At 60.0% G+C, this 56309-nt stretch carries 57 protein-coding genes and 1 pseudogene (1 of these 58 running past the window's edge); 34 read left to right on the top strand and 24 right to left on the bottom strand.

What is annotated here, in order from left to right; translation table 11 throughout:
• The 6 genes from L2I46_RS17075 to L2I46_RS17050 all read right to left on the bottom strand — a co-directional run.
• Nucleotides 1-324: the 5' portion of a cyclase family protein gene (locus tag L2I46_RS17075; RefSeq protein WP_023290715.1), read on the bottom strand. Its footprint begins 468 nt before the window's first position; the window shows 324 of its 792 coding nt (coding positions 1-324); its start codon is at nucleotides 322-324; its stop codon lies off the left edge, out of view.
• A 3-nt stretch (nucleotides 325-327) separates the two neighbouring features.
• Nucleotides 328-1311, bottom strand: a complete 984-nt coding sequence (locus L2I46_RS17070; RefSeq protein ID WP_032454935.1) for a fumarylacetoacetate hydrolase family protein — start codon at nucleotides 1309-1311, stop codon at nucleotides 328-330.
• Nucleotides 1289-1648, bottom strand: a complete 360-nt coding sequence (locus L2I46_RS17065) for a Rieske (2Fe-2S) protein (RefSeq protein WP_110212172.1) — start codon at nucleotides 1646-1648, stop codon at nucleotides 1289-1291. Before L2I46_RS17065 ends, L2I46_RS17070 begins: the two co-directional genes overlap by 23 nt.
• Entirely contained in the window at nucleotides 1648-2568 is a 921-nt protein-coding gene (locus L2I46_RS17060) for a VOC family protein (RefSeq protein WP_236948056.1), read from the bottom strand. The genes L2I46_RS17065 and L2I46_RS17060 overlap by 1 nt, the downstream gene beginning before the upstream one ends.
• Before the next feature lie 22 nt (nucleotides 2569-2590).
• A complete protein-coding gene (locus L2I46_RS17055; protein WP_236948055.1) occupies nucleotides 2591-3748 on the bottom strand; it encodes an alpha/beta hydrolase family protein in 1158 nt (385 codons plus the stop codon).
• Nucleotides 3749-3868: 120 nt separating this feature from the next.
• Nucleotides 3869-4768 carry a LysR family transcriptional regulator gene (locus L2I46_RS17050; RefSeq protein ID WP_023290720.1) on the bottom strand — a complete coding sequence of 300 codons (900 nt, stop codon included), beginning with the start codon at nucleotides 4766-4768 and terminating at the stop codon, nucleotides 3869-3871.
• Nucleotides 4769-4953: 185 nt separating this feature from the next.
• On the opposite strand from L2I46_RS17050, the gene L2I46_RS17045 reads away from it, so the two are divergent.
• Both L2I46_RS17045 and L2I46_RS17040 read left to right on the top strand, forming a co-directional pair.
• Entirely contained in the window at nucleotides 4954-6075 is a 1122-nt protein-coding gene (locus L2I46_RS17045; RefSeq protein WP_236948054.1) for an FAD-dependent oxidoreductase, read from the top strand.
• Between the two features lie 204 nt (nucleotides 6076-6279).
• The gene (locus L2I46_RS17040) at nucleotides 6280-6903 is read left to right on the top strand and encodes a hypothetical protein (RefSeq protein WP_032453780.1); all 624 of its coding nucleotides are present in this window, start codon (nucleotides 6280-6282) and stop codon (nucleotides 6901-6903) included.
• A 194-nt stretch (nucleotides 6904-7097) separates the two neighbouring features.
• On the opposite strand, the gene L2I46_RS17035 is transcribed toward L2I46_RS17040, so the two are convergent.
• On the bottom strand, nucleotides 7098-8009 hold the full coding sequence (locus tag L2I46_RS17035) for a LysR family transcriptional regulator (RefSeq protein WP_002914199.1): 912 nt from the start codon (nucleotides 8007-8009) through the stop codon (nucleotides 7098-7100).
• Between the two features lie 115 nt (nucleotides 8010-8124).
• On the opposite strand from L2I46_RS17035, the gene speB reads away from it, so the two are divergent.
• From speB to L2I46_RS16990, 9 genes are all read left to right on the top strand, one after another.
• Nucleotides 8125-9075, top strand: coding sequence for an agmatinase (gene speB / locus L2I46_RS17030; RefSeq protein ID WP_004145693.1), 951 nt, complete (start codon nucleotides 8125-8127; stop codon nucleotides 9073-9075).
• 10 nt (nucleotides 9076-9085) lie between these two features.
• A complete protein-coding gene (locus L2I46_RS17025) occupies nucleotides 9086-9949 on the top strand; it encodes a sugar phosphate isomerase/epimerase family protein (RefSeq protein ID WP_049013838.1) in 864 nt (287 codons plus the stop codon).
• Entirely contained in the window at nucleotides 9946-11013 is a 1068-nt protein-coding gene (locus L2I46_RS17020; RefSeq protein WP_023290725.1) for an isopenicillin N synthase family dioxygenase, read from the top strand. The genes L2I46_RS17025 and L2I46_RS17020 overlap by 4 nt, the downstream gene beginning before the upstream one ends.
• Before the next feature lie 19 nt (nucleotides 11014-11032).
• Nucleotides 11033-11836 (top strand): ABC transporter substrate-binding protein, encoded by an 804-nt coding sequence (locus L2I46_RS17015; protein ID WP_032453782.1) that lies wholly within the window; start codon nucleotides 11033-11035, stop codon nucleotides 11834-11836.
• A gap of 30 nt (nucleotides 11837-11866) precedes the next feature.
• Nucleotides 11867-13387, top strand: coding sequence for an amino acid ABC transporter permease/ATP-binding protein (locus L2I46_RS17010; RefSeq protein ID WP_085551727.1), 1521 nt, complete (start codon nucleotides 11867-11869; stop codon nucleotides 13385-13387).
• A complete protein-coding gene (locus tag L2I46_RS17005; protein ID WP_101862102.1) occupies nucleotides 13388-14116 on the top strand; it encodes a class II aldolase/adducin family protein in 729 nt (242 codons plus the stop codon).
• Nucleotides 14117-14121: 5 nt separating this feature from the next.
• Entirely contained in the window at nucleotides 14122-15054 is a 933-nt protein-coding gene (locus L2I46_RS17000) for a 2-hydroxyacid dehydrogenase (RefSeq protein WP_032453784.1), read from the top strand.
• 60 nt (nucleotides 15055-15114) lie between these two features.
• Entirely contained in the window at nucleotides 15115-15909 is a 795-nt protein-coding gene (locus L2I46_RS16995) for an SDR family NAD(P)-dependent oxidoreductase (protein WP_065805840.1), read from the top strand.
• Between the two features lie 156 nt (nucleotides 15910-16065).
• A complete protein-coding gene (locus L2I46_RS16990; protein WP_023290731.1) occupies nucleotides 16066-16686 on the top strand; it encodes a hypothetical protein in 621 nt (206 codons plus the stop codon).
• 54 nt (nucleotides 16687-16740) lie between these two features.
• Here L2I46_RS16990 and L2I46_RS16985 read toward each other — a convergent pair whose 3' ends face one another.
• Nucleotides 16741-17565, bottom strand: coding sequence for a transporter substrate-binding domain-containing protein (locus L2I46_RS16985; protein ID WP_247275367.1), 825 nt, complete (start codon nucleotides 17563-17565; stop codon nucleotides 16741-16743).
• Between the two features lie 492 nt (nucleotides 17566-18057).
• On the opposite strand from L2I46_RS16985, the gene L2I46_RS16980 reads away from it, so the two are divergent.
• Complete coding sequence (locus L2I46_RS16980; RefSeq protein ID WP_236948053.1) at nucleotides 18058-18609, top strand: fimbrial protein; 552 nt, start codon at nucleotides 18058-18060, stop codon at nucleotides 18607-18609.
• A 36-nt stretch (nucleotides 18610-18645) separates the two neighbouring features.
• The gene (locus L2I46_RS16975; protein WP_236948052.1) at nucleotides 18646-19335 is read left to right on the top strand and encodes a fimbrial biogenesis chaperone; all 690 of its coding nucleotides are present in this window, start codon (nucleotides 18646-18648) and stop codon (nucleotides 19333-19335) included.
• Here the strand turns inward: L2I46_RS16975 and L2I46_RS16970 are convergent.
• The 5 genes from L2I46_RS16970 to exaC all read right to left on the bottom strand — a co-directional run bounded on the left by L2I46_RS16970 (nucleotide 19332) and on the right by exaC (nucleotide 26684).
• On the bottom strand, nucleotides 19332-20426 hold the full coding sequence (locus L2I46_RS16970; RefSeq protein ID WP_101862105.1) for a fimbrial protein: 1095 nt from the start codon (nucleotides 20424-20426) through the stop codon (nucleotides 19332-19334). The genes L2I46_RS16975 and L2I46_RS16970 overlap by 4 nt on opposite strands.
• 7 nt (nucleotides 20427-20433) lie before the next feature.
• Nucleotides 20434-22989, bottom strand: a complete 2556-nt coding sequence (locus L2I46_RS16965) for a fimbria/pilus outer membrane usher protein (RefSeq protein WP_101862222.1) — start codon at nucleotides 22987-22989, stop codon at nucleotides 20434-20436.
• Nucleotides 22990-23025: 36 nt separating this feature from the next.
• The gene (locus L2I46_RS16960; RefSeq protein WP_023290737.1) at nucleotides 23026-23688 is read right to left on the bottom strand and encodes a fimbrial biogenesis chaperone; all 663 of its coding nucleotides are present in this window, start codon (nucleotides 23686-23688) and stop codon (nucleotides 23026-23028) included.
• A 194-nt stretch (nucleotides 23689-23882) separates the two neighbouring features.
• Nucleotides 23883-24464, bottom strand: coding sequence for a fimbrial protein (locus L2I46_RS16955; protein ID WP_023290738.1), 582 nt, complete (start codon nucleotides 24462-24464; stop codon nucleotides 23883-23885).
• A 699-nt stretch (nucleotides 24465-25163) separates the two neighbouring features.
• A complete protein-coding gene (gene exaC / locus L2I46_RS16950) occupies nucleotides 25164-26684 on the bottom strand; it encodes an acetaldehyde dehydrogenase ExaC (protein ID WP_032453792.1) in 1521 nt (506 codons plus the stop codon).
• Between the two features lie 263 nt (nucleotides 26685-26947).
• Between exaC and L2I46_RS16945 the strand changes: the two genes are divergently transcribed.
• Nucleotides 26948-28735, top strand: a complete 1788-nt coding sequence (locus L2I46_RS16945; protein ID WP_023290740.1) for a sigma-54-dependent Fis family transcriptional regulator — start codon at nucleotides 26948-26950, stop codon at nucleotides 28733-28735.
• A 32-nt stretch (nucleotides 28736-28767) separates the two neighbouring features.
• Here L2I46_RS16945 and L2I46_RS16940 read toward each other — a convergent pair whose 3' ends face one another.
• Nucleotides 28768-29664, bottom strand: a complete 897-nt coding sequence (locus L2I46_RS16940) for a LysR family transcriptional regulator (RefSeq protein ID WP_048298081.1) — start codon at nucleotides 29662-29664, stop codon at nucleotides 28768-28770.
• A gap of 103 nt (nucleotides 29665-29767) precedes the next feature.
• Here L2I46_RS16940 and L2I46_RS16935 point away from each other — a divergent pair, with 103 nt between their 5' ends.
• The 3 genes and pseudogenes from L2I46_RS16935 (at nucleotide 29768) to L2I46_RS16925 (ending at nucleotide 31303) form a co-directional block, all read left to right on the top strand.
• Nucleotides 29768-30373, top strand: a complete 606-nt coding sequence (locus L2I46_RS16935) for an FMN-dependent NADH-azoreductase (RefSeq protein ID WP_044524457.1) — start codon at nucleotides 29768-29770, stop codon at nucleotides 30371-30373.
• Nucleotides 30374-30449: 76 nt separating this feature from the next.
• Nucleotides 30450-30749, top strand: a complete 300-nt coding sequence (locus L2I46_RS16930; protein ID WP_002914277.1) for an ArsR/SmtB family transcription factor — start codon at nucleotides 30450-30452, stop codon at nucleotides 30747-30749.
• Between the two features lie 7 nt (nucleotides 30750-30756).
• Nucleotides 30757-31303: pseudogene (locus L2I46_RS16925) on the top strand (rhodanese family protein).
• On the opposite strand, the gene lpxO reads toward L2I46_RS16925, so the two are convergent.
• Nucleotides 31284-32186, bottom strand: a complete 903-nt coding sequence (lpxO, locus tag L2I46_RS16920) for a lipid A hydroxylase LpxO (RefSeq protein WP_032453800.1) — start codon at nucleotides 32184-32186, stop codon at nucleotides 31284-31286. The pseudogene L2I46_RS16925 and the gene lpxO sit on opposite strands and share 20 nt — an antisense overlap.
• Nucleotides 32187-32390: 204 nt before the next feature.
• On the opposite strand from lpxO, the gene L2I46_RS16915 reads away from it, so the two are divergent.
• Nucleotides 32391-32570, top strand: coding sequence for a hypothetical protein (locus tag L2I46_RS16915; protein ID WP_023290745.1), 180 nt, complete (start codon nucleotides 32391-32393; stop codon nucleotides 32568-32570).
• A gap of 75 nt (nucleotides 32571-32645) precedes the next feature.
• On the opposite strand, the gene stpA is transcribed toward L2I46_RS16915, so the two are convergent.
• Nucleotides 32646-33047 (bottom strand): DNA-binding protein StpA, encoded by a 402-nt coding sequence (gene stpA / locus L2I46_RS16910; protein ID WP_023290746.1) that lies wholly within the window; start codon nucleotides 33045-33047, stop codon nucleotides 32646-32648.
• 729 nt (nucleotides 33048-33776) lie between these two features.
• Between stpA and alaE the strand changes: the two genes are divergently transcribed.
• Nucleotides 33777-34226: an L-alanine exporter AlaE gene (alaE, locus tag L2I46_RS16905; RefSeq protein WP_004205719.1), complete on the top strand. Its 450-nt coding sequence runs from the start codon at nucleotides 33777-33779 to the stop codon at nucleotides 34224-34226.
• Between the two features lie 78 nt (nucleotides 34227-34304).
• Here the strand turns inward: alaE and L2I46_RS16900 are convergent, their stop codons facing one another.
• Entirely contained in the window at nucleotides 34305-34667 is a 363-nt protein-coding gene (locus tag L2I46_RS16900) for a DUF2002 family protein (RefSeq protein WP_002914291.1), read from the bottom strand.
• Nucleotides 34668-34816: 149 nt separating this feature from the next.
• On the opposite strand from L2I46_RS16900, the gene L2I46_RS16895 reads away from it, so the two are divergent.
• Nucleotides 34817-35164 (top strand): DUF883 family protein, encoded by a 348-nt coding sequence (locus tag L2I46_RS16895; RefSeq protein WP_032432206.1) that lies wholly within the window; start codon nucleotides 34817-34819, stop codon nucleotides 35162-35164.
• Between the two features lie 119 nt (nucleotides 35165-35283).
• Here the strand turns inward: L2I46_RS16895 and pdxR are convergent, their stop codons facing one another.
• Nucleotides 35284-36660, bottom strand: a complete 1377-nt coding sequence (pdxR, locus tag L2I46_RS16890; RefSeq protein ID WP_101862108.1) for a MocR-like pyridoxine biosynthesis transcription factor PdxR — start codon at nucleotides 36658-36660, stop codon at nucleotides 35284-35286.
• A gap of 88 nt (nucleotides 36661-36748) precedes the next feature.
• Between pdxR and L2I46_RS16885 the strand changes: the two genes are divergently transcribed.
• The 14 genes from L2I46_RS16885 (at nucleotide 36749) to leuA (ending at nucleotide 51336) form a co-directional block, all read left to right on the top strand.
• Nucleotides 36749-37180: a carboxymuconolactone decarboxylase family protein gene (locus L2I46_RS16885; RefSeq protein WP_023290749.1), complete on the top strand. Its 432-nt coding sequence runs from the start codon at nucleotides 36749-36751 to the stop codon at nucleotides 37178-37180.
• 183 nt (nucleotides 37181-37363) lie between these two features.
• Nucleotides 37364-37609 carry a glutaredoxin-like protein NrdH gene (gene nrdH / locus L2I46_RS16880; RefSeq protein WP_048298086.1) on the top strand — a complete coding sequence of 82 codons (246 nt, stop codon included), beginning with the start codon at nucleotides 37364-37366 and terminating at the stop codon, nucleotides 37607-37609.
• A complete protein-coding gene (gene nrdI, locus L2I46_RS16875; protein ID WP_023290751.1) occupies nucleotides 37606-38016 on the top strand; it encodes a class Ib ribonucleoside-diphosphate reductase assembly flavoprotein NrdI in 411 nt (136 codons plus the stop codon). The genes nrdH and nrdI overlap by 4 nt, the downstream gene beginning before the upstream one ends.
• Entirely contained in the window at nucleotides 37989-40130 is a 2142-nt protein-coding gene (nrdE, locus tag L2I46_RS16870) for a class 1b ribonucleoside-diphosphate reductase subunit alpha (RefSeq protein ID WP_048298087.1), read from the top strand. The genes nrdI and nrdE overlap by 28 nt, the downstream gene beginning before the upstream one ends.
• Before the next feature lie 10 nt (nucleotides 40131-40140).
• Entirely contained in the window at nucleotides 40141-41103 is a 963-nt protein-coding gene (gene nrdF / locus L2I46_RS16865; RefSeq protein WP_032453806.1) for a class 1b ribonucleoside-diphosphate reductase subunit beta, read from the top strand.
• Nucleotides 41104-41459: 356 nt separating this feature from the next.
• Nucleotides 41460-42662: a glycine betaine/L-proline ABC transporter ATP-binding protein ProV gene (proV, locus tag L2I46_RS16860; RefSeq protein WP_002914328.1), complete on the top strand. Its 1203-nt coding sequence runs from the start codon at nucleotides 41460-41462 to the stop codon at nucleotides 42660-42662.
• Entirely contained in the window at nucleotides 42655-43722 is a 1068-nt protein-coding gene (gene proW, locus L2I46_RS16855) for a glycine betaine/L-proline ABC transporter permease ProW (RefSeq protein ID WP_023290754.1), read from the top strand. Before proV ends, proW begins: the two co-directional genes overlap by 8 nt.
• A gap of 77 nt (nucleotides 43723-43799) precedes the next feature.
• Nucleotides 43800-44798 carry a glycine betaine/L-proline ABC transporter substrate-binding protein ProX gene (gene proX / locus L2I46_RS16850; protein ID WP_023290755.1) on the top strand — a complete coding sequence of 333 codons (999 nt, stop codon included), beginning with the start codon at nucleotides 43800-43802 and terminating at the stop codon, nucleotides 44796-44798.
• A gap of 180 nt (nucleotides 44799-44978) precedes the next feature.
• Nucleotides 44979-45725, top strand: a complete 747-nt coding sequence (locus L2I46_RS16845) for an AzlC family ABC transporter permease (RefSeq protein ID WP_023290756.1) — start codon at nucleotides 44979-44981, stop codon at nucleotides 45723-45725.
• On the top strand, nucleotides 45715-46050 hold the full coding sequence (gene ygaH, locus L2I46_RS16840) for an L-valine transporter subunit YgaH (protein ID WP_004205699.1): 336 nt from the start codon (nucleotides 45715-45717) through the stop codon (nucleotides 46048-46050). The genes L2I46_RS16845 and ygaH overlap by 11 nt, the downstream gene beginning before the upstream one ends.
• Before the next feature lie 90 nt (nucleotides 46051-46140).
• On the top strand, nucleotides 46141-46671 hold the full coding sequence (mprA, locus tag L2I46_RS16835) for a transcriptional repressor MprA (protein WP_002914337.1): 531 nt from the start codon (nucleotides 46141-46143) through the stop codon (nucleotides 46669-46671).
• A gap of 125 nt (nucleotides 46672-46796) precedes the next feature.
• Nucleotides 46797-47969 (top strand): multidrug efflux MFS transporter periplasmic adaptor subunit EmrA, encoded by a 1173-nt coding sequence (gene emrA / locus L2I46_RS16830; protein ID WP_004205697.1) that lies wholly within the window; start codon nucleotides 46797-46799, stop codon nucleotides 47967-47969.
• Nucleotides 47970-47984: 15 nt separating this feature from the next.
• The gene (emrB, locus tag L2I46_RS16825; RefSeq protein ID WP_002914342.1) at nucleotides 47985-49523 is read left to right on the top strand and encodes a multidrug efflux MFS transporter permease subunit EmrB; all 1539 of its coding nucleotides are present in this window, start codon (nucleotides 47985-47987) and stop codon (nucleotides 49521-49523) included.
• 136 nt (nucleotides 49524-49659) lie between these two features.
• Nucleotides 49660-51336 (top strand): 2-isopropylmalate synthase, encoded by a 1677-nt coding sequence (leuA, locus tag L2I46_RS16820; RefSeq protein ID WP_236948051.1) that lies wholly within the window; start codon nucleotides 49660-49662, stop codon nucleotides 51334-51336.
• On the opposite strand, the gene L2I46_RS16815 is transcribed toward leuA, so the two are convergent.
• The 6 genes from L2I46_RS16815 to L2I46_RS16790 form a co-directional block, all read right to left on the bottom strand.
• Nucleotides 51315-52082 (bottom strand): AraC family transcriptional regulator, encoded by a 768-nt coding sequence (locus L2I46_RS16815; RefSeq protein WP_032456498.1) that lies wholly within the window; start codon nucleotides 52080-52082, stop codon nucleotides 51315-51317. The two genes, leuA and L2I46_RS16815, sit on opposite strands and share 22 nt — an antisense overlap.
• A gap of 52 nt (nucleotides 52083-52134) precedes the next feature.
• The gene (luxS, locus tag L2I46_RS16810; protein WP_023290759.1) at nucleotides 52135-52650 is read right to left on the bottom strand and encodes an S-ribosylhomocysteine lyase; all 516 of its coding nucleotides are present in this window, start codon (nucleotides 52648-52650) and stop codon (nucleotides 52135-52137) included.
• 156 nt (nucleotides 52651-52806) lie between these two features.
• Entirely contained in the window at nucleotides 52807-54363 is a 1557-nt protein-coding gene (gene gshA / locus L2I46_RS16805; RefSeq protein WP_023290760.1) for a glutamate--cysteine ligase, read from the bottom strand.
• 66 nt (nucleotides 54364-54429) lie between these two features.
• A complete protein-coding gene (locus L2I46_RS16800; protein WP_023290761.1) occupies nucleotides 54430-54858 on the bottom strand; it encodes a YqaA family protein in 429 nt (142 codons plus the stop codon).
• Nucleotides 54855-55421, bottom strand: coding sequence for a fructose-1-phosphate/6-phosphogluconate phosphatase (yqaB, locus tag L2I46_RS16795; protein ID WP_236948050.1), 567 nt, complete (start codon nucleotides 55419-55421; stop codon nucleotides 54855-54857). The genes L2I46_RS16800 and yqaB overlap by 4 nt, the downstream gene beginning before the upstream one ends.
• A 125-nt stretch (nucleotides 55422-55546) precedes the next feature.
• Nucleotides 55547-55861 carry a BON domain-containing protein gene (locus L2I46_RS16790; RefSeq protein ID WP_023290762.1) on the bottom strand — a complete coding sequence of 105 codons (315 nt, stop codon included), beginning with the start codon at nucleotides 55859-55861 and terminating at the stop codon, nucleotides 55547-55549.
• Nucleotides 55862-56309 lie beyond the last annotated feature (448 nt).

Below are 56309 nucleotides of genomic sequence, written 5' to 3'. Positions count from 1 at the left end.
GCCGGGGCGCAGGCACCACTCCAGCGGCAGCTCATCGATGCCAAACGCCGGTTCGCCGCCGTTGGTGGTTGAGCTGTAGTGCCAGGGAGCATCCATATGGGTGCCATTGTGCGGCGTCACGGTCAGACGCTCCGAGGCCCAGGCCTCCTCTCCCGGCATCTGCGTTTTTTCCAGTCCCGGAAACATCGCCGCCATTTCCGGCCATCCCTGCTGATGATCCTGATACTCAATGTTCGGCAGCAGCGGCGGCGGGTCGGTCCAGGGATTGTTATCCAGGGTGACGGAGAGGTCGATCAGCCGACGCCCCTGTAAAAGATTGATCATGGTTTACTCCGTTAACATCACAACATGTTGATCCAGCACGCCAAACAGCGGCCGGCCATCAGGGGCGTGGGCTTCCATCGTCACCCGCTCCCCCGGGGACAAAAACGGCGTGCGCGGCTCGCCGAAGGCCAGCATCTCTATGGCCCGCACCTCGGCGATACAGCTGGCGCCGCGGCTGGCGTCCGGCCCGGACACCGTGCCGGAACCCACCACCGTCCCGGCGCGCAGGCGGCGGGTCTGCGCCGCATGGGCAATCAGTTCGCCAAAATGGAAATGCATCTCGCTGCCCGACTGGCAGCCAAACGGCTCGCCATTGCGGGTCACCTGCAGCGTCAGCGCCGCCCGCCCGTGCTGCCAGGCCTCGCCCAGTTCATCCGGGGTAAGGGCCACCGGCGCAAAGGCCGAGGCGGGTTTGGCGTGAATAAAACCAAACCCGGTCTGCATCTCGCGCGGCGCCAGCGCCCGCAGACTGATATCGTTGAGCAAGACGATCAGGCGGATACAGCTCAGCGCCTGCTGCGGCGAGCACCCTTGGGGTACCTCGTCCACCACCACCGCGAACTCGCCCTCAAAGTCGAGACCGTCCTCGACCCGGCGGCAGACTATCCCGGCGTGGGGGGCAAGAAAGTCGTCCCCGCTGCCCTGATACATCAGCGGCGTCTGGTCGGCGCCGGCAATCGGCGGCAGATGAAAGGCCCGCTGCATGCGCTCGCCATGGCTGAGGAAGGCCGAACCGTCCAGCCACTGCCAGGCGCGGGGCAGCGGCGCCAGCAGGCGCCGGGGATCATAGGGCTGCGCCGCCGGGTAGCGGCGCGCATTGAGCGCCTGATAGCGCGCCTGCAGCGCAGGCCAGACCCGCGCGGCCTGCTCCAGCGCCTGCTGAAGCGTCGGGGCGATATCCGCCGCATCGGCCATCAGCGTCAAATCCCCCGAGACCACCACCAGGCAGCCGTCGCGTTCACCATTATCTCGTGTTGCCAGTTTCATGACCTGCCTCCTCCAGCAGACAGAGCCAGCCGTCGGCGTCCACATCGCCAGCCAGCGGACTCAGACGTTGGCCAGCGCAGGCGCCCTGCACGCAGAGGCCGCTGTCCGGCATAAAAATCGCCCCGTGGGCGAAGCAGACCAGCCGGTCGCCCCGGGCGTTGAAAAAAGCGTCCTGCCGCCAGTTCATCGGGGTATCCAGATGCGGACAGCGGTTACGCCACAGATAGAGCGTTCCCTGATAGCGGCAGGCAATCACCGTCGCCTGCCCGCTGCCCGTAGGGTCAAATCCCCGCGCCTGGCCCTCGGCCAGGCTGTCGGCACGGCACAGGCGAACCATCAGCGGGCGTTATCCGGACCGGGGGCCCACTTCTCGCGATACCCCAGCAGGAAATATTGCGAGTTATCGGCTCCCGGCAGCGCTTCGCGCGGCTGCCAGTGGTCATCGTGCTGATCCATATCGGCGTCGTATTCGATGTGACACCCGAGCGGGCTGTTGAAGTACCAGAACCAGTTCGATCCCAGCTGATGGCGCCCCGGCCCCCAGAAGGTCTGATACCCCTTCTGCTGAAAGCGGCTGCCGGCCATCATCAGCTCGGTGGGGCCGCCGAGATGAAAGGTAAAGTGTTCAATACCGGTCATAAACGGCGGGGCCTGGATCAGAAACAGGGTATGGTGATCCTGAGTGCCGGCGGGCCGCAGGAAGGGGCCAACGTGGGTGAAGCGATCGGTACAGACAAAGCCCAGCCGTTGATAGAAGGCTTCCGCGCGCGCGGCGTCCGGCACAAAATAGACCACATGGGAGAGCGAGCGCGGCTCTGCCGCCATGTCAGCGCTGGCCCCGGTCTGGTTGACCGGCCGCCCGGCGCGATCCCCCGGGGCGTTGATTTTCTCCCCTTCCCGCTGCAGCGGCTGGCGCTGGCTGACGCGAAACCCGAGGGCAAAGCCGGCATCATCGACGCAGCGCAGCACGCCGTCGGCGCCGAGCTTCACCTCGCGATCGCGGCGCAGCGTCTCGGCGATCGCCTCAAGGGTGGCGCTATCCGCCACGCCATAGACGGTTTCCCGCAGCTGGCTGCCGCTGGGCAGCGCCGCGGGCAGCGACGGATCGTCACGCTCCCGCAGCAGCACCCCGGTGCCATCCAGCGCGCTAAAGAAACCGTTCTCATGCTCGCGTAAACCGTAGTCGAGAAGAAACTGTCGGCAGCCCGTCAGGTCATCGACGCCAAATACCAGATAATCCGGACCAAGAATATTCATCGCGGTAGTTCCTTATGCGTGTTCAGGCCACCCGGCCGCCGAGGGCTTCCGCCACCCAGTCAGCGATGTAGTGCCCGGCGTTAATCGAGTTGTCGAAGCTGGAGTGCTGCACACCGCCCTCGCGGTCAGTAAAAATTTTCAGCTCGCGGCGCGGGCTGTTCACCAGCTGGTCGTAGGTGCGCTGCGCCCATTTCACCGGGATCTGCGAGTCCTTTTCACCATGGGTGACGAGGAAAGGCACCCGTATGCGGTCGAGAATGCCGTCGAGATGGACGTTCTCCGCGATGCGCATAAAAGCGTCGATATCCTCGCCCCCCCACACCCAGCGCACATGCTGCCAGTAGTGCGGTACCGGAAAATCGCCTTCGCGTTCGCGGCGGCGCTGCTGTACCTCCCGCCAGTCGTGATTGGCGCCCCACACCACACCGCAGGCGAAGCGCGGCTCAAACGCCACCGCCCGCGGGCAGTAATAGCCGCCCAGCGAGACCCCTTCCATGCCGATACGCCCGGTATCCACTTCCGGGTGCTGTTCCAGCCAGTCAACGATCCGGCTGGCCCAGTGCTCGCTGTCATAGCGGGCCTGCATGCCGTGAAGACGCAGCGCTTCGCCGGTTCCCGGCTGGTCGACCACCAGCGAGGAGACCCCGCGCCGCGCCAGCCACTGCGGCAGCCCCACCAGATATTTCATCTCTTTGGTGGAGTCGAGACCGTTGACCTGCACCAGCAGCGGCGCGCGGCCGGTCGCCCCTTCGGCGCGGACGTAAAGCGCCGACAGGGTTTTGCCCTCGTAGGGAATAGTCACCCGCTGACAGTTGGCATGGGTATGGTGCAGCCCGGCGGCAAAGACATCGAGAAAGCGGCGGTACAGCGCATCGCGGTCCGGCGCGCCATGCGCCTGCAGGCGCTCGCAGGTCAGGTAATAGTTGGCCGCCCGAAGATATTTCTCTCCTGCCGACAGCCGCCGTTCCCGCGCCTCATCTTCGCCGGCCAGCGCGCATAATTTATCGGCCATGCGGGACCAGGTTTCCCGGAACGCACGGGTGCCTTCGGCGTCGGGATGCTCGGACGCGGCCAATAGCGGCGCGCACATCTCTTCGATCTCACCGATGCGGGCGCCCATCTCGATGGAGAGATCCACCGACAGGTTCCAGACATAGTTTTTAGGGAAATAGCGAAACATAGGGTCATCCTTCAACATTCAGTCGCAATCGCTGTAGCGCAGGCACTGTCACATAAAGCACCTGCGGGCGACCAATCATGTCTCAGGATGTCAGGTATCGACGGGAGCAATACCAGTGGGTTAGCGTGCGCTGGCGACGATTTTCGCTTTCAGCCAGCCGAAGATAGGATCATTATCCAGCGAGCGGTGCCAGCCGATAAATTCGCGCATGACCGGCAGCGTCACCGGGACCGGGAAAAGACGCAGCGGCAGCATCGCCGCGTACTGCTCCGCCAGCCGCCGGTGCAGCGTGGCGATCCGCGAGGTGCCGATCAGCAGCTGCGGAACGCAGTGGTAGCTGTGGGTCACCACCTCGATACGGCGGCTCAGCCCCGACTCGGCAAACAGATTGCCCTCCAGCCCCGGCTGCCGCTCGCGGCCAAAGACCACCGACACGTGCCCCAGCTGTTGCCAGGCTTCAAGGGTCAGCGCCTCGCCGGTGTGGGGATTGTCCGCCCAGGCCAGGCAGACAAACTCTTCGTCAAACAGCGCTTCGGCGGGATGGTCGGCGGCCATAAAACGCTCCGGCGCCACGATGATATCCAGCTCGCCACGGTTGAGCATGCCGGTGGACTGGGCGTCCGGCGAGAAAAACTCAAAGGTCATATTCGGCGCCTGCAGGTGTACCGCCTGCAGCGCATCCTTCAGCATCACGTTGATAACGTAATCCGAGGCCATAATGCGGAAATGGCGCTTACTGGTTGCCGGCTCATCCACCGGCCGGCGGGCAATGGAGGTCTGAATTTTCATCAGCACGTCGCGGACCGGCTCCCGCAGCTCTTCCGCCAGCGGCGTGGGCCGCATCTTTCTGCCCACCTGGGTGAGCAGATCGTCCTCAAAGTAGGTGCGTAGCCGGTTGAGCACCCCGCTGGTGGCAGACTGGGTCATATGCAACCGGCCCGCGGCGCGGGTGATGTTCTGTTCATCGAGTAACACATCCAGTGCCACCAGTAAGTTCAGATCAAGATGTTGGTAACGCATGGGTCCCCCGGCGAGAAATGGCGTGCTTATCCTGTGGCTTAATTTAACTTTTCTGCAACTTTTTGTTTTCAATTTCCACGGCGATATCGTTTTTTGCGATAGCGATCATTCTTTATCGCGATTAGTCAGCGCGCCGCTGGCCTGGTTAACGTCCTCTACTCTGTACCCTGGAGAAAACAGCTACGATGAACATCAATAACGTATTAATCGTTGGCGGCGGCATCGGCGGTCTGCGCACCGCCATCGCCCTCCGCCAGGCCGGCGTCGCCGTCGACGTGGTGGAGATCCAGCCGCAGTGGCGGGTCTACGGCGTCGGTATCATTCAGCAGAACAATGTCGTGCGGGAAATGCAGCGGCTTGGGGTGCTGGAACGCTATCTGGACGCCGCCTGGCCGTTTGACAGCGTCTCAGTGCACACCCTGAGCGGCCACCAGCTGGCCAGCTTTCCCGGCCAGCGGCTGGCGGGTGAACAGTTCCCGGCCAACGTCGGCATCTCCCGCCTGGCTCTGCACAACGTCCTCTGTTCCACCGCCCGGGAGCTGGGGGTCCGAGTGACCACTGGCGAGAGCATTGACGCCTTTCGTCAGGTTGACGATGCCGTGGAGGTGAGCTTCAGCCGCGGCGGCCAGGGGCGCTACGATCTGCTGCTAGGCGCCGACGGGATCTACTCCCGGGTGCGCGGCATGCTGTATGGCGAGCGCTATCGTCCCCGCTTTACCGGTCAGGGCGTTTGGCGCTACAACTTTCCGCGTCCGCCGGAGGTGGACCATCTGATGTGCTTTATGGGGGAGAGCTGCAACTGCGGGCTGGTGCCGCTGGGGGAAGATCTGATGTATCTGTTTATCACCTCCCACGAAGCGGATAACCCCCGCTACGCCCGCGACCAGCTGGCGGCAGAGATGCGCCGCCGTCTGCCGCCCGGCGCGGGGTTACCGGGGAGCCTGCGCGAGCATATCGTTAACAACGACGAGGTCGTCTATAAGCCGCTGGAGGAGCTGTTCGTCGACGATCCCTGGTATCAGGGACGAGTCGTACTGGTGGGCGACGCGGTTCACGCTACCACCCCGCACCTCGGTCAGGGGGCGGGCATGGCGATTGAGGATGCCATCGTGCTGCGCGAAGCGCTGCAGCAGACCGACAGCGTCGCAGCCGCGCTGGCGCATTTTGACGCCCGCCGCCGGCCGCGCTGTCAGCAGATCTGGGCCGCCTCGCTGCAGGTGGGCGAGAGCGAGATCCACCGCGATCGCCATTTTGACCGCCAGCGGGCGATCGGCGATATGATGACCCTGACGGCGAGACCGATATAAACGCCGCCCCCTCCGCCGGCCAGGCCGGCGGAGTATTCTCTTGTTCATTCGTCGACACGACCGCCCTCTCCCCTCTTTCACCAGACGCTCACCTTTCGCCATGGAAAATATACCGGCGTGCCTCGTGATATTTGACACCCCTCCATCATGATGGCTAAGGTATATTTCAGCCCGCCCCGTTATGATGGAAAGGAAAATACGGAGATGAATATTATTCCGACTGAGATCTTAAAATATGCTATCGCTATTATCCCGCTGATTATTCAAATTTTTGCCGTGCGTTCTGGCTGGGTATTCCCTAAAGATAAAATATTCACCTCGCGCAAAAACATCAGTGAGTTCGCCGCTGCGCTGCATAAAAACAGCGACGACCCCGATCTGCAACGGATCGCGTACGAATATGGTATCGCCGCGCTGACCAAAGATAAAAACCTGACCATGGAACAAAGAAAAATACTGTTGAAATGCAAAAATCCGGTCAGCGATATTGATAATTACAGCAAGTGCCAGCATTTAATTTCCGTCAATAATGAAAAGCGGATATTCAAATGGAAAAAGCCGGGCTATCGCTTCTGGCTCTATCGCAAATGCGTCGAAGTCATCAGTCTGGCGCTCTATTTTATTGGCGGCTTCTTAACGGCTCTGCCTTTCCTGTATGAAGGCCTGGCCAGCCCGGCGGTGATTGAGCGGATTAATCATTTATCCCGTCTGCAAAAATTCTGTATGGCAAGTTATCTGTTCGCCTGCGGGGTTTGTCTGGCGCTGATCTGCCTGCATAAACTCTCCACCCTCTCGATCGCGGAAAAAACCATCAAAGCGAATCGCTAACCCGCCCACCGCCCGGCGACCTGTCCACATCAGCGGCCCCTAACCCTGTGGATAACCTGGAGGCAGTTGCCCGGCAGCCCCAGCACAAGCGGGCTACCGGCCGCCGTTCGTTTTTTGAACAGGAAAACACCCCCGCCGGACCGCGCGCTGAGCGCGAACCCCGCCACCACGGCGGAGGGAAGCGCCCGCCCCGCTTAATAATTCCACTTCGGCCGCGCCACCGTGTTTTTCTTCAGCAGATCGCGGAACGCTTTCAGATAGGGTTCATTACTGCGCCCGCGCTTACAGATGGCCGAGAACGGCGACTGAAAGCCAAACTCGTTGGGCAACAGCACCCGCAGGCGGTTCTCTTTGATCCACGGCCAGGCGTAATGCTCCGGCAGATAGCCAATATATTTCCCCGAGAGGATCAGCAGCAGCTGGGCGTCGACAGTCTCAACGGTGGCGCTGCCTTTGCTGAAGCCCCGGCGGCGGAGATCGCTGGTGTTCCAGTAGCTGCGGGTCACCAGCGGACACTGGCTGATCTGCTCTTTATCGAGCTGGCGGCTGAAGAACATCGGGTGCAGATCGCTGCAATAGAGCCAGTGCTGCTCGCGGTACAGCGGCTCGCTGATGATGTTATGCACCTGCGAGTTGTAGCTGCCGATGGCCAGGTCGATATGGTTGTTCAGCACCCCGTTCAGTTGCTCCGCCGGGGTGCGAATAATCAGTTTGATATGCACATGGGGAAATTTGTCGCTGAAGCTGCGCAAGACCACCGGCAGCGAGAGCGCCGTTTCGGTCTCGATGGAGTCGAGCGTCGAAATGCACAGGGTGCCGCTGTGCTCCCCTTTGAGCAGGGCCGACTGCCGCTCCAGCTCATTGAGTTCGCTCAGCACGCGGATCGCCTGCTGTAAAAACTGCTGTCCTTTTTCCGTTAAGGAAAAGCCGCCGCGCCCGCGCTGACAGAGGGTGAAGCCGAGCTGCCCCTCCAGTTGCGACATCGCATTGCTGATGGCGGAGACCGAAATGCCCAGCTCCTGCTGGGCCCGGCTGTAGCTCTCCAGGCGGGCCACCGCCTCGAAAACCTGCAGCTGACGAATATTGAGGCTGGCGTCGTGATGCATCGTATTTAGTTCACCAATAAATGAACTGAGTATTTACGCCAGACGATGTAAAGTCCAGCGCGGGTTGCGCACTATCTCTCCTGTTACGTTTCATCCGTCAGATTCAGGAGCAGACATGGATAACCTCTTTCACCAACCGCAGGGTGGCAATGAGATGCCACGCTTCGCCGGCCGCGCCACGATGATGCGCCTGCCGTTTATCGAAGATTTACAGGGACTTGATGCGGCATTTGTCGGCATTCCGCTGGATATCGGCACCTCGCAGCGCTCAGGCACGCGCTACGGACCGCGCTATATTCGCGCCGAATCGGTGATGATCCGTCCGTACAATATGGCGACCGGCGCCGCGCCGTTCGACTCGCTGTCGGTAGCCGACATCGGCGATGTGCCGATCAATACCTACAGTTTGCTCAAATCGGTGCAAATTATTGAAGATTACTACACCGGTTTGAATAGTTATCCGCTGATCCCCCTCACCCTCGGCGGGGACCACACCATTACCCTGCCCATCCTGCGGGCGCTGACCAAAAAACATGGGCCGGTGGGGCTCATCCACGTCGACGCCCATACCGACACCAATGATGAGATGTTCGGTGAGAAAATCGCCCACGGCACCACCTTCCGCCGCGCCGTTGAGGAGGGACTACTCGACCTCAAGCGGGTGGTGCAGATTGGCCAGCGCGCCCAGGGCTATGCCGCCGGGGACTTCCAGTGGGGCGTCGACCAGGGCTTTCGCCTGGTGCAGGCGGAGCAGTGCTGGCATACCTCGCTGGCGCCGCTGATGGCCGAAGTCCGCCAGCAGATGGGCGACGGGCCGGTGTATCTCAGCTTTGATATCGACAGCCTCGATCCTATCTGGGCCCCGGGAACCGGGACGCCGGAGGTCGGCGGCCTGACCTCCATTCAGGCACTGGAGATCGTCCGCGGCTGCCGCGGCCTGAACCTGATTGGCGCCGATCTGGTTGAAGTCTCGCCCCCCTATGACGTGAGCGGTAATACCTCCCAGCTGGCGGCCAACCTGCTGTACGAGATGCTCTGCGTCCTGCCCGGCGTGAAGTACGCCTGAGGAAGCCGCCATGGAGCTGAAATGCTTTCGCACCCTCTGGGGAGTGACGACCCCCTGGCCGCAAACGCTGGATGAACTGCAGCGCGTCGGCTGCTGCGGTATCGAAGCCCGCGTCCCGTTAACGGCGGAGGAGCGGCGGCAGCTCGCCGACCGCCTGCAGGCGTCGGGGCTGGAGTATATCGCCATTCTCTTCAGCGGCGGCGGGGTGCTCCCCGCTCAGCATGAAACGCCGGAGCAGCATCTGGCGCGCCTGCGGATCCGCTTCGCCGAGGCCAGCGGCCTCAACCCGCGCTTTGTCAATCTGCTGGCGGGCAACGATCGCTGGCCGCTGGCGCAGCAGGTCGATTTTCTCGGCAAGGCGCACGAGCTGGCCGCCGGGTTTGGGTTGACCTGCAGCTTTGAAACCCATCGCGCCACCTCGCTGTACAGCCCGTGGCTCACCCTGGAGATCATTCAGCAGCTCCCCCAGCTGCGCTTTACCGCCGACATCAGCCACTGGGTGGTGGTCAGCGAGCGCCTGCTGGATGACCCCTGCGATGACTTCAGCGCCTTTATCGACCGCGTGCATCACGTGCAGGCCCGGGTGGGCTACGACCAGGGGCCGCAGGTGCCGCACCCGGCGGCGCCGGAGTATCAGCCGGCGCTGGCCTTTGCCGAGCGCTTCTGGGAGCAAATCTGGCATTCGCAGCGCCGGCGCGGCTACCCGCAGACCACCCTGACGCCGGAGTTTGGCGCCGACGGCTATCTGCACCATCTGCCGTTCACCAACGTTCCGGTGGCCGACCTCTGGTCGCTCAACGCCTGGATGGCCGCGCGCCAGCAGGCCCACTTTCAGCAGTTTTTAACGCTCACTGAACAGGAACCGCAGCCATGACCGCCGTGAAGCACGCTTTTACTGAACTCCCGACCATCGATATCCGCGATCTGGCCGGCGACGATCTCGCCAGGCGCCAGGCGGTGGCCGACGCCATCGGCCGCGCGGCGCGCGAGGTGGGCTTTTTCTACATCACCGGCCACGGCATCGACCCGGCGCTGATCGCCGGCGTCCGCGAGGCGGCGAAGCAGATCTTCGCTCTGCCGATGGCGGAGAAGATGAACTATTACATCGGCCGCTCCAAAAGCCATAAGGGCTACGTCCCGGAAGGAGAAGAGATCTACGGCGCCGGCAAGCCGGACCATAAAGAGGCCTTCGATATTGGCTTCCAGGCGGCGGACGACCATCCGCTGGTGCTCGCCGGTACGCCGCTGATCGGCGCCAACGAGTGGCCCGACCTGCCGGATTTCCGCGCGCGGGTGCTGGCCTACTACGACGCGGTCTTCGCCCTCGGCCACCGCCTGTTCGACGCTTTCGCCCTCGCGCTCGGTCTGCCGGAAGGGTATTTCAAACCGATGGTGACCTGCCCGCCGGCCAAACTGCGGCTCATCCATTACCCGTTCGACGCCAGCGTCGAAGATGTTCCCGGAATTGGTGCACACACCGACTATGAGTGCTTCACCCTGCTGCTCGCCGACCAGCCCGGGCTTGAAGTCCTCAATGAAGAAAGCGTGTGGATCGACGCGCCTCCCGTCACGAACGCCGCCGGAGAAGAGGCGTTCGTGATCAATATCGGCGACATGCTGGAAGTGCTCAGCGCTGGCACATTTGTTGCTACAGCCCACCGGGTGCGCAAAGTGCCGCAGGAGCGGTACTCCTTCCCGCTGTTTTTCGCCTGCGATTACCACACGCTGATCCGCCCGCTGCCGACCTTTCTCGCCGCCGGCGAAGCCAGCGAATATCAGGAGCTGAGCATCGGCGAGCATATGTGGAGCCAGGCGCTGCAAACCTATCGCTATCTGCGCGAGAAGGTCAATCGCGGCGAGCTCCAGCTGCCGGCGCGCGCGCGCGGCACCCATACCTTTGGCCATCTGAAAAAACAGGCACAGCAAAAAAAACCCTAACCACCCGTGAGGATCCATGATGACTAGCACCCTGAAAAAAATCTCGCGCCGCGTCGCGCTTACCCTCGCCGTCAGCGCCTGTTTCTCCTCTGTCACCCAGGCGGCGGAACTGCTGACCGAGGGCGTCTTTAAGGTGGGGATGGAGGTCACCTACCCGCCGTTTGAGTCCTATGACAGCAATAACAATATCGTCGGTCTCGACCCGGAGTTCGCGACGCTGATTGCCGAGCATCTGCAGGCCAAACCGCAGCTGATCGACACCAAGTTCACCAGCCTGATCCTCGGCATCGGCAAGAAATATGATGCGGTGATCTCTGGGATGTACGTGACGCCGGAGCGCCAGAAACAGGCCGACGCCATCCCTTACGCCCTTTCCGGCGCGTCGATCATCGCCCTCAAGGGCGGCGCGGTGCAGCCGAAAACCGAAGATGAGCTGTGCGGTGTGAAGGTCGGCCTGCAGGCAGGCACCACCTGGGTGACCAGCCTGAAAAAACACTCCGATGAGTGGTGCCTGAAAAACGGCAAACCGGCCATCACTATTCAGGAGTTCCCGACGGCGCCGGAAGCCTCCCAGGCGCTGCTGTCGAAGAACATCGACGCCCAGCTTGAGATAGCCCCGGCGGCGCAGATTATCGTCGATAAGAGTCGCGGCCGCCTGGGGATAAGCTCGACGCGCCTCGTCTACCCGCTGCCGTTGGGGATCTATGTCGCCAAAGGCAACACCGAGCTGGCGGAGGCGATCAAGGCCACCCTCGCCACGCTCAAAGCCAACGGCAAATATGCCGCGCTGATCAAAAAATACAACTTAGAAAGCATCGATTAAGACAATAAGCACTGCGCAACAGGAGTCAGTATGGCGTTCGATTGGGGATACTTTTTTTCATTATTTAGCATTGGGGCATTCTGGCAGGCGTGCGTGACGGTTATCGTGATCAGCACCTTGTCCTGGGGGATCGGCCTGGTGGTCGGTTTTCTGCTAGCCTGCGCGAAGCTCTCGGCGCCGCGCTGGATCAAGATCCCCGTCGAACTCTATATCTGGTTTTTCCGCAGCGTGCCGCTGATGGTGCTGCTGGTGTTTGTCTACAACCTGCCGCAGCTGTTTCCGCTGACCCAGCCGCTGCTCGGGGTGCCGTTTATCGCCGGGCTGGTGTCGATGACCGTCACCGAAGCGGCCTATATGGCGGAGATCCACCGCGGCGGGCTGTTGTCGGTGGCCAAAGGGCAAAGCGAGGCGGGCCATGCGCTGAGCTTCAGCTTTATCGGCATCCAGCGGCTGATTGTTATTCCTCAGGCGTTTCGCATCTCGTTGCCGACGCTGATCAATGAATACATCACCATCATTAAGCTGAGCTCGATTTTATCGGTAGTCTCCTTACCCGAGCTGCTGCTCACCGGCCAGCGCTTGTATGCGCAAAATTTCCTCGTGATGGAGACGCTGCTGGCGGTGGCGGTGTACTACGTCATGGTGGTTACCGTCTTCACCTGGCTGTTCCGGGCGCTGGAGAATAGCCTCGATATTCAGCGCAAGCGTCCGCAAACGCTCAGCGAGGCGGAATGCCAGGCGCTGCGCCAGAGCCTGCCGGCGATGACGGAAGCGATCAACACCGCGGCCGTCAACGGCGCGCCGCCGGCGCTGGATCTGCGGGGCATCCGCAAATCCTGGGGCCAGCATGAGGTGCTGAAAGGCATCGACCTGCAGGTAGATAACGGGGAGGTGATCAGCATCATCGGCCCGTCCGGCTCCGGCAAAACAACCCTGATCCGCACCATCAACGCCCTCGAAAGCATTGATGGCGGGGAGATCATTCTCTACGGCGAGGACTATCTGAAAGGCGGAGCCATCGTCGATAAGCGCCAGATGCGCGCCGGGGTGCGGCGCATCGGCATGGTCTTCCAGAGCTTCAACCTGTTCCCCCACCGCACGGTGCTCGACAACGTGATGCTGGCCCCGCGCTACCACCAGCTGCTGGATCAGCCGGTCGCCCGCGAGCAGGCCCTGGCGCTGCTCGACCGCGTCGGTCTGCTGGCCCATGCCCACAAGTACCCCGGACAGCTCTCCGGCGGCCAGCAGCAGCGCGTGGCGATCGCCCGGGCGCTGGCGCTGAAGCCAGACATCATGCTGTTTGACGAACCGACCTCGGCGCTGGATCCGGAGCTGGTGGGCGAGGTGCTGAAGGTTATTCAGTCGCTGGCCCGCGAAGGTATGACCATGCTGATTGTCACCCACGAGATGGACTTCGCCCTGTCGATTTCCGACCGCGTGGTGCTGATGGAGAACGGCGTGGTGCAGGCCGACATCGCCCCGCAGGTGATCCGCAGCCCGCTGGAGGCCCCTTCTCTGCAACGAATCCGTGAATTTATGGGAGTGCACTAAATGGCAACTGAGCAACACCTGCGCCAGCAGCTGGCCGCCGCCTACCGTCTGGCGGCGCTGTTCGGGTGGGAGGATACCCTCTACACCCACTTCTCCGTGCGCCTGCCCGGCGACGGCGAGCCGCGCTTTTTAATTAATCCCTTCGGCATGATGTTTGATGAGGTCACCGCCAGCAATCTGATCGTGGTGGATATGCAGGGCAAGGTCGTAGAGGGCGAGGCGCCGGCTAACTCGGCGGGCTTCACCATCCACAGCGCGGTGCATATGGCCCGGAAAGACGCCCACTGCGTGATCCACACCCATACCCTGCCGGGGATGGCGGTGGCCGCCTGCGAGGACGGCCTGCTGCAGCTCAACCAAATCAGCACCGAGTTTTACCAGCGCGTCGGCTACCACCCCTATGAAGGGGTGGCCTTTGACCTCGACGAACGGGCGCGCATTCAGCGCTCGCTGGGGAATAATATCGCCATGATCCTGCAGAGCCACGGCCTGCTGTCGGTGGGCCGTACCGTGGCTGACGCCTTTTACATCATGTTCTACCTCAATCGTGCCTGCGAGATCCAGATGGCCGCCGCCCAGCTGGCGGCCCTCAGCCCGATCCACACCATCGCCCCGCACCTCAGCCAGCACGCCTGCGAGCAGCTGATGGGCGTGGAGCATGAACGTCAACAGGTCTGGCAGGCGTGGTTGCGCCGTCTTGACCGTCTCGATACTTCTTACAAAGACTAACGCCTATGTCCGATATCACTATCGTGGTGGATTGTAACGACGCGGATTTCGCCCGCGATATCTGCGCCGCCCTGCAGCAGTTTCCCGACGTCACCGCGCTCCTGCCCCATCACCAGGCGGCGCGCGACGCGCAGTACGCCAGCTGCTGGTTCCCTAACCCGCAGCTGTTGACCCGCTCGCCGGGGTTGAAGCTGATCCAGGCCGCGTCCGCCGGGGTCGATCATCTGCCGCCCGCGCTGTTCGCCAGCGATATCCCGCTGTGCCGGGTGATCGATGAGGACTTTCGTCACGGCATGTTCGAATATGCCCTGTGGGGCGTGCTGTGGTTCCAGCGTTATTTTGACCGGGCGCTGGCCCACCAGCGGACCCAAACCTGGAAGCTCTATCCCCAGCGCGCCGCCGCCGACTTCCATATCGGCATTATGGGCCTCGGCGAAATTGGCGGCTATATCGCCGACCAGCTGGCCCGCCTTGGCTATCGGGTCTCCGGCTGGTCGCGCAGTGAGAAGCAGCTGGCTGGCGTCACCTGCTACCGCGGCGAGGAGGCGCTCGACAGCTTCCTCGGGTCGCTTGACGGGCTGATTAACCTCCTGCCGCTCACCGCGCAGACCCGGGGTATTCTCGCCGCGCCGCTCTTCAGCCGGCTTCCCGCCGGGGCGGTGTTAATCAACTGCGGGCGTGGAGAGCATATGGTCAATGAGGATGTGCTGGCGGCGCTGGAGAGCGGCCAGCTCGCCGGAGCGGTGCTCGACGTCTTCCCGCAGGAGCCATTGCCGGCGGACGATCCGCTGTGGCGCCATCCGCAGGTGGTGATCACCCCGCATATGGCCTCTGCGGCCCCCGCCGAGGTGATCGCCCGCCAGCTGCTGGAGAACATTCAGCGCCAGCGTCGCGGGCTGCCGCTCAAAAACCTGGTCAATAAGCACGCCGGTTACTGATCCCCACCGATACCGCCGCTGCTACGCTTAATGGGAGATCCACAACCAGAAGGCAGGAACATGAAGATTGATTTATCGGGGAAAGTCGCGCTGGTCACCGCCTCCACGGCGGGTATTGGCTTTGCTATCGCCAAAGGCCTGGCGGAGAGCGGCGCAGAGATCATCCTTAACGGGCGCAGCGAGCAGAGTGTGAACGCCGCGATCGCCCGCTTGCAAAATGAGGTGCCGGGGGCGAAAGCGCGCCCCGCCGTCGCCGACCTCAGCGGCGCCGACGGCGCGGCACAGCTGCTGCATGCCGTGACCGGCGTCGATATTCTGGTCAATAACGCCGGGATCTACGGCCCGCAGGATTTTTACGCCACCGATGACGCGACCTGGGAAAATTACTGGCAGACCAACGTCATGTCCGGCGTGCGCCTGTCGCGGGGGCTGCTGCCGGCGATGGTCAGTAAAGGCTGGGGGCGGGTGGTGTTTATCTCCTCGGAATCGGCGCGCAATATCCCGGCGGATATGATCCACTATGGCGTCACCAAGACCGCCCAGCTGTCGCTGGCCCGCGGCCTGGCGAAATATGTCGCCGGCAGCGGAGTGACCGTTAACAGCATTCTGCCGGGGCCGACGATTTCCGACGGCTTTGCCGAAATGCTGAAAGACGAAGTGGCGAAAACCGGCCAGTCGCTGGAGGAACTGGCGAAAGCGTTTGTCATGACCCATCGTCCGAGTTCGGTGATCCAGCGGGCGGCCTCGGTGGAAGAGGTCGCCAATATGGTGGTATACGTCTGCTCGCCGCAGGCGTCGGCCACCTCCGGCGCCGCGCTGCGCGTTGACGGCGGCGTGGTGGATGATATTCTCTGACGTACTCTCATTCAGGGGAGTCCCCCTCCCCTGTCGTCTTTCCCGGCGCTAAAAAGCGCAAAACGTTAAAAAACCGCCGCAAAGTCGCACAAAGTGAACAGGAACATGTATTCCCAAAACTTATGATATTTGTTTTAAATATAAGTTGTGGTGTTAATGTCTCTGTTACGAAGCTTGCTTTTCTTTCTCGGCGCGGCGGTCGCGGCCGCCATCGCGGTACTCTGCCTGTGGGTGGATATTCGGGTATTTGGCAACGACATCCCGGAGGTGTCGCTCACCGAAGTGGTTCAGGAGAGCGTGCTGGCCGTCATCGTGCTGGTTCATCTTCTGCTGGCGCGCAAATATGCCCACCTGCGCTATAGCAATATCCTCATCGGCGGCTTCTTCCTCGCCATGCTGATCCGCGAACTGGATGGCCTGTTTGATTTACTCTCCCATGGCAGCTGGGTGTGGTTTGCCCTGCTGGCTACCGCAGGGTCCCTGCTGATGCCGCTGCGCCATTTGCGCCAGACCCTGTCGCAGCTGGCGGATTATACCCGCACCCCGTATTACGGGATGATGATCAGCGGCCTGCTGGCGATTCTGGTCTTCTCGCGGCTGTTCGGTATGCACGGCCTGTGGTACGCCGTGCTGGATGAGAACTACGCTCGGGTGGTGAAAAATACGGTGGAGGAAGGCAGCGAGTCGTTTGGCTATATGCTGTGCCTGACCGCCACCCTCGGCTACGCCTGCTACTTCCGCGACCTGGCGCGACAGACGCTGTCGCCGCAGCGCTGACCGCGGCCGACAACCACCGCCGGACGCGCCCGTCGGCGGTGGGGCCCTCAGCGCTTAACCGCGAATTTTCCACTTCCGTTTGAGAACCTCTTTATCCTGGCTATCCAGCCACTGGTTCACTTTCTCCAGCAGCGCCGGATTATCTTTACTCATCATATACACCTTGTCGCTGGCGGTGCCGGCGAACGGAGTCTCGTTGGCGACGCAGAACACGCCGGGCTCTTTGCTCTGGTAATAGTCGCCTTCGATCAGATCGGTCACCATCATATCGGCCGTTTTCTGCCGCAGCGCCTCCAGGTTATCGACGTTGTTCTTCACGCGAATGATCTGCGCCTGCTTAATATGCTCATCGACAAAGCTCTGGTTGGTGCCGCCAGGGTTGACGACCACCTTCACCTCCGGACGGTCTATCTTCGCCAGCGATCCAAGCCGGGGGGCGGCCTGACAATTGGCTAAGGCGATTTTACCGTTCGCCACCACCGGGTGGCTGAGGGCGAACTCCTTCGCCCGCGCCGGGGTCTGCGTCACGCCGCCCATCGCAATATCAAACTTGTCCGCCTGCAGATCGGCGGCGAGCGCCGGCCAGCTGGTGTAGACGAAGCTCACCTTCAGCCCCAGCGTGCGCCCGAGATCGCGGGCCATGTCCACGTCATAGCCCTGCAGCTCGCCGGCGGCATTGCGAAACGCCAGCGGGGCGTAGTCGCCCGGCACGCCGACCTTCAGTTCACCGCTGCGCTCGATGGTTTGCATATCGCGCGCCTGGGCGCCACAGGTCATTATCGCCAGCGTCAGCGCCAGCCCCACCGTCAGTTTCATCTCGCCATCCTTATTGTTATCGGGTTTTCGCGCCGGGGTGGCCGGCCGCTTCTCAGTCAACATCATCCGCAGCGCGTAACAGGGAATTCATCCTATTTTTAAACATCGGGACATACAACCCGACGATCGGGTTGCCGATCGCAAATCTGAAAACGAAACAGGGCTATCGCCCGGTGAATGATTTCTCATCCGCCGGGCGTAGCTTTACGCCAGCGATCGTATTTTCCAGACTGACGCCGTGCCGAATTAAGCACAAAAAACAGCAGCAAGAGAGAAGTAACCAATTGAATAAATTAATAATTTATTTAAATGCACGATATTTCGCGTTCAGACATCGACAACTACCGTCTTATTTACTCCGGAATTCCTCCACAGTACTATCCCGGAAAACGCAGGTAATAAATAACAAGCATATATTAATTCCAGGCGACAATATATTTGCCAAATAAATGAATTAATAAAAAACATGCCCGATTAAAGTCATTTTGTGCCGTATCTGACCCGCAAAATAATGACCCTGGCGCCAGGTTTACCGGCACGACAGGAGGAATGAACATGAAAATAACCACCCTGGGTCTGGCGATGCTCTTCGTCGGACTGGCCGCCGGCCCGGTTTACGCGGCAGACGGCACGCTAAATTTCATCGGCAGGGTCGTGAACGGCGCCTGCAAACTCGAAGGGGCGGGCAATAACGGGGTCATCGACATCAGCATGGGCGATATTCCGCTGTCGAGACTGAAAAACAGCCAGTCGGGTACCGGGCCAGCGGTCGGCGTCGATATTCGCGTCAAAGATTGCGAGAAAGGCACCTACTACATTGTGGTGGATGGCCCCTCTCCCACCGCCACGCCTGAAAATCATGTGCTGGCCCTCAACGATAGCGGTAAGCCGGCCGGCAGCGTGGGTATTCTGCTCACCGACCGTACGGGGACGCCAATCGGCCTCGATGCACACCTCGATCCACAGCACGATCCCCGCATCGAGATCCCGGTGGACGGCGGCTCCGGCACCTTTAGGCTGAAAGCCTTCTATTACACCTGGGATAAAGCCCACGTACTCCCCGGCGACGGCAACGCAACGGCCCGGTTCACCATTATGCAGGAATAGCTTCCCGGTCAGGGATGAGACGTAAAGGGAGCGAAGATGAAAATACAGCTGGCTGTTCTGTTTAGTGCCATGACCTTTCAGGCCTGCGCCGGGATCTCCATCGATGCCAGGCGGGTGGTCTACTCAGGAAAAGACAAAGCCGCCACCCTGAACATTCATAACCGCAGCCGCACACCTTATAAAGTGCAGATCTGGCTGGACGCCGGGCTCAACAAGTCGCGCGTCGACCTGCCGATGGTGGCGACCCCGCCGCTGGTCTATTTATCCCCCCAGCAAACCGCCCAGCTGCGCTTTATCTATCACGGCGGCGGGCTCCCCGCCGATCGGGAAAGCCTGTACTGGGTCAATATTCAGGAGAATCCGCCGCCGTCAGACGGTAACCATACGCTGCAGTTTATCGTCCGCACCCGCCTGAAGCTCTTTTATCGTCCTCCTGCCATCGCCACCACCCTCGCCAGAGAGGTGCAAAAGCTGCAGTGGCAGCAGAGCGGCAATAACCTGCGCTTGACTAACTCAGGCCCACTGCATATCACCCTGGTCAACGGGGCGCTGATCGATAATAAAGGCCACATTTCGCCGATGAGAAACGTGATGCTCCGGCCGTACAGCAGCTATACCGTGTCAACGACCGACAGCGCTCGCCTGTACAAGCTAAACTATATCGACGATGACGGCGCGGTGGTGGCGATCCCCCTTCAGGCGGCCTATGCTCCGGCCCCACGCTAGTTATACTCGAGGGCGAAGGTCACCATGCTGTCGGCTGTGCCCGCCGTCACCGTGGCGTCAGTTTGCACATACTGGGCGTTAAAATTGATGGCCTCAGCCGTGCCAGCGTTACTGCCGGTTACCCTTTTCAGGATCGGCAAGTTGCTGGCCTCATTGATTTTAACGCTGGTGCCATCAGACACTGCCGCGCCGGGGTTATTGCCGTAGGTCAGCTTCACGCCGACGCCGCTGGCGCTGTTGCTGGCCTTGCTTAGCACCAGGGTATCACTCTCCACGCTGACGCCGAAAAAGCCGATGCGCACATCGGTCGGCGTCGGACAGAACACCGGGATCGAAAAGCGCTTCGCCTGGCCGCCGGTGCTCCCTTTACCGTGAAACTCCGCCCGGTTTACCGTGCCCAGACTGACCTGGATCGTTGAGGTCGCCACCTGGCAGCTGCCGCTGCTGCCAATGTCCACGTTCAGGGCGGCGATATCAATGCTGACCGGCGCACTGGCGACAAAGCCGGCGTTTCCGTTGGCCTGCTGTTCAATGGTCACCTCCCCCACCTGCGGCAGCGGCGACGAGTTGGTATGCGTCCCGTCAGCCAGCTGTACCGTACCGGTCTTATAGAAGGTTACCGCGATCCTGACCGTCGTCTGCTGCTGCGTCATGAGCGCCGGGAGCATCGTGCTGTCGCAGACCACCACCGACTCGCCGCCAGCGGAGTGGCTGCCGTCGATAGCGCGCATCGGGCCGCCGGCGCACTGGAAGCTAAGCGAGTAGCCGATGCCGTCGATGGCGCTGGGGTAGACGTGCTGTCCGTTAATCACCACCGGCGAGCCGCCGGTTTTCAGCTGTTTGTAGACAATGCGTTTGGCGATCGCCGTCGGCAGCTGCAGGTCGCAGGAAAAGGGGATCCCGCTGCCGTTATCCGCCATCGCGCTGGTCATCTGAGTATTGACCGGCAGCGTGGGCAAATACTTGATATTGGGAATATTGACGGTGGTCTGGCCGATATTCGCGCGGCAGTTTTCAGCCCGCGCGCCGGGAAGATAGCCGCTCAGCGCCAGCAAAAAGAGAAAAGGAAGTAGACGAAAAACAGATTTCATAGCCGCCTCAGCGTGACTGGCACAGCCCGGAGACGGTTTTCACCGTATTCAGACTCTGCTGTGGGTTATCCGCAAGATGAAAATGCATCGTGCAACTCTGCGACTGGTTATTGACGACCCAGCTCACCGCCAGGGTTCCCTCCTGCGGCACGCCGCTGAGGTACACCTGACCGCCGTCGGCTACCATGCCGCCCGGCGCATTGCCGCTCTCCTCCGTCCCGACCAACCGCGCGCTGGCGCCAAAGGGTAACGGCCCCTGCGCGTTGCGCAGGGTAAATAGCACCCGGTTGCCTATGCGGGTCCGGTAGTTGGCCATCACCACCGCGCCGCCGCCGGGGATCACCGTCTGACCCTGCTGGTCGACGTCGGTATCATCCGCCATCGACTCCGTGTCGAGGGTAATGACATTTTTCCGGTAGGTGGTCAGAGACGGCACCACAGCATAACCGCGCCAGTCGGTGTGCACATTGTTGCCGTTTTGCACCGCCACGCCGGCAGCCCCCGGCGCGCGGACGATGGCGAAGCTCTCGCCCACCGTCTGACCGAAGGTCACGCCGTGCGGATGCGCGACCACCGAGCCGGCGCCTCCCCAGGTCAGCTGATTACTGGCGGCGTCATGGCGATAGCCGAGCTGCGCGTTGCCGAAGCCGCCGTGGTAGTCCAGGGCGACGCTGCTGTTGGTGCCCCGCCCCTGGTTGCCGTAGCCCTGCTGAACCGAGTAGAACAGATTCGGCCGCGTCGGCATCGCGCCATACAGCGACACCTGCTGCGAGGTATAGCCATTGCTGTCCGAGGTGGTGTTGTAGCTCACCGCGCTGTCGGACAGCGGACCGCCCAGCGGAATATTGATATTGAATGACCAGGAGCGGTCATTTTTTTGCTGGCCGCTGGCGCGAGTGTAGTAATAGCCCACGCCCCAGGAGATCCCTTTCCAGGCGCTGTAGAATCCGAGATGCACCGTCTCATCCCGACTCTGCCGGTGCCAGTATTCCTGCGACCAGGCGGAAACCGCCAGACTGCCCAGACCGCCGAGGCTTTGTGACACCGACACTTCCTCCCGGCGGCGCCGGTTGTCCACCTGCCCCTGCGCGCTTTCGAGGGCGCTGGCTTCGGCAAAATCGTAATAGCCGCTGGAGGAGTAGCGATAGCTGGCGAGGCTGAACGTGGTGCCCGAGCTGACGAAATCTTTCTGATACTGAGCGCGCAGCGAATGGCCCGCATAGCGCTTGCCCGACGGCGTACGGGTGACGGCCTGGGTGACGTCGCCTCCCAGCGAACCGAACTCGCCAAAGCCGCGGCCCAGGCCCAGCGCCCACGACTGATAGTCCTGGGCCAGCTGCGTGCCGCCGTAGAGGGTAAATCCCGCCGACAGACCATAGAACAGGGTGCCCTGCAGGAATTCCGGCGAGCGCACCGAATCCGCCCCGGAGTGGTAGCGACCGGCGCTGAGGCTGAATTTGCCGCGCCCTTCGCGCAGCATATAGGGCACGGCGGAATAGGGCTGGGTAAAGGTGCGCACCGAACCATTGCTCTCGGTCACCTTCACCTCCAGATCGCCGCTTTGCGAGGTGGGATAAAGATCGCTGATGGCGAACGCCCCCGGCGACACGAAGGTTTCGTAGATCACATACCCGTGCTGGGAGACGGTCACTTTGGCATTGCTGTGCGCCACGCCGCGGATGGTAGGGGCAAAGCCGCGCTGGCTGTCCGGGAGCATCTCATCGTCAGACATCAGCTGGACGCCGCGAAACGGGATGCTGTCAAACACATCGCCGGTGGTGTAAGTATCGCCGATCCGCAGCAGACTCTTCAGCGAGCGGACGTCGCGCTGCAGCCAGGTGCTCTGTGAATCCCAGTGCCGGCGCTGCTGGTCGTACTGCATTGAGGAGATATTGCGCAGCCGCCAGGCGCCCAGGTTCACGCCGCTGCGTAAATTGAGATAGTTTGAGCGGCTGCTCTCCCCTTCATCGGCATTCTTTATCTGCGCGCCGGAAAAATAGTAATCGACAAACGCGGCCGGCACGCCATCGTCCCAGCGCGATGGATCGACATAGCCGCGGCTTTGCACGTTCATCGCCGCCTGGGGAATGCTCAGCGTCAGGCGCTGGTTAGCGAAGGTGAAGCGGCTGCTGGCGTCGGGAATAAACTTCTCGATCCGGGTGAAGGTCTCACCTTCATGCAGCGTTTGAAAAGCCGGAAACGCGCTGACGTTGACCCCATAATCCGCCAGCTGCCCGGGCGTCAGCACCGGCTGCAGCTGCCCGCCATCGTCAACAAAGGTGATATTGGCCTGGCCCAGCTCCTGGTCGTTAACCACCACAGTGACAGGATAAGTCCCCGGCTGCTGCCCGCCGGGTTTGGCGAAGTAGTGCAGATCGGAGGTTTGCTGCTGCGGGTCGGCAAACTCCAGCGCCGCCGGATCAAAATAGTCGTCGGCCAGCGCCCGGCTCAGCGGGCTGAGACAGCACATCATCGTCGGCAGCGTCGCCAGCGCCAGCGCCCGTCCGGCGGTGACGGGCAACGCGGCATACTCCCGCACCCTGGCTGTTGTTATTCTTTTCATGCTGGCGCCGTCCGGTAAGCTCATCACAAAGGGGAATTACTGCTGGGCGTAATCGCTGACGCCGCCGTAGTCGTTAATCGCCCGCCATTTGACGGTGCCGTGCCCGCTCACCGGCCACGTTTTCTCGCCAAAGGGGGCCACCATGCCAGGCTCGTCGATTGCCTGCCCGCCCACCTCGACGGCGTAAAAAGAGACAAAATAGGGAGTGGGGTTTGCCACCGTCAGATGACCGCCGGACTGGCTAAACTTCAGCTGCTGCCAGGCTTTAGCCGGGTCGCCCGCCAGGCCGTTGGGGCGATAAAAGATTTTGAATTTCGACTTAATATTGACCTGCAGCTTGTTCACCTCGCCCTTGGGCGTCGGGGCGATACTTTTGACGTTCAGCCAGTAGACCGATTCACGGTCGCTGGGCAGCGAGGCGCCAATAAAGTTAATGCGCAGGACGTTATTTTGCTCCGGATCGAGACGGAATAAGGGCGGCGTAACAATAAAGGGCACCTTGGCCTTATCGTTTTCCGCGTAATTTTCCACCCACGACTGCACCAGATAGGGCGTATGGGTATCGGCATTAGTGACTGAAATAGCGGCTTCACGCTTCCCTTCCTGATAAATCACACGGGTTCCACCCATGACAATACCGGCCTGTGCTGCCGTGGAGCACAGCAGAAAGGCCGCAACGGCAATTATTTTCTTCATCATGACTTACCATCAGGTAAAGGTTGAACAAACAGTAAAATAAAGCAGGGAATATCAGAGCCAGTACCCGTCGGGATAATTAGCAAAAACAACTATACCGTCACGAATATATTTCGTGACTTTATGACAATTATCACTTTAGCTATCTGCAATTAATCAGGACGCAGTGGACTGACTCTGAATAGCGCGCAATATGATTAGTTATAAATCATATTGAAATTAGCCGTACCGTTGGCATCGCCAGCCGTCACCGCACCGGTGGAGATATAGTCGGCGAAAAACTCGAGGTCGGCAGTGCCGGTGCCGGCAGTCGCGCCCGCAACGACATTTTTGGCTTTCGACACTTTGCCGAGGCTGACCGCCGTAGACTTGTCATCTTCATACAGCTTGATCGCCACGCCAGCGGCGCCGCCGGTGGTCGCCAACAGCGTGTTATCAGACTGATCGCGCGCGCCGTCAAACAGCACCGCAACATTTGTCACGCTGGCAGGGCAATCTTTTACTTTGATATGGAAAGGCGTTTTGGTGGTTTCAAAACCTGTGCTGGTAAAATAGGTGCTGGCCCATTTGCCCAGATCCACCGTCTGGCTGGTGGATGCGCTGTCGATATTGCAGGAGCTGTCGGTGATTGATCCATTGAAGATAACCTGTCCGCCGGTACCCTGGGTACCCGCGTTGGAGCCAGGGTTAACGTTAATGGTTGGCGTAGTAACAGAAATTGCAGCGCCAGAAACCAGCGCTCCCATGAGAATTGCCATAATACGAAGTTGCGTTTTCATTATTTATCTCATCGTTAACGAATATATTTTCCCGTCATCGGCAATAGCCCCATGGCTATCGCGAAACGGCTCGTCCGTTCCTCCCTGTAAATGATCATTGCGTTCCTTCCGCAGGATAATCGGCACACGTCCTTTAACTCCGCTTTATTTCGCCGAAAGGTGGCCATGAATAACAAGCAGAAGAAAAAGAGTTATTTTGATGTGCGAAATAAATATATTACCCGATGTAAAAAAAGGCAACCTGATGAAATGTTACATACAGGTTAATGACTATACTCGGCATAAAGTTATTTTTTGAAATGGCATTTCAATGTTAATTTACATATCTATACAAAAGAAAATTAAATACCTCTCAACAACAACACGTCCATTTTATTAACAAATTTAAAGATAATTGCTCAAAAAAGCGTCTTGTTTTATTGTGCTCAAACCCGGTGCCACTAAAAAATTAGGAATTTTCCTGGTATTAATCTTCATCATTTCTACACAAATTAAGGCAAAGCGCTCCTGAGCTGCGCTGTAATTTCTTGTTCTGGAAGTATTTTTATTTTCAAATGAAAGCCATTACTTCATTAACCCAAATGTATTGCCGTTATCCGCCACCGTAACCACTCCCTTTCACAGGGTTATTTTGACGCAAAAAAAATCCGCAACCCGAACGGATTGCGGACGGAGGATCAATCAGTAATGAGATGGGCTTCAGAACAGGCCCAGCGGCGCGGTGCCGTAGCTCACCAGCAGGTTTTTGGTTTGCTGATAGGCATCCAGCGCCATCTTATGCGTTTCCCGCCCGACGCCGGACTGTTTATAGCCGCCGAACGCCGCATGTGCCGGGTAGACATGATAACAGTTGGTCCATACGCGACCGGCCTGAATACCGCGCCCCATGCGATAGGCGAGATTGGTATCGCGCGTCCACACCCCAGCGCCGAGGCCAAACTGGGTCTCATTGGCGATAGCCAGCGCTTCCGCTTCGTCCTTAAAGGTGGTCACCCCGATCACCGGCCCAAAGATCTCCTCCTGGAAGGAGCGCATATCGTTGCGACCTTTAATCAGCGTGGGCTGAATATAAAAACCATTATCCAGCGCCGGCGCGATCGCCGCCCGCTCGCCGCCGGTGAGGATTTGTCCGCCCTCTTCCCGGGCAATCTGAATATAAGAGAGGATCTTGTCGAACTGCTGGCGGGAAGCCTGGGCGCCGATCATGGTGTCGGTATCTAACGGATCGCCGCGACGGATCTGCGCCACCTTCTCCATGACCCGCGCCATAAAGGGCTCATAGATGGATTCATGGATCAGCGCCCGCGACGGGCAAGTACAGACCTCACCCTGGTTGAAGAAACCGAGCACCAGCCCCTCCACCGCCTTCTCAATAAACTCCTCTTCACCCTCCATCACGTCGGCGAAGTAAATATTGGGCGATTTGCCCCCCAGCTCGACGGTGCAGGGGATAATATTCTCCGCCGCGCAGGCGAGAATATGTCGCCCGACCGGCGTGGAGCCGGTAAACGCCAGCTTGGCGATACGCTTGCTGGTGGCCAGCGCCTCGCCCGCCTCTTTGCCGAAGCCCTGCACCACGTTCAGCACCCCCGCCGGGAACAGATCGCCGATCAGCTCCAGCAGCAGGGTAATACTCAGCGGCGTCTGTTCCGCCGGCTTGAGCACCACGCAGTTCCCCGCCGCCAGGGCCGGGGCCAGCTTCCACGCGGCCATCAGCAGCGGGAAGTTCCACGGGATAATCTGACCGACCACCCCCAGCGGTTCATGGAAATGGTAAGCCACCGTTGTTTCGTCAATTTCGGCAGTGCTTCCCTCCTGGGCGCGCAGGCAGCCGGCGAAGTAGCGAAAGTGATCCACCGCCAGCGGCAGGTCGGCATTCAGCGTTTCGCGGATCGGTTTGCCGTTGTCCCAGCTCTCCGCCACCGCCAGATATTCCAGATGCTGTTCAATACGGTCGGCGACCTGCAGCAGCAGCCTGGAGCGCTGTTGCACTGAGGTTTTGCCCCACGCCGGCGCCGCACGGTGGGCGGCGTCGAGGGCGAAGTCAATATCTCTGGCGTCCGACCGGGGAAACTGCGCAATGTTGCTGCCGTCTACCGGGGAGGTATTCATAAAGAATTCACCGCTCAGCGGCTCGACAAATTTACCGTCAATAAAGTTGCCGTAAGCGGATTTCAATGAAACCAGGGCGCCGGGCTGGCCAGGGTGTGCATAACGCATCGCAAATCTCCTTCTGTAGGGTTGAGACGCAGCGGCATATTGATTTTTTAAACTTGCCGCCGAACGCTTCTCACTTTGCAGGGGTTATGCCAGTTTTTCATTTTCTCTAAATATCTTCATTTATTAACAGGTTGCATTCACTGACTGGGCAGATGGTCAGCCACTGTCGCACGGGTTTCCACTTATGTGTTGCAAATCGCAACACCAAATAAACCAAATGGCTACAATATTGCAACACAGCAACATCGACCCAGAGGTGCCCTGTGCCAGGCAATCCCTTTCTTCTCGCCCCAGAGGTTAACGCCAATCCCCTGCTGAGCGATTCATGGTCTCGCTGCCAGCGCTACGGTCTGGATCCCGCCACCGAGGATTTTCCCCGCCTCGACGCCGGCGAGCTGGCGGACCGGCTCGCCAGCCACCGCAGCCTGCAGCAGCTGGCGCAGCCGGTGGTGGAAGCCCTGTCGCGCCAGGTGGCGGACCTGCAGTCGGTGGTGATCCTCTCCGACCCCGGCGGTCTGGTGCTCCATACCGTCGGCGATACCCAGGCGATGCAGAAGGCTCAGCGCGTCGCGCTGGCGCCGGGCAATCTGTGGAGCGAAAGCGGACGCGGGACCAACGCCATCGGCACCGCGCTGGCGATTGACGACGGCTGCGAAATCGATGGGCGTCAGCACTTTCTCACCCGCAACCAGAATTTGTACTGCGCGGCGATGCCGCTCCAGCGGCCGGACGGAAGCATCGCCGGCGTGCTGGATATCTCCGGCCCGGCGGATTTTCCCCACCAGCACACCTTTGGCTGGGTGAAAGCGGCGGCAAAGCAGATTGAGTATCTGTGGGTGAAGCAGAGCCTGCATCCTGAGCAGTGGCTGATGAGCCTCCACCGGCAGGTGGACAAGCTCGACAGTGTGGAGGAACTGCTGCTGGTCTTTTCCGACAACGTCCTTACCGCCGGCAACCGGCTGGCGATGCGCGAGTTCGGCCTGAGCGCGGCACAGTTTGGCCAGCTCACCTTTGCGTCGCTTTTTCCGACGCTGACGCAAACGGCGGTCAGCGTTCCCCTGCCCCTGACCACCCCGCAGGGTCGCTATCACTATCGCCTGCGCGAGCCCACCCGCCGCCGGGTGGCGGTGAGCGCCCCGCCGGCCATGCAGCTCCCCTTCACCAGCCCGCGGGAAGGCGAAAAGCTGCTCCGGCTGCTTAACGCCGGCATCGCGCTCTGTATTGAGGGGGAAACCGGCAGCGGCAAAGAGTATGTCAGCCGCACGCTGCACCAGCACAGCCGCTGGCGCAGCGGTAAATTCGTCGCCATTAACTGCGCCGCCATTCCGGAATCGCTGATCGAGTCCGAGCTTTTCGGCTACCAGCCAGGGGCGTTTACCGGCGCCAGCAAAAACGGCTATATCGGCAAAATCCGCGAGGCCGAGGGCGGGGTGCTGTTTCTTGATGAGATCGGCGATATGCCGCTGGCGCTGCAGACCCGCCTTCTGCGAGTACTGCAGGAGAAAGAGGTCGCCCCGCTCGGCGCCAGCCGCAGCGTGCCGGTGAACTTCGCCCTGATCTGCGCCACGCACCGCAACCTGACCCAGCGGGTCAGCGCCGGCGAATTTCGCGAAGATCTGCTGTGGCGCCTGCGGGAGTACGCCCTGGCGCTGCCTCCGCTACGCGAGTGGCCGGCGCTGGAAACCTTTATCGCCACCCTGTGGCGCGACCTGGGCGGCGCTTCGCGCCGGGTGACGCTGTCCACCGCGCTGCTGACCCACCTCAGCCAGCTGCCGTGGCCGGGAAACGTGCGCCAGCTGCAGAGCGTCCTGAAGGTGATGCTGGCTCTGGCCGATGAGGGCGACACGCTGACGCCCGATGCGCTGCCGGACGCATACCGCGCTGCGCCTGCGCCGCTGCCGCGCGGGGGGTTACAGGCCCATGACGAGCAGTTGATTGTCGATACCCTCGCCAGGGTCAATGGCAACGTCAGCCGGGCGGCGCAGATGCTGGGTATCGCCCGCAGCACGCTATACCGCCGCGCCGCCCGTGCCGGACGGCCACGCCGCTGAGGCGATGGCCTAAAGCGCGCCGGCCGCGGACGCTACGCCAGACCCAGCCCCGCCCGCAGGGCATCGATCGTCACCCGCGTTTTTTGCGGCAGCCACGGCCCTTCCGGCCACACCGCGTGGATGGCGAAACGCACACGGTCGCTGGGCGCCAGAACCTGCTGCAGCGTCCCGTCGGCGAGCGCCTGTGCCACCAGCCAGTCCGGCAGCCAGGCGATGCCCATTCCCTGCTGCGCCGCCGCGGCGATGGCGGCAAAGTCATCCTGCACCAGCCACGCCTCCGGGGTGAAGCGCACTTCGCCCTGCTGCGGGTCGTAAAGTTGCCATTTTTGCAGCTGACCGTTATGCAGATAGCCGAGGGTGCGGTGCTCGCTCAGCCCGGCGATGGTCTGCGGCGCCGGCTGGCGACGCAGGTACTCCGCCGCCGCACACAGCACCATGCCATGCTCCCCCAGCGCCCGCGCCCGTAGCGACCCGGTATCGGCCAGGCTCCCGATACGCACCGCGAGATCAAACCCCTCTTCCAGCAGATTGACCTGCCGGTCGCTGTAGTGGAGCTCGAGCTTCAGCAATGGATAGCGCTGGCTCAGGCGGAACAGCAGCGGCGCCACGCAGCGCTGGCCAAACAGCACCGGCAGCGAAATCCGCAGCCGTCCCTGCACCTCGCCTTTGCCGCGCTGCAGCGCTTCTTCGGCCTCGCGAATGCGTCCCAGCGCCTCCCGACACTGGTGATAAAATTGCTCTCCCTCTTCCGTCAGCAGTTGCCTGCGGGTGGTGCGCTGGAATAACGCCACGCCGAGACGCGCTTCCAGCCGGGCAATGGTTTTTCCCACCGCCGAACGCGTCACGTGGAGGATCGTCGCCGCGCTGGCAAAGTTACCGCTCTCGACCACAGTGACAAACACGGGGATCGCGTTCAGATCGTCGCGCACAGATTGGTTCCTTACGGGATACAATAGAGGAAAATAATGTCACTCCAGAGAGAAAAAAGACAGTGTTAGTCTCTGCTTCTATCCTTCACTTGAGGCACTCATCATGGCTAACGTTCTGGTATTAAAGTCCAGTATTAATGGCGAAACTTCCCTGACCAATCAGCTGATTAACGAATTTATCGCAGCGCGCCAGGCGGCGGGCCGCCACGATCGGATCCGCGAACACGATCTCAGCGCTATGGCGCTGCCGACGCTGGATGGCGCGCTGTTTGCCGCCCTGCGCGGGGCGGCGGATCCGCGGCCGGCCATCCGCGCGGCGGTAGCGCTCTCCGACCAGTTTATCGCCGAGTTAAAAGCCAGCGACCTGCTGGTGATCGGTGCCCCGATGTATAACCTCAACGTCCCGACCGATCTGAAGAAATGGTTCGACCTCGTGGCGCGGGCGCGGGAAACCTTTCGCTACACCGACAGCTGGCCGCAGGGGCTGGTCGAGGGCGTCCGGGCGGTGGTCGTCAGCAGCCGCGGCGGTGTTCACCAGGGAGAAACCACCGACGCCGTCACCCCCTATCTGCGCGCGGTGCTGGGGCTGATGGGGATCCATGAGGTGGAATTTATCTATGCCGAAGGGCTGGATAACCGCCCGCACGGTCGCGACGCCGGGATCGCCAGCGCCCGGGCGCAGATAGCCGATCTCGCCGTTCCGGCCTGAGTCGCGGGGAAAAAGGGGCTGGCGCTGGCGGCTTTTTTATTTTAGAGTTATCTAAATTTAGAAAAAGCTAAAATACATGACCACACCCGAAGACCTGCAGGCCCGCGCCGGCGAAGCCGCCGCGCTGATGAAAGCGATGAGCAATCCTCACCGCTTGCTGATCCTGTGCATGCTATGCGACGCGCCGCGGGCCAGCGCCGGTGAACTGGCCCGCGCTACCGGCCTGAGCCCTTCCGCCACCTCGCAGCACCTCGCGCGGATGCGTGACGAGGGGCTGATCGACAGCGAACGCGACGCTCAGCGCATCCACTATTTCATCACCCATCCTGCGGTACAGCAGGTGATCAACACGCTGAAAACGCTCTATTGCCCGTGAGGATCCTATGACCATCGCCACCTTAACCCCTGCCGAAGCCCGGGTGCAGATTGCCCAGGGCGCCAGACTGATAGATATCCGCGATGCGGATGAATACGCGCGCGAACATATTCCCGATGCCGAGCTGGTGCCGCTCGCCACCATGAACGGCGGCGCGACCCTAAACGCCCGGGCCGGCGAGCGCGTGATCTTCCACTGCCAGGCCGGCTCCCGGACGCAGAACAACGCTATTCGTCTGGCCGCCGCCGCCGCGCCGGCGCAGGTCAGCCTGCTGGCGGGGGGGATTCAGGCATGGAAAGCCGCGGGGCTCCCGGTTGAGGAAGATAAATCGCAACCGCTGCCGCTGATGCGCCAGGTGCAAATCGCCGCTGGCGCTCTGATCTTACTGGGGGTGCTGCTGGGCTATACCGTGAACGGCGGCTTTTTCCTGCTCAGCGGCGCGGTCGGCGCCGGGCTCACTTTCGCCGGGATAACCGGCTTTTGCGGCATGGCGCGCCTGCTGGCGATCATGCCGTGGAACCGGCGCCAGGGGAGTTAAAACGCACTCCAGATAAGCCAGGCAATGCCGCCGAAAAGCAGCCATTTGACGACGTAATAGACCGTCTTATTCCATTTTTTCAGCCGCTTGCCGACAATGCGGATCTGGTAGATATAGCGAAACGCCCGGTTAATTCCGCCAGTGCGATCGCTGGCGTCGTTGGGCGCCGAGGCGGCGCTCATCAGATTGCGCCCCAGCCAGTGGTTGACCTTCTGCGCCCAGCGGTAGCGCATCGGCCGTTCAATATCACAGAACAGAATCAGCCGATTCTCACCGCTGGTATTTTCCGCATAGTGGATATAGGTCTCGTCAAACAGCACACCTTCCCCGTCGCGCCAGCTGTAGCGCTGACCATCCACCTCGATAAAGCAGCGGTCATCGTTCGGCGTCGCGAGGCCAAGATGAAAGCGCAGGGAACCGGCGTAGGGGTCGCGATGGCGCGGCAGACGGCTGCCGTCCGGCAGGGTGGCGAACATGGCCGCTTTCACCGACGGAATATCCCGCAGCAGCGCGGTAGTTTGTGGGCAAAGCTGGCTGGCGGAGGGATGGGCATCCTCATACCATTTCAGATAAAAGCGTTTCCAGCCGGTTTTAAAAAATGAGTTAAATCCGGCATCGTTATATTTATCGGCCGCTTTAATCTGCTCCAGCTGCTGGAGGCGGATGCCTTCCTCGCGAATAACCAGCCAGTTTTGTTGCAATATCGCCAGCTCGGGAAACATCTCCGGGCGCAGATAAGGCGTATTCGGCACGCGGGAAAATAAATACATAAATCCATTCAACGGCGCGGTAAATGTGGAATGGTCGGAGAGCTGTCGCCAGAAACGATAGCGCACCCGTCCGCGGTAATGGACATACAGCACAGCAATAACAATGATCAACAGAATGATATACTTCATGGTGTCTTTCCTGACCTGATTGATGGTAACCCTACCCTCGCCGTCCCCCTTGTCAGCAGCGGTATGGCGCCAGCAAAACATTAACAACATTAATACATATACCTCCAAATTGTTTTAACAAAAAAGAGCACACCCGGTGTTCAGTGCGCGGGCGTTGAGCTATGGTTTAGGTTCATCCGTGGTATTAACAGTGAGGAGTGAATGATGTTTTCTGTCGGCGATCTGGTACAACCGCGTGCGGGCGGGCCAAAACTGAAAGTGGTCGAAGTGCAGGGCGAGGATCTGGTGGTGGTTCAGGCCGCGCAGGAGCAGGGAGAACGCTATACGCTGAAGTCAGACGAGGTGACGTCCTATCAGGAAGAGGGGGACTTCGGCGTCTGCTGAAGCCCCTCGCTGCAGGTCATAAGGCCAGGCCGGGCGGTGGGTCTTTCCGCCGTCGCGGCGCTGGCCGCATCGGTTTTAAATTAAAAAGCTGTCCAGCGATTTCCCCTCGGCGACCGCCTGGGCAATCGGCTTCGGCATTCTTCCCTGGCCGGTCCAGGTTTTCTCGGCGCCGGTATGATCGGTATAACGATATTTCGCCGGGCGCGGTTTGCGCTTTTTACCGCCCGCCATCGGCGGCTGAATATCGGCCACCAGCTCGTCAGGAGAAATACCGTCGGCGCGCATCAGCTCAAGCCAGGTATTCACTTTTTCCTGATATTCCGCCTGCTGCTGCGCCGCCAGCTGCTGTTGCGTACGTATTTCTTCAGTGACGATCCTGAGCTTTTCCAGCATCTCTTCAAGCACGTCAATGGAGAATTCACGGGACAGCGCGCGCAGTGAACGGATATTATTCAGTTTGTGTAACATTGAAGACATAAAATTAAAAATTTCCAAATAGCAAATTAAAAGACACAACGCGGCAAGTGTAATAGAAACGTTTATTTATTTCCAGCCTTCGGTTATCCAGATAAATATATTATGCAGAGAGTAAACCTTTTCCACCTACTTTATATCAGGAAATCCCCGGTTCTTTTTCGCCAGCGCAGGCCAATAAGACCCTGAATAAATAATAGCGGCGGATGGTGAGATAGGAAAATATATCAAGAAGGCGATATTACCTTTATGGTCAGCGGGTTATTCTCTTATCATCGGTGAATGCGCAGGCCCTCGCCGCGCGGCCAAATGAATAGTTACTCAGCCATTTAGAATAAAACGCCACATATCTTTTTAGAATTTTTCACCACAAAAACCGGCATAATGGCATAAAAACATCTAAACATGACCCTCATCACAGGCTAACGCGATTTTGCGCCACAGCGGGCGGTCAGATACCGACCCCCCTGGTCAGACATCATGGCGCAAAACAACGCAACCATTTGAAAGTAAAAGAATTTAATGAAACCAGCAATAAAAGTAGCGTAACGGGCAAAAAACCGACCTTCGCAGAGTATTTTATCGACAAAAAGGCAATAAATAAAAATTTATAGCTAGTTGCCACTTTTAATGCAGAGATATACTCTACACACATCAAAACAGGCAGCCCAAAAACGCTATACCAACGCGCATTTTTCGGCGTTATTGACTTCATTTTCGAGGAGCACTCCGATGTTCTCTGCGCACTCCCGCTTGCGGCATGCGGTTGCAGACACCTTTGCGATGGTGGTTTACTGCACCGTCGTCAACATGATGATCGAAATTTTTCTCTCTGGTATGACGTTTGAGCAGTCGTTATCGTCGCGCCTGGTGGCGATCCCGGTCAACATTATTATCGCTGTCCCTTACGGGATATATCGCGACTTCGCGATGCGTCAGGCCCGGCGCATCACTCCGGCCGGCTGGATGAAAAATATGGCCGACGTGCTGGCCTACGTGACCTTTCAGTCGCCGGTTTATGTCGCCATTCTGTGGAGCGTGGGTGCGGACTGGCACCAGATTGTCGCTGCGGTGAGCTCGAACCTGGCGGTTTCAATGATGATGGGCGCCGCTTACGGCTACTTCCTCGACTATTGCCGCCGCCTGTTCCGCGTGGCGCCCTACCAGCAGGCGAAAGCCTGACCGACACGTTAACAGCGACTGGCTCTGCCAGTCGCTTCCTCCCGCCAGCCAGCTTCGCCCGGGTCTTTATCCAGCGAATTAATTCGTCGACATGGCCGGCTGGGCTTCGCCAAACAGTCCATTAAGAAAACGCTCAAGCGCCATGCGTGAGCTAAAGCCGTGCGGAATACCATAATGCTGCTGCGCATCCCCGGCTAAATACAGCGGAAACTGTTCATAATGGTCGCAGGTTTTGATATCTGAAGCCGGTTCAGCCAGCATATTGCTGCGCTCTTTTAACGCTGGATGAATAACTAACGCTGTTCGCCCCATGCGCGCTTCGCGGTTCACATAAACATAATTATCGCCGCGGCGATAGCCGTACGCTTTTTGCGTCACAACATCCATGGTGAAGCCGGCTTTTTCAAGAACACGCGCCACCTCATCGGGTCTTAAATACATACTGATTCCTCGTTATCTTTTACCGCACATTGACCTTACCTTATTCATTAAGGGCAGTGCTTTCGGAATATTCCAGAAACCACAGCAGTAAGCATAATTCAAAATCTTGTCCTACACTTACTCACTCGATGGAATTAAGGGAGATAACGATGGCTAACCATGTGAACCGCAACAATTTTGACGAGAACGCCGAAGATATTCATAACGATGTCAGCCAATTAGCGGACACGCTGGAAGAGGTGCTGAAATCGTGGGGCAGTGACGCGAAAGAGGAAGCGGAAGCGGCGCGTGCCAAAGCGCAGTCGCTGTTAAAAGAGACCCGCGCCCGCCTTAATGGCCACAACCGGGTGCAGCAGGCGGCGCTGGATGCGCGCCAGGCAGCGTGCGATGCGCTGGGCTGCGCCGACACCTACGTGCGCAATAAACCGTGGCACAGCGTGGGCGCCGCCGCCGCCGTCGGGGTATTTATTGGCGTATTGCTCAATTTACGTCGATAATAGCTATAGCGTTTGCTGCCGCCGCGCGATAAGCGCGCGGAAGCCCGCCTGCTTCACGGAAAGCAATGAAGATAACAAATACGCGTCAGCCCCTGCGCGCCTCTGGCCGCAGGGGTTTTTTATGCGCCAGCGGGCGTGACGCCGCCGACGCCAATCGCCTCCCTCAGCCGCCGGGCCAGCGCGCCAGCCATTGCCGGCGAGCGAATATTGGTAAAACTCATCAGTAATCCCCCCTCGCCGGTATGGCGCATCCGCCAGTCGCTCAACGCCTGTACCGCCAGCCCGGCCGCCACCGCCCGTTGGGCCAGCAGGCGATCGTCGCCGTTGACCGGCATGACCAGCTGAATCCCTCCCTGCTGCGGCGTGACCTGAAAGCCCTGCGCCTGCAGAGCCGACTCCAGCCACTCCCTGCGCTGGCTGTAGCTGGCGCGCATTTTTTTCAGATGACGCCAGAAATGGCCCTGCTGGATAAAATCCGCCAGCGTCTGCTGCCACAGGGTGGGAACGGTGCAGGCCTGGCGCTCCACGGTCTGGTGAAAGCGCGCCGCCAGCGCGGTCGGCACCACCAGCCAGGCGGTGCGCAGCGCCGGAAACATCGACTTACTGAAGGTGCCCGCGTAGATGACCCGCTGTGGCGCATCAAGGCTTTTCAGCGGCGGCAGCGGTTTGCCGCGATAGCGAAACTCGCTATCGTAATCATCCTCAATGATCCAGGCGTCACGCTCTGCGGCCCATGCCAACAGCTGGCGACGCCGGGGCAGCGAGAGCGCCACTCCCAGCGGACTCTGATGCGCCGGGGTGAGCAGGGCAAACCGCGCCTGCGGGTGATGGCGCTGGCCCCAGGCGATATCCATCCCTTCGTCGTCCACCGGGATCGCATCCACCACCAGCTGCCCGGCCTCGACCACCGGGCGGATAAAGGGATATCCCGGATCCTCCATCCACATATGCTGCCCCGGCTGCGCCAGGGTACGCAGGATCAGGTTCATGGCGGTGGCATAGTTGCCGGCGATCAGGACCTGCTCCGGCTGGCAGTCGATACTGCGCGACAGGCGCAGATAGTCGACGATCGCCTGACGCAGAAGCGGGTCGCCGCCGGGATCGCCGGGCGCCAGATCGAACCGCGACTGCGTCCGCAGCCGGCGCCCCATCACCCGCGCCCACAGCCCGCGCGGAAAGAGATCCAGCGCCGGGAGCCCCATCTGAAACGGCAACGGCTCCGCCGGCGCGGCAGGTTGCGCGGGCGGCACAGGCGCCAGCTGGCGCGGACTGAGCCGCTCGCTGACAAAGGTTCCCGCCTGCCCGCGCCGCTCGAGCCAGCCCTGGGCGACCAGTTCGCCCCAGGCGTTTTCGATGGTCGCCCGGGAGACGCCCTGCTCCTGGGCAAACACCCGGCTGGCGGGCAGACGGCTGCCCGGAGCCAGTTCGCCACGTTCAATGGCGGATTTCAGCTGGCGGGCGATGCGTTGATAGAGAGGGAGGTGGCTGGCTTCCATTATGGTCTGCTTTTTTCATCACAATATGGCTATCTTTTGCAGTCCATTATAGTGCTATTTTGGCTGCCGTCTTAGAGAGGAGAACACCATGAGCCAATTACGTCAGCCATTCAGTGAACTGAGCCCGGAAGTCTATAAAGGGCTGGTGCAGGCCAGCCTCGCGCTGGAGAAAAGCGAGCTGGGCAGCGCCCTGGTGGAGCTGGTCTATTTACGCGTGTCGCAGATCAACGGCTGCGCCTTCTGCCTTGAGAAGCACAGCCAGGCGCTGCGCAAAGGCGGCATGGCGCAGAGCAAGCTGGATGCCCTGGCCGGCTGGCGGGTGAGCGACCATTTTACCCCTGGCGAACGCGCGGCGCTTGCCTGGGCCGAGTCGGTCACCGACATCGCCGCCAGCCATGCGGAAGATGAGGTTTACCTGCCGCTGCGCGAACATTTTACCCCACGTCAGATAAGCGATCTCACCTTCGCCATCAGCCTGATGAACGCCTTTAACCGCCTCGCCGTCGCCATGCGTCTGTAGTTTCGCGTAGCCTTCCCCCTCCTCCGCCTGGCCACCCCGGCGGGGGAATTCTTTGCTAAAAACGCTATATATTGAGTGGTTGAAGTTTTAAATAACTACATCTAGTATTTCCTTATCGAATGGCCCACAACGTTCGACGCTACGTTTAGCGCCGTGCTGTTATCTTAAATGGAAATACGAATCATGCGCATTACTATTTACACTCGAAATGACTGCGTGCAGTGCCATGCCACCCGACGAGCCATGGAGAGCCGGGGGCTGGCCTTTGAAATGGTCAACGTCGACCAGCAACCGGATGCCGCCGACACCCTGCGCGAGCAGGGGTTTCGCCAGCTGCCGGTGGTGATCGCCGGCGACCTGCGCTGGAGCGGCTTCCGCCCAGATATGATCAATCGCCTGCGCCCCTCCGTCGCGGCGGCCAGCGCATGAGCCTCATCGTCTACTTCTCCAGCCGTTCGGAGAACACCCATCGCTTTGTGCAGCGCCTGGGGCTGCCGGCGGTGCGCATCCCGCTGAACGAGCGTGAACCTCTGCAGGTAGACGAGCCCTATATTCTCATCGTTCCCAGCTATGGCGGCGGCGGTACCGCCGGCGCCGTGCCGCGTCAGGCGATCCGCTTTTTAAACGACGTACATAACCGTCGGCTGATCCGCGGGGTGATTGCCGCCGGCAATCGCAACTTTGGCGACGCCTGGGGGCGCGCCGGGGATGTCATCGCGCAGAAATGCGCCGTGCCCTATCTCTACCGCTTCGAGCTGATGGGAACCCCCGACGATATCGATAACGTGCGTAAAGGAGTCAGCGAATTTTGGCAACGACAACCGCAGAACGTATAACCGCCGCCGTGGATTTTCACGCCCTCAATGCGATGCTGAATTTGTACGACAGCGAGGGCCGCATCCCGTTTGAGAAAGATCGCCAGGCGGTTGAGGCTTTTATGGCGACCCAGGTTCAGCCCAACACCCTCGCCTTTGCCAGCCAGGAGGATAAACTCAGCTGGCTCGTCCGCGAGGGCTATTACGATCCCCAGCTGCTGGCCGGCTATGATCGCGGGTTTGTGCTGGCGCTTTTCGCCCATGCCAGGCGCGCCGCGTTTCGCTTCCAGACCTTCCTCGGCGCCTGGAAGTTCTATACCAGCTACGCGCTGAAGAGCTTTGACGGCAAGCACTACCTCGAGGATTTCGCGGAACGCAGCGTAATGGTGGCCCTGACGCTGGCCCGGGGCGATGAACAGCAGGCGCGGCAGCTGACGGAGGAGATACTCAGCGGCCGCTTCCAGCCGGCCACGCCCACCTTCCTTAACGCCGGCAAACAGCAGCGCGGAGAATTGATCTCCTGCTTCCTGCTGCGCATTGAAGATAATATGGAGTCCATCGGCCGGGCGGTGAACTCGGCGCTGCAGCTGTCGAAGCGCGGCGGCGGCGTGGCCTTTTTACTCTCCAATCTGCGCGAGGCCGGGGCGCCGATCAAGCGCATCGAAAATCAGTCCTCCGGCGTGGTGCCGGTGATGAAGATGCTGGAGGACGCCTTCTCCTATGCCAACCAGCTCGGCGCCCGCCAGGGGGCGGGGGCGGTCTGGCTGCACGCTCACCATCCCGATATTTTGCGCTTCCTTGATACCCGGCGTGAAAATGCCGATGAGAAAATCCGCATCAAAACCCTGTCGCTGGGGGTGGTGATCCCTGACATCACCTTCCAGCTGGCGAAAGAAGACGCGCAGATGGCGCTCTTCTCGCCGTATGATGTCGAACGGCTGTACGGCAAACCCTTCGCCGACTGCGCCATCGGCGACCTCTATCCACAGCTGGTAGCCGACGATCGGGTTCGCAAACGCTGGATCCGCGCCCGCGATCTGTTCCAGCGCCTGGCGGAGATCCAGTTTGAATCCGGCTACCCGTACATCATGTTTGAAGACACGGTGAACCGCGCCAGTCCGGTGGCCGGGCGGGTCACCATGAGCAATCTGTGTTCCGAGATCCTGCAGGTCAGTACGCCGTCCGCCTATAATGAAGACCTTAGCTATGCCCATATCGGGGAAGATATCTCCTGCAACCTCGGCTCGCTGAACATCGCCCACACCATGGACTCGCCGGATTTCGGCCTCACTATCGCCACCGCAGTGCGCGCCCTGACCGCCGTGTCCGACATGAGCCACATTCAGTCGGTCCCCTCCGTGGCGGCTGGCAACGCCGCCTCCCACGCCATCGGCCTGGGGCAGATGAATCTTCACGGCTACCTGGCGCGGGAAGGCATTGCCTACGGCAGCCCGGAGGGGCTGGACTTCACCAATATCTACTTCTACACCGTGACCTGGCACGCGCTGCACACCTCGATGCTGTTGGCCCGCGAGCGCGGCCAGCGCTTCGCCGGCTTCGGGCAGTCGCGCTACGCCAGCGGGGAATACTTCGACAAATATCTGCAGGAGTCGTGGCAGCCGAAAACCGAACGGGTCCGCGCGCTGTTCGCCCGCGCCGGCATCTCCCTGCCCGACCGGGAAAGCTGGCGCCAGCTGCGCGACGACGTCATGCGCTATGGCATTTACAACCGCTATCTGCAGGCGGTGCCGCCCACCGGCTCGATCTCGTACATCAACCATGCTACCTCCAGCATTCACCCGATCGTCTCGAAGATTGAGATCCGCAAAGAGGGGAAAACCGGACGGGTGTACTACCCCGCGCCGTTTATGAATAACGATAATCTGGCCCTCTACCAGGATGCGTACGAGATAGGCCCCCGGAAGATCATCGACACCTACGCCGAGGCGACGCGCCACGTCGATCAGGGGCTGTCGCTGACCCTGTTCTTCCCGGATACCGCCACCACCCGCGATATCAACAAGGCGCAAATCTACGCCTGGAAGAAAGGCATTAAGACGCTGTACTACATCCGACTGCGCCAGCTGGCGCTGGAAGGCACTGAAATTGAAGGCTGCGTGTCCTGCGCGCTGTAAGGAGAACAGGATGACCCATTTAACGCGCGTCAGCGCGATCAACTGGAACCGCATCGATGACGATAAAGATCTGGAGGTGTGGAATCGTCTCACCAGCAACTTCTGGCTGCCGGAGAAAGTGCCGCTGTCGAACGACATTCCCGCCTGGCAAACCCTCAGCGCGGCGGAGCAGCAGTTGACCATTCGCGTTTTTACCGGGCTGACCCTGCTCGACACCATTCAGAACACCATCGGCGCGCCGGCGCTGATGGCGGACGCTCTGACCCCGCATGAGGAGGCGGTGCTGTCGAATATCAGCTTTATGGAAGCGGTTCATGCCCGCTCTTACAGCTCCATCTTTTCCACGCTGTGCCATAGCAAAGAGGTGGATGCCGCCTTCGCCTGGAGCGAAAGCTGCGAACCCCTGCAGCGCAAAGCGCAGCTGATGCTGGGCTACTATCAGGCCGACGAGCCGCTGAAGAAAAAAATCGCCAGCGTGTTTCTCGAATCCTTTCTCTTCTATTCCGGCTTCTGGCTGCCGATGCACTTCTCCAGTCGGGGAAAACTGACCAATACCGCGGATCTGATCCGCCTGATCATTCGCGATGAAGCGGTGCATGGCTATTACATCGGCTACAAGTATCAGAAAGGACTGGAGATCGTCAGCCCCGGTAAGCGCGAAGAATTGAAAAACTTCGCCCTCGATCTGCTGATGGATCTGTACGACAACGAGCTGGCCTACAGCCGGGAACTGTACGGCGAGAGCGGCTGGTTCGACGACGTCAGCGCCTTCCTGTGCTACAACGCCAACAAAGCGCTGATGAACCTCGGCTACGAGGCGCTGTTCCCGGCGGAGATGGCGGCGGTTAACCCGGCGATCCTCGCGGCGCTGTCACCCAACGCCGATGAAAACCACGACTTTTTCTCCGGCTCCGGCTCCTCCTACGTGATAGGAAAAATGGAAGAGACCGCCGACGACGACTGGGACTTTTAACCGTACTTTCACCAGGAATATCGCCCGCATATTCCTGGTGATCAATTTCACAGAATCGCGATTAATCCACCAAATATTCTCTCCATGGTCTAACCGTCATCACTTCGTCATATTTAGCAGAAAACCGGTCCATTTCAGTCTAATTATCCAAAGATAATCAAAAAATATTACCCACAACAAATTACCGCTCAGCCCTTATATCACGGGGGCTGTGCCGTCATGTCCCTCCCTCCATTTTGCCGAGAGTTTGCCATTGAGGGTTGTCACAGAATCTGAGTATGTTAGGGTGTAAAAAGATCATTATCACCATTGGGTACCATATCGCAATAAACAAATAACAGGAACTTCTCTATTGCATGGCAATTAAATTAGAAATCAAAAATCTTTATAAGATATTTGGCGAGCACCCTCACCGTGCTTTCAAATATATTGAGAAAGGACTCAACAAAGCGCAAATACTGGAAAAAACGGGGCTGTCGCTTGGCGTCAAAGACGCCAGTCTGGCCATTGAAGAAGGCGAGATATTCGTCATCATGGGGCTCTCCGGCTCGGGGAAATCCACCATGGTTCGCCTTCTCAATCGCCTGATTGAACCCACCCGCGGCCAGGTGCTGATTGACGGGGTCGATATCGCCAAAATGTCGGACGCCGAGCTGCGCGAGGTGCGTCGTAAAAAAATTGCGATGGTTTTTCAGTCGTTTGCGCTAATGCCGCACATGAGCGTGCTCGACAATACGGCGTTTGGCATGGCGCTTGCCGGCGTCCCGGCCGCTGAGCGAGAGCAAAAAGCGCGGGAAGCGCTGCGTCAGGTGGGGCTGGAGAATTATGCCCACGCCTGGCCGGATGAACTCTCCGGCGGGATGCGTCAGCGCGTCGGTTTAGCCCGCGCCCTGGCGATTAATCCCGATATTCTGTTAATGGATGAAGCCTTCTCCGCGCTCGATCCGCTCATTCGCACCGAAATGCAGGATGAGCTGATCAAATTACAGGCTAAGCATCAGCGTACCATTGTCTTTATTTCCCATGACCTTGATGAAGCCATGCGAATTGGCGATCGTATCGCCATTATGCAAAATGGCGAAGTGGTTCAGGTCGGCACTCCGGATGAAATATTGAATAATCCGGCCAATGATTATGTCCGCACCTTCTTCCGCGGCGTCGATATTAGCCAGGTCTTCAGCGCGAAAGATATTGCCCGTCGTAGCCCGGTCGGCCTGATTCGTAAAACGCCAGGTTTTGGCCCCCGCTCTGCGCTGAAATTATTACAGGATGAAGACCGGGAATATGGTTATGTCATTGAGCGCGGTAATCGCTTTGTCGGGATTGTCTCGATCGATTCTCTGAAAACCGCGCTCAGCGCCGGCCAGGGGATCGAGGCGGCGCTGATTGACGCCCCGCTGGCGGTGGAGGCGCAAACGCCGCTCAGCGATCTGCTCTCCCACGTCGGCCACGCCCCGTGCGCCGTCCCGGTGGTGGATGAAGAACAACAATATATTGGCATCATTTCCAAACGAATGTTGCTCCAGGCTTTAGATCGCGAGGGGGTGAATCATGGCTGATCAAACCAATCCGTGGGACAGCGCCCCGGCAACCGACAGCGCCGCTCAGGCTGCAGACGCCTGGGGTGGCGCCTCAACTGCCGCGCCGACTAATGGCGGCGGCGCCGACTGGCTGCACAGCGCCCCGGCGCCGCAGCCGGAACAGTTCAATATCATGGATCCGTTCCATAAGACCCTGATCCCGCTCGACAGCTGGGTGACCCACGCCATCGACTGGATCGTGCTGCACTTCCGCCCGCTGTTCCAGGGGATCCGCGTGCCGATCGACTACATCCTCAGCGCCTTCCAGCAGCTGCTGTTGGGGATGCCGGCGCCGGTGGCGATTATCGTCTTCGCGCTGATCGCCTGGCAGATCTCCAGCCTCGGCATGGGGGTCGCCACCCTGGTCTCGCTGATTGCCATCGGCGCCATCGGCGCGTGGTCGCAGGCGATGGTCACCCTGGCGCTGGTCCTCACCGCCCTGCTGTTCTGCATGATCATCGGCCTGCCGCTGGGGATCTGGCTGGCGCGCAGCCCACGAGCGGCGAAAATTATCCGCCCGCTGCTGGATGCCATGCAGACCACGCCGGCCTTCGTCTACCTGGTGCCGATCGTGATGCTGTTCGGCATCGGCAACGTGCCCGGCGTGGTGGTGACGATTATCTTCGCCCTGCCGCCGATCGTCCGTCTGACCATCCTCGGGATAAACCAGGTGCCTGCGGATCTGATCGAAGCGTCGCGCTCGTTTGGCGCCAGCCCGCGCCAGCTGTTGTTTAAAGTTCAGCTGCCGCTGGCGATGCCCACCATTATGGCCGGGGTTAACCAGACGCTGATGCTGGCCCTGTCGATGGTGGTGATCGCCTCGATGATCGCCGTCGGCGGTCTTGGCCAGATGGTGCTGCGCGGCATTGGCCGCCTGGATATGGGCCTGGCCACCGTCGGCGGCGTGGGGATCGTGATCCTGGCGATTATTCTTGACCGCCTCACCCAGGCCGTCGGCCGCGACGCCCGCAGTCGCGGCAACCGCCGCTGGTACACCACCGGCCCGCTGGGGCTTCTCACTCGCCCTTTCTGTCGATAAGTCGATAACAGCGCCGCACCCCGGCACCAGCCGATGCCGGGGAGCCGCCTTCCCGTTAAACAATAAGAGGAACCACCATGCGACATAGCACGATGATGGCCACCGCCGCCTTTGCCACCCTGATCGCCACCAGCGCCTTCGCCGCCGACCTGCCGGGCAAAGGAATTACCGTCAAGCCGGCGCAGAGCACTATCTCCGAAGAGAGCTTCCAGACCCTGCTGGTCAGCCGCGCGCTGGAGAAGCTTGGCTACACCGTCGAAAAACCGAGCGAAGTGGACTATAACGTCGCCTATACCTCGATTGCCGCCGGGGATACTACCTTTATCGCCACCAACTGGCAGCCGCTGCACGATGACATGTACGCCGCGGCGGGCGGTGATAACAAATTTTACCGCAAGGGGGTGTACGTCTCAGGCGCCGCCCAGGGCTATCTGATCGATAAAAAAACCGCCGAGCAGTACCACATCACCTCTATCGATCAGCTCAAAGATCCGCAGATCGCCAAACTGTTTGATACTAACAACGACGGTAAAGCGGACCTCACCGGCTGCACCCCGGGCTGGGGCTGCGAAGCGGTGATTAACCACCAGATTGACGCCTATGGCCTGAGCAAAACCGTTACCCATAACCAGGGCAACTACGCGGCGATGATGGCCGACACCATCGCCCGCTATAAAGAGGGTAAACCGGTGCTCTACTACACCTGGACGCCGTACTGGGTTAGCGACGTGCTGAAGCCTGGCAAAGACGTCGTCTGGCTGCAGGTGCCGTTCTCCTCCCTGCCGGGCGAGCAGAAAAACATCGATACCAAACTGGCCAACGGCGCCAACTATGGCTTCCCGGTCAACACCATGCACATTGTCGCCAACAAAGCCTGGGCGGAGAAAAATCCGGCCGCCGCCACTCTGTTTAGCGTCATGAAGCTGCCGATCGCCGACATCAACGCCGAGAATGCGATGATGCACGAAGGCCATGCTTCCGAAGCCGACATTAACGGTCATGTTGATGGTTGGATCAAAGCCCACCAGCCGCTGTTCGACAGCTGGGTGAAAGCCGCGCTCGCCGCGCAGCAGTAACCCGCCCCCGGATAAGGCCCGGCGCCTTATCCGGGCCCCTTCCCCGCCTTTCATCCCGTCAGGGTCATGGAAAAGCGGATTGCGGGCATTTTCATAGTGTTAAGGCGCGTCGCGCTCTGTTAAGGTGGGGACATCGGTCAATTTGCCACCTTCACATGGATCCAGCGATAAGTTATTCATATGGAAAACCCCGCGCCCTTAACCTGTGCCTTATCTGAACGTGTCGCTACCGTCGGCGAAGGCATTAAAGACAGTCTCCCCATCGTCATCAGCTACCTTCCGGTGGCATTCGCCTTCGGACTGAACGCCACCCGGCTGGGGTTCACCCCACTGGAAAGCCTGTTTTTCTCCTGCATTATTTACGCCGGCGCCAGCCAGTTTGTGATCACCGCCATGCTGGCCGCCGGCAGTTCGCTGTGGGTCGCCGCCCTGACGGTGATGGCGATGGACGTCCGCCACGTGCTGTATGGCCCCTCGCTGCGCAGCCGCATTCATACCGCGCTGGACAAAAAGAAGACCGCCCTCTGGGCCTTCGGCCTGACCGATGAGGTTTTCGCCGCCGCCACCGCCAGGCTGGTACGCGACAACCGACGCTGGAGCGAAAACTGGATGCTCGGTCTCGCGTTTACCTCGTGGGCATCGTGGGTGTGCGGCACGCTGGCCGGCGCCTGGTCCGGCAACGGCCTGCTGGTGGATTATCCGGCGGTGGAAGCCGCGCTCGGCTTTATGCTGCCGGCGCTGTTTATGAGCTTCCTGCTGGCCTCTTTCCAGCGCCAGCAATCGCTGTGCGTCACGGCGGCGCTGGCGGGCGCGCTGGGCGGCATTCTGTTATTTTCCATTCCGGCGGCGATCCTCGCCGGAATTGTCTGCGGGTGTCTGACGGCGCTGGTCCAGGCCATGCTGAAGGGGATGCCGGATGAACAGTGAGGTCCTTCTGCTCGGAGTGATTGTCGGCGGCGTGAACTATCTGTTTCGTTATCTTCCCCTGCGTCTGCGCGCGGGTCATGCCCGGCCTGCCCGTCGTGGCCCGGTCAGCGTGCTGCTGGATACCATCGGCATCGCCTCGATTTGCGCGCTGCTGGTGGTCTCCAGCGTGCCGGAGATCCTCGCCGATGCCCATCGCCTGGCGCCGACGCTGATCGGCTTCCTGGTGCTGGGGGGCGCCTTCTGGAAAACCCGCAGCATTATTATCCCGACCCTGCTGTCGGCGTTGGCCTACGGTCTGGCCTGGAAAATCGCCAGCGGGCTCTAAGCTTTGCGTATCAATTTTGGTCAATAATTCATTTGATTTATTTGTCACAATAGTTATTATATCGGCTGTAATTAATGAGGTCATACCCAAATGGATAGTTCGTTTACTCCCATTGAGCAAATGCTCAAGTTCCGCGCCAGCCGCCATGAAGATTTCCCGTTCCAGGAGATTCTGTTAACTCGTCTTTGCATGCATATGCAAGGTAAGCTGCTGGAAAATCGCAATAAAATGCTCAAAGCGCAGGGAATTAACGAGACATTATTTATGGCGCTGATTACGCTGGAGTCGCAGGAAAACCACAGCATTCAGCCGTCCGAGCTGAGCTGTGCGCTGGGCTCGTCGCGTACTAACGCCACCCGTATCGCTGATGAACTGGAAAAACGCGGCTGGATTGAACGCCGCGAGAGCGATAACGATCGACGCTGTCTGCATCTGCAGCTGACCGAAAAGGGCCATCAGTTTTTGCGTGAAGTCCTGCCGCCGCAGCATAACTGCCTGCACCAGCTGTGGTCTTCACTCAGCACCAGCGAAAAAGATCAGCTCGAACACATTACCCGCAAACTCCTGAGCCGCCTTGACCAGATGGAAGAAGAAGGCGTGCTGGCGGACTCTCTACGCTAAGGGCGGCGTCGCTCAGCCCATTTTTACGTTGCAAGGAAAACAGCCAGGCCAGCAGATCTCTGCTGGCCTTTCTGATAAACAGGTCGGCTCAGCCGATGTGAAATAATAAGATCGTGGAGAATAACATGAGCGCAAATGCGGAGAGCCAAACCCCGCAGCAACCAGGCAGCAAAAAAGGGAAGCGTAAAGGCGCCCTTCTGTTGCTGACATTGCTCTTCATTATTATTGCCGTGGCATATGGGATTTACTGGTTTCTGGTACTGCGTCACTACGAAGAGACCGACGATGCCTACGTGGCAGGGAACCAGGTGCAAATTATGGCCCAGGTCTCGGGCAGCGTGACCAAAGTCTGGGCAGACAACACGGACTATGTGCAGAAAGGCGATCCGCTGGTCACTCTCGATCAGACCGATGCCCAACAGGCGTTTGAGAAAGCCAAAACGCAGCTGGCCGCCAGCGTGCGTCAAACCCGTCAGCAGATGATCAACAGCAAGCAGCTGCAGGCGAATATTGACGTCAAAAAGACCGCCCTCGCCCAGGCGCAGGCTGACCTGAACCGCCGCATCCCGCTGGGCGCCGCGAACCTCATCGGCCGCGAAGAGCTGCAGCACGCCCGCGACACCGTCGCCAGCGCGCAGGCCGAGCTTGACGTGGCAATCCAGCAGTACAACGCCAACCAGGCGATCGTGCTGGGTACCAAACTGGAACAGCAGCCGGCGGTGCTGCAGGCGGCGACCGAAGTGCGTAACGCCTGGCTGGCCCTGCAGCGTACGCAGATCGTCAGCCCGATTAGCGGCTACGTTTCCCGCCGCTCGGTACAGCCTGGGGCGCAGATCGGCACCACCACGCCGCTGATGGCGGTGGTTCCGGCGACCAACCTGTGGATCGACGCTAACTTTAAAGAGACCCAGCTGGCGCATATGCGCATCGGCCAGCCGGCCACCGTAATCAGCGACATCTATGGCGATGACGTGAAATACACCGGCAAGGTGGTTGGTCTGGATATGGGAACCGGGAGCGCCTTCTCCCTGCTGCCGGCGCAGAACGCCACCGGCAACTGGATCAAAGTGGTACAGCGCTTGCCGGTCCGCATCGAACTGGATGAAAAACAGCTGGCGGAACACCCGCTGCGCATCGGCCTCTCGACGCTGGTGGAAGTTAACACCACCGATCGCGATGGCGAAATGCTGGCAAGCCAGGTGCGGAGCTCCCCGGTCTACGAGAGCAATGCCCGTGAAATCGCTCTCGATCCGGTCAATAAACTGATAGACGAGATCATTCAGGCCAACGCCGGATAATTCGGGGTGAGTGTAATGCAACAGCAAAAACCGCTGGAAGGCGCGCAACTGGTCATCATGACCATTGCGCTGTCGCTCGCGACGTTCATGCAGGTGCTGGATTCCACTATCGCCAACGTGGCGATCCCGACCATCGCCGGTAACCTTGGCTCATCGCTGAGCCAGGGGACCTGGGTCATCACCTCGTTCGGGGTCGCTAACGCCATCTCCATTCCGATCACCGGGTGGCTGGCCAAGCGCGTGGGCGAGGTGAAGCTGTTCCTGTGGTCCACCACCGCTTTCGCCATCGCCTCCTGGGCCTGCGGCGTCTCCAACAGCCTGACGATGCTGATCTTCTTCCGCGTCATTCAGGGGATTGTTGCCGGGCCGCTGATCCCGCTGTCGCAAAGTCTGTTGCTCAGCAACTATCCGCCGGCGAAACGCTCTATCGCCCTGGCGCTGTGGTCGATGACGGTGATCGTCGCCCCCATCTGCGGCCCGATCCTCGGCGGCTATATCAGCGATAACTACCACTGGGGATGGATCTTCTTTATCAACGTGCCCATTGGCGTGGCGGTGGTGCTGATGACCCTGCAGACCCTGCGCAACCGGGAAACCAAAACCGAACAGCGGCGTATCGACGGCGTCGGCCTGGCGCTGCTGATCATCGGTATCGGTAGCCTGCAGGTGATGCTGGACCGGGGTAAAGAGCTGGACTGGTTCTCCTCCAATGAAATTATCATTCTGACCATCGTGGCGGTGGTGGCGATAAGCTTCCTGATCGTCTGGGAGCTGACCGACGATAACCCGATTGTCGATCTGTCGCTGTTTAAGTCGCGCAACTTCACCATCGGCTGCCTCTGTATCAGCCTGGCCTACATGCTCTACTTCGGGGCCATCGTGCTGCTGCCGCAGCTGTTGCAGGAGGTCTACGGCTACACCGCGACCTGGGCCGGCCTGGCGTCAGCGCCGGTGGGGGTGATCCCGGTCATTCTGTCGCCGATTATCGGCCGCTTTGCGCATAAGCTCGATATGCGACGGCTGGTCACCTTCAGCTTTATCATGTACGCCGTCTGCTTCTACTGGCGCGCCTGGACCTTCGAACCGGGGATGGATTTTGGCGCCTCGGCGTGGCCGCAGTTTATCCAGGGCTTCGCGGTAGCCTGCTTCTTCATGCCGTTGACCACCATCACCCTCTCCGGCCTGCCGCCGGAACGGCTGGCGGCGGCGTCGAGCTTGTCGAACTTCACCCGTACCCTTGCCGGCTCCATTGGGACCTCGATCACCACCACCCTGTGGACCAACCGCGAGGCGCTGCACCATGCGCAGCTCACCGAATCGGTGACGCCGTTCAACCCCAACGCGCAGCAGATCTACGATCAGCTGCAGGGGATGGGAATGACGCAGCAGCAGGCGTCCGGCTGGATAGCGCAGCAGATAACCAACCAGGGACTGATTATCTCCGCCAACGAAATCTTCTGGATATCAGCGGCCATTTTCATCCTGCTGTTGGGACTGGTGTGGTTCGCCAGACCCCCGTTCAGCGCCGGCGGCGGTGGCGGCGGCGCGCACTAAGCCTCACATTAAGGGACCTGCGGGTCCCTTTTTTACGGCGTCAGGTTGTCCAGTTCTCGCTAGTTTCTGTCTCGTTTGCGAAAGCCCGCCAGCCGGCGCTCGGGCAGGATAAAGGCTGACTATTAAGGAGAACACTATGCTGAGCCATCCTGCTGAAAAGTACCGTCCCTATCCGCCGATTACCCTGCCCGACCGCCGCTGGCCGGACCGGCAAATCAGCCACGCCCCACGCTGGCTGTCGACCGACCTGCGCGACGGCAACCAGGCGCTGGCGGAGCCCATGGACAGCGCCCGCAAACTGCAGTTCTGGGATCTGCTGCTGGAGTGCGGCTTTAAAGAGATTGAGGTCGCCTTCCCTTCCGCCTCGCAAACCGATTTCAACTTTGTCCGCCAGCTGATTGACGAACAGCGCATCCCGGAGGAGGTCACCATCCAGGTGCTGACCCAGGCGCGGGACCCGCTGATCCTGCGTACCTTTGAAGCGCTGCGCGGCGCCCGCCGGGCCACCGTCCACCTCTACAACGCCACCGCGCCGCTGTTCCGCGAACTGGTTTTCGGCATGGACAAGGCCGAGGTGATCGCCCTCGCGACCCGCGCCACCCGGCTTAACCGCCAGCAGTGCGAACAACAGCCGGAGACCCGCTGGCAATATGAATATTCGCCTGAAACCTTCTGCTTCACCGAACCGGAGTTTGCGCTCGAGATTTGCGAAGCGGTGGCGGACGTCTGGCAGCCCTGCGCCGAGCGACCGATGATCGTCAATCTGCCGGCGACGGTGGAGGTCAACACCCCCAACGTCTATGCCGATCAGATCGAGTACTTTTGCCGCCACTTCTCCCGCCGCGGCGAGGTCTGCATCAGCGTGCATCCTCACAATGACCGCGGTACCGGCGTCGCCAGCGCCGAGCTGGCGGTGATGGCCGGCGCCGACCGGGTGGAAGGCTGCCTGTTCGGCAACGGCGAACGCACCGGCAACGTCTGCCTGGTGACGCTGGCGATGAACCTCTACAGCCAGGGCGTCGACCCTGAGCTTCGCTTCGAGCAGATGAACCGGGTGGTGGAAGTGGTGGAAAACTGCAATCAGATCCCCGTGCACCCGCGCCACCCGTGGGCGGGAAGTCTGGCCTACACCGCCTTCTCCGGTTCCCATCAGGATGCGATCAAAAAAGGGTTTGATGCCCGTCAGCCTGGCGACCCATGGCGGATGCCCTACCTGCCCATTGACCCGCAGGATATTGGCTGCAGCTATGAGGCGGTGATCCGCGTCAACAGCCAGTCGGGGAAAAGCGGCAGCGCCTGGCTTATCGAACAAAATCATGGTCTGAAGCTGCCCCGCGGGCTGCAGCAGGACTTCAGCCAGCACGTTCAGCAGGCCACCGATAGCGACGGCAAAGAGATGACCCACCATGCGCTTTGGCAGCTGTTCCGCTCGCGCTACGGGCTGCAGGCGCAGCCAGCGCTGACGCTGGTCGATTATCAGAGCGCCAGCCAGCAGGATGGCCAGCTGTCCCTGCAGGCGACGCTGCGTCACCACGGCGAAACCCGACGCCTGCAGGGCCAGGGCAACGGCCTGCTCTCCGCCGCCGCCAGCGGCCTCAGCGCGCTGTTTCGGCAGCCGTTTATGATCAAGGACTATCATGAGCATACCCTCGGCGCGCGCAGCGACAGCCGGTCGGTGGCCTATATCCGCTGCGTTTTTCCGCAAGGAGAGAGCTACTGGGGCGTGGGTATCGATAATGACGTGGCGCGCGCCTCGCTGCAGGCGCTGTGCAATGCGCTCAGCGCCGCCGATCAGGCCGGCGGACGAAAATAGTCGCTGGGGGCGACGCCCATCACCCGACGAAACATGGCGCTGAAGGCGCTGTGGCTGCCGTAGCCCAGCTCCAGCGCCACCCGCAGGACGGAGTGGCCCTGCGCCAGGCGAATCAACGCTTCCATTAGCTTCGCCCGGCGCACCCACTCGCGCCACGTCAGGCTAGTCTGCTGCTGAAAATGGCGGTTCAGGGTTCGCTCGCTCATGCTGCACGCCTTCGCCGCCTGGCTGCTGCTCCAGACGTCGCCCGGCGCCTCGCGCACCTGCTGGCACAGCCGGCGCAGCGTTTCGCTTTGCGGCTCCGGCAGGCCAAACGGCAGGATCGCCATCCCGCGGATCTCATCGAGGATCAGCTCATAAATCCGTTCGTCGCGGCTGGCGGGGGCATAGCGCTCGGCCAGCGCCAGGGAAGAGACGATCAGTTCCCGCAGCAGCGGCGTGATCTGTACGATCTGGCAGCCCGCCGGAAGATCGGCGCGCGCCAGCGGATCGATAAACAACGTGCGCGCCGCGACGTTGCCGGTCATGCGCAGCGCGTGGGGCGTTCCCGCCGGCAGCCAGACGCCGCGCCCGGGCGGCACCACCCAGTAGCCTGCCGGCGTCGCCACCCGCACCACGCCGCTTAAAATATGCAGCAGCTGGGCGCAGTCATGCTGATGCCAGTCTTCCTGGTCACCGTGAGCATAATCATGGGCAAAGGGCACCAGCGGGCGGTGCTGAAAGGAGAAGGTGGTGGTCGTCGTCATGGCGGCGTCGGGAGAGCGGCCCGGCGACAGGCGTCGGGCCGCGGCGGAAGCACTAGATGTGCAGTTCCTGCAGTTTTTCTTTCGGCAACGCCAGTTCGTCGTTGCTGTTGATGCGCACATCGCGCTCAATGATATGACGAGCGATCTCCTGCGCCTCTTCCAGCGAGTGCATGGTATAGGTCCCGCACTGGTAGACGTTCAGCTCCGGGATCTGGTTCTGATCTTGCACCTTCAGCACGTCGGCCATCGCCGCTTTCCAGGCGTCGGCGACGCGCTGCTCGTCCGGCGTACCAATCAGGCTCATATAGAACCCGGTGCGGCAGCCCATCGGCGAAATGTCGATAATTTCCACGCCATTCCCGTTCAGGTGATCGCGCATAAAGCCGGCGAACAGGTGCTCCAGGGTATGGATACCGCGCTCCGGCATCACTTCCTGGTTCGGCACGCAGAAGCGCAGATCGAATACGGTGATTTCATCGCCATGCGGCGTGTTCATTTTCTTCGCGACACGCACCGCTGGGGCTTCCATTCGGGTATGGTCGACTGTGAAACTATCTAACAACGGCATTCGTCACCTCCGGGAGTGAATTTTTTTAAAATAAAATGAACTCTTTGTTCAGCCGCGAGTCTCAGTATATGAAAGACGCGCATTTATTATCATCATCATCCCTGAATCAGAGATGAAAGTTTGGCCACAGTGATGTGGCCTTTTTCTTTTCCAGCGCTACGCGTGCCGCGCCAACAGCGCCTCAAACGGCTCGCTGTCTTCCGCTTCTACTTTCTTCTGTCGCGCCACCGACGCGTCGCGCTCGGCGATGAAATCTTCTTCGCTCAGGATCTCCAGCGGCTCTTCACGCAGCTGGGTCCGGTAACGATCGGCCAGCGCACGGCCGGTTCCGCCAATCCCTTCTTCAATCATAGAACGCAGAATGCGGGCTGAGAAGGTTAATTCCGGATCGTCAAAACAGGCCAGCAGCTCATCGCAGACCTGTTGATAGGCCTCGCCGCCGTGAATGCTGTCCAGCGTCTGCGCCACGCGGCGTAAATCGCGGAACAGATCTTTACCTACCTGCGCCAGCGGGAACTGCGCGCTTTCGCAGCCGATGCCCAACGTTAAGCCCGGCTTACGGCCTTCCAGAATCACCCGATTCCAGTTGGTGCGAGTGCACAGCAGCTCATCGCTGCTCATCTCCGGCGCGTCGGCCAGCGCGCACCAAACCATAAACAGATCGAGGAAACGCACCTGCTGGGCGTCAACGCCGATCGGCGAGAACGGGTTGATATCCAGCGAACGCACTTCAATGTACTCAATGCCGCCGCGCAGCAGCGCATCGGACGGGGTTTCGCCCCGACGGGTGACGCGTTTCGGGCGGATCGGCGCATAGAGTTCGTTTTCAATCTGCAGGATATTGCTGTTGATCTGCAGATACTTACCGTCTTTTTCCAGCCCGATTTTGGCGTACTCTTCCGACGGCGTTTTAATCGCGCGCTTCAATCCTGCCACATACTCGTGCAGATCGTTAAACGTAATTCCGAGATTGCTTTGCGACTTATTGGTATAACCGAGGTCGCTGAGGCGCAGCGAGGTGGCGTACGGCAGGTAGTACATGCCGTTGCCCGTCTCCTCAAAGGGCAGCGACGTCGGCTTTCCTTGCAGGAATGAAGAGCAAATCGCCGGCGAGGCGCCGAACAGATACGGGATCACCCAGCCAAAGCGATAGTAGTTACGAATCGTGCGGAAATAGCCTGCCGAAATGGCCTCTTTCCCGCTTTCTGCGTCTTCCACACCGCACTTCGCCTGCCAGAACGTCATCGGCAGCGAGAAGTTATAGTGCACGCCGGAGATAGTCTGCATCAGCGCGCCGTAGCGGTTCTTCAGCCCCTCGCGATACAGCGTTTTCAGGCGTCCCACGTTAGAGGTGCCGTACTGCGCCAGCTCAATATCCTGACCGGGGGCGATATAGCAAGGCATGCTCAGCGGCCACATCCGCTCGTCACCGAGCTGACGCGCGGTATAGCGATGGACATCGCGCATAAAGGTCAGCATATGCTCAATATCGCCGTCCACCGGCGTAATAAACTCGAGTAAAGCTTCGGCAAAATCGGTGGTAATCCATTTATGCGTCAGCGCTGAGCCTAACGCCAGAGGGTGACCGGTCGTCGCCAGCGTACCGTCTGCGTTCACGCGCAGCGTCTCCCGCTCCAGACCACGTTGAATACCCTGCAGGGCCTGCGGATGTTTTTCCAGCCAGGCCAGCGCCTGTGATACGTCCGGGATCAATTTGACCTCCCGCCTGTCGAAATCGTTTGAATAAGCATAATTGTAATGGATGAACTATCAGTCCAATTAGTGCCACCACGTCATGCCCTGAAGCGTCGCTGCCGCAATGACGATATAGCGCAGCGCCTTTCCAAGGCATAAGAAAAAGAGTACCGGTCCCCAGGAAATGCGCATCCATCCCGCCAGCAAACACAGTAAATCGCCGACAACCGGCGCCCAGCTTAGCAACAGCGTCACCGCGCCGTAGCGCTTAAGCCAGCCGGCCGCCCGCTCCTGCCAGCGCGAGGTTTTACGCAGCGGAAACAGGCGCCCCAGAATAACGTTAGTTACCCCTCCAAGGCTATTGCCGATTGTTGCTATTAATACTAACCACCACGGATGACTAACCCCCGTAAGGAGCATCGCAACCAGCACAACCTCCGAATTGCCGGGAAGCAGCGTGGCGCTTAAAAAGCTACTGGCAAACAGCGAGAGGAGTGACAGCGCGTCGCTCACAGCAAACGCACGTCTACAGCGTCCATTCCCGCGCGCTTCGCCGCCTGCAGACCAAAGTCGGCATCTTCGAAGACCACGCATTTTTCCGGCGCGACGCCCATGCGCTCGGCGCACAGCAGGAAGGTATCGGGCGCGGGTTTATGGTTGACCACATGATCGGCCGCCACCACCGCGGAGAAGTAATGACGCAGGCCCAGGTGCGCCAGCAGCGCTTCGGCGACGGCGCTTTCACTACCGGTGCCGACCGACATCGGGCGACGGCCGTGCCACGCTTTGACCACCTCGATCAGCGGCAATGGGCGTACGCTATCCAGCAGCATCGTCTTAACGGCCAGGGTTTTTTCCTGCGCCAGGCGATGTGGATCGAGATCCGCCTGGTTGAGTTCAATAATCGCCTGGGCAATCCGCCAGGTCGGTGAGCCATTGAGGGCGACCATCGCCTGTTCGTCGAAACGCATACCGTAGCGGCCCAGCACCTCGTTCCATGCCTGACGGTGGGTCGGCTCGGTATCGAGGATGGTGCCATCCAAATCAAAGATCAGTCCTGCGTAACCTTCGTACATCGTCTTCTCACCAACCGGTTAATGAATGGTTACTGTAACGCAAAAGCCGGTCGTTGTCGCGGCCAGCGGCGCAGACGACAAAGGCGCCCACAGGCGCCTTCAGGCATCAGACCGGATAGCCGGCCTTATTTAATACGCAGATCGTTTTCGACCATTCGCACACCCTGCACCCGACGGGTGACTTCCACCGCCCGTTTAGCGCTTTCCGCGGAGGAGACAAATCCGCTCAGCTGGACGCGGCCTTTAAAGGTCTGGACGCTGATTTCAGAGGACTTGATGTCTTTATCGTTAAAGAGCGCCGTTTTCACCTTAGTGGTCACCACGGTATCGTCAATGTAACCGCCGGTACTTTCTTTGGTGGACGAACCGGCACAGCCAGCGAGGACCGTCGCCACCAGCAGCGTCGCGCAAAAAGCAGGTATTGCTTTGAACCATTTCATGGATTTCTCTCCTTGCATTTATCTCAGCCTGATAACGCTGATATACAAGGATAAATTATAGTGGAAAGCGCGGCTTGCCAATAAAAAAGTCAGGATGAAACTGGGATGGAAAACGCGGTTATCGGGATGGCGAGGGAAGCGTGAAGAGGGTGCCGTTGCTTACGCAACGTTATCCGCCCTGGTGCTGGCGATAATTTCGCAGACCATGAAACAACATTTTCGCTGTTACTAAGGAGAAGGCTGTTGCTAAGGAGAATATGGTGCATCCGGGAGGATGACTCGGCTGCGCCTCGCCCTTCGGGCCGTTGCTTACGCAACGTTATCCTCCCTGGTACTGACGATAAATTCGCAGACCATGAAACAACGTTTTCGCTGTTACTAAGGAGAATATGGTGCATCCGGGAGGATTCGAACCTCCGACCGCTCGGTTCGTAGCCGAGTACTCTAT

The organism is Klebsiella sp. 2019SCSN059, from assembly GCF_021739525.1.
In the GTDB taxonomy this organism is placed as follows: domain Bacteria; phylum Pseudomonadota; class Gammaproteobacteria; order Enterobacterales; family Enterobacteriaceae; genus Klebsiella; species Klebsiella quasipneumoniae.
Note: the sequence above shows the minus strand (reverse complement) of the source record. Positions and strands in the feature narration are given on the sequence as shown.

Coding starts and splice junctions, on each gene's coding strand:
- L2I46_RS17070 (WP_032454935.1), bottom strand. CDS start 1,311: ATGAAACTGGCAACACGAGATAATGGTGAACGCGACGGCTGCCTGGTG.
- L2I46_RS17065 (WP_110212172.1), bottom strand. CDS start 1,648: ATGGTTCGCCTGTGCCGTGCCGACAGCCTGGCCGAGGGCCAGGCGCGG.
- L2I46_RS17060 (WP_236948056.1), bottom strand. CDS start 2,568: ATGAATATTCTTGGTCCGGATTATCTGGTATTTGGCGTCGATGACCTG.
- L2I46_RS17055 (WP_236948055.1), bottom strand. CDS start 3,748: ATGTTTCGCTATTTCCCTAAAAACTATGTCTGGAACCTGTCGGTGGAT.
- L2I46_RS17050 (WP_023290720.1), bottom strand. CDS start 4,768: ATGCGTTACCAACATCTTGATCTGAACTTACTGGTGGCACTGGATGTG.
- L2I46_RS17045 (WP_236948054.1), top strand. CDS start 4,954: ATGAACATCAATAACGTATTAATCGTTGGCGGCGGCATCGGCGGTCTG.
- L2I46_RS17040 (WP_032453780.1), top strand. CDS start 6,280: ATGAATATTATTCCGACTGAGATCTTAAAATATGCTATCGCTATTATC.
- L2I46_RS17035 (WP_002914199.1), bottom strand. CDS start 8,009: ATGCATCACGACGCCAGCCTCAATATTCGTCAGCTGCAGGTTTTCGAG.
- speB (WP_004145693.1), top strand. CDS start 8,125: ATGGATAACCTCTTTCACCAACCGCAGGGTGGCAATGAGATGCCACGC.
- L2I46_RS17025 (WP_049013838.1), top strand. CDS start 9,086: ATGGAGCTGAAATGCTTTCGCACCCTCTGGGGAGTGACGACCCCCTGG.
- L2I46_RS17020 (WP_023290725.1), top strand. CDS start 9,946: ATGACCGCCGTGAAGCACGCTTTTACTGAACTCCCGACCATCGATATC.
- L2I46_RS17015 (WP_032453782.1), top strand. CDS start 11,033: ATGACTAGCACCCTGAAAAAAATCTCGCGCCGCGTCGCGCTTACCCTC.
- L2I46_RS17010 (WP_085551727.1), top strand. CDS start 11,867: ATGGCGTTCGATTGGGGATACTTTTTTTCATTATTTAGCATTGGGGCA.
- L2I46_RS17005 (WP_101862102.1), top strand. CDS start 13,388: ATGGCAACTGAGCAACACCTGCGCCAGCAGCTGGCCGCCGCCTACCGT.
- L2I46_RS17000 (WP_032453784.1), top strand. CDS start 14,122: ATGTCCGATATCACTATCGTGGTGGATTGTAACGACGCGGATTTCGCC.
- L2I46_RS16995 (WP_065805840.1), top strand. CDS start 15,115: ATGAAGATTGATTTATCGGGGAAAGTCGCGCTGGTCACCGCCTCCACG.
- L2I46_RS16990 (WP_023290731.1), top strand. CDS start 16,066: ATGTCTCTGTTACGAAGCTTGCTTTTCTTTCTCGGCGCGGCGGTCGCG.
- L2I46_RS16985 (WP_247275367.1), bottom strand. CDS start 17,565: ATGTTGACTGAGAAGCGGCCGGCCACCCCGGCGCGAAAACCCGATAAC.
- L2I46_RS16980 (WP_236948053.1), top strand. CDS start 18,058: ATGAAAATAACCACCCTGGGTCTGGCGATGCTCTTCGTCGGACTGGCC.
- L2I46_RS16975 (WP_236948052.1), top strand. CDS start 18,646: ATGAAAATACAGCTGGCTGTTCTGTTTAGTGCCATGACCTTTCAGGCC.
- L2I46_RS16970 (WP_101862105.1), bottom strand. CDS start 20,426: ATGAAATCTGTTTTTCGTCTACTTCCTTTTCTCTTTTTGCTGGCGCTG.
- L2I46_RS16965 (WP_101862222.1), bottom strand. CDS start 22,989: ATGAAAAGAATAACAACAGCCAGGGTGCGGGAGTATGCCGCGTTGCCC.
- L2I46_RS16960 (WP_023290737.1), bottom strand. CDS start 23,688: ATGATGAAGAAAATAATTGCCGTTGCGGCCTTTCTGCTGTGCTCCACG.
- L2I46_RS16955 (WP_023290738.1), bottom strand. CDS start 24,464: ATGAAAACGCAACTTCGTATTATGGCAATTCTCATGGGAGCGCTGGTT.
- exaC (WP_032453792.1), bottom strand. CDS start 26,684: ATGCGTTATGCACACCCTGGCCAGCCCGGCGCCCTGGTTTCATTGAAA.
- L2I46_RS16935 (WP_044524457.1), top strand. CDS start 29,768: ATGGCTAACGTTCTGGTATTAAAGTCCAGTATTAATGGCGAAACTTCC.
- L2I46_RS16930 (WP_002914277.1), top strand. CDS start 30,450: ATGACCACACCCGAAGACCTGCAGGCCCGCGCCGGCGAAGCCGCCGCG.
- lpxO (WP_032453800.1), bottom strand. CDS start 32,186: ATGAAGTATATCATTCTGTTGATCATTGTTATTGCTGTGCTGTATGTC.
- L2I46_RS16915 (WP_023290745.1), top strand. CDS start 32,391: ATGTTTTCTGTCGGCGATCTGGTACAACCGCGTGCGGGCGGGCCAAAA.
- stpA (WP_023290746.1), bottom strand. CDS start 33,047: ATGTCTTCAATGTTACACAAACTGAATAATATCCGTTCACTGCGCGCG.
- alaE (WP_004205719.1), top strand. CDS start 33,777: ATGTTCTCTGCGCACTCCCGCTTGCGGCATGCGGTTGCAGACACCTTT.
- L2I46_RS16900 (WP_002914291.1), bottom strand. CDS start 34,667: ATGTATTTAAGACCCGATGAGGTGGCGCGTGTTCTTGAAAAAGCCGGC.
- L2I46_RS16895 (WP_032432206.1), top strand. CDS start 34,817: ATGGCTAACCATGTGAACCGCAACAATTTTGACGAGAACGCCGAAGAT.
- pdxR (WP_101862108.1), bottom strand. CDS start 36,660: ATGGAAGCCAGCCACCTCCCTCTCTATCAACGCATCGCCCGCCAGCTG.
- L2I46_RS16885 (WP_023290749.1), top strand. CDS start 36,749: ATGAGCCAATTACGTCAGCCATTCAGTGAACTGAGCCCGGAAGTCTAT.
- nrdH (WP_048298086.1), top strand. CDS start 37,364: ATGCGCATTACTATTTACACTCGAAATGACTGCGTGCAGTGCCATGCC.
- nrdI (WP_023290751.1), top strand. CDS start 37,606: ATGAGCCTCATCGTCTACTTCTCCAGCCGTTCGGAGAACACCCATCGC.
- nrdF (WP_032453806.1), top strand. CDS start 40,141: ATGACCCATTTAACGCGCGTCAGCGCGATCAACTGGAACCGCATCGAT.
- proV (WP_002914328.1), top strand. CDS start 41,460: ATGGCAATTAAATTAGAAATCAAAAATCTTTATAAGATATTTGGCGAG.
- proW (WP_023290754.1), top strand. CDS start 42,655: ATGGCTGATCAAACCAATCCGTGGGACAGCGCCCCGGCAACCGACAGC.
- proX (WP_023290755.1), top strand. CDS start 43,800: ATGCGACATAGCACGATGATGGCCACCGCCGCCTTTGCCACCCTGATC.
- L2I46_RS16845 (WP_023290756.1), top strand. CDS start 44,979: ATGGAAAACCCCGCGCCCTTAACCTGTGCCTTATCTGAACGTGTCGCT.
- ygaH (WP_004205699.1), top strand. CDS start 45,715: ATGAACAGTGAGGTCCTTCTGCTCGGAGTGATTGTCGGCGGCGTGAAC.
- mprA (WP_002914337.1), top strand. CDS start 46,141: ATGGATAGTTCGTTTACTCCCATTGAGCAAATGCTCAAGTTCCGCGCC.
- emrA (WP_004205697.1), top strand. CDS start 46,797: ATGAGCGCAAATGCGGAGAGCCAAACCCCGCAGCAACCAGGCAGCAAA.
- emrB (WP_002914342.1), top strand. CDS start 47,985: ATGCAACAGCAAAAACCGCTGGAAGGCGCGCAACTGGTCATCATGACC.
- leuA (WP_236948051.1), top strand. CDS start 49,660: ATGCTGAGCCATCCTGCTGAAAAGTACCGTCCCTATCCGCCGATTACC.
- L2I46_RS16815 (WP_032456498.1), bottom strand. CDS start 52,082: ATGACGACGACCACCACCTTCTCCTTTCAGCACCGCCCGCTGGTGCCC.
- luxS (WP_023290759.1), bottom strand. CDS start 52,650: ATGCCGTTGTTAGATAGTTTCACAGTCGACCATACCCGAATGGAAGCC.
- yqaB (WP_236948050.1), bottom strand. CDS start 55,421: ATGTACGAAGGTTACGCAGGACTGATCTTTGATTTGGATGGCACCATC.
- L2I46_RS16790 (WP_023290762.1), bottom strand. CDS start 55,861: ATGAAATGGTTCAAAGCAATACCTGCTTTTTGCGCGACGCTGCTGGTG.